This window comes from Petrotoga sp. 9T1HF07.CasAA.8.2, assembly GCF_002895585.1.
Classification (GTDB): domain Bacteria; phylum Thermotogota; class Thermotogae; order Petrotogales; family Petrotogaceae; genus Petrotoga; species Petrotoga mobilis.
In genome coordinates, this window is the sequence record NZ_AZRI01000016.1 from 1 (window position 1) to 46,019 (window position 46,019).

General features: G+C 31.8%; 44 protein-coding genes and 1 pseudogene. 9 read left to right on the forward strand and 36 right to left on the reverse strand.

Annotation, left to right across the window (positions count from 1 at the left end; all coding sequences use genetic code 11):
• From X925_RS03900 to X925_RS03915, 4 genes are all read right to left on the reverse strand, one after another.
• The coding region (locus tag X925_RS03900; protein ID WP_158245406.1) for an ABC transporter ATP-binding protein at positions 1 to 465 on the reverse strand (465 nt) is incomplete at its 3' end.
• 221 nt (positions 466 to 686) lie between these two features.
• Positions 687 to 869, reverse strand: a complete 183-nt coding sequence (locus X925_RS03905) for a hypothetical protein (RefSeq protein WP_113074491.1) — start codon at positions 867 to 869, stop codon at positions 687 to 689.
• A gap of 16 nt (positions 870 to 885) precedes the next feature.
• Positions 886 to 2,235 carry a radical SAM protein gene (locus tag X925_RS03910; RefSeq protein WP_113074492.1) on the reverse strand — a complete coding sequence of 450 codons (1,350 nt, stop codon included), beginning with the start codon at positions 2,233 to 2,235 and terminating at the stop codon, positions 886 to 888.
• On the reverse strand, positions 2,216 to 3,568 hold the full coding sequence (locus X925_RS03915) for a radical SAM protein (protein ID WP_113074493.1): 1,353 nt from the start codon (positions 3,566 to 3,568) through the stop codon (positions 2,216 to 2,218). The genes X925_RS03910 and X925_RS03915 overlap by 20 nt, the downstream gene beginning before the upstream one ends.
• A gap of 483 nt (positions 3,569 to 4,051) precedes the next feature.
• Between X925_RS03915 and X925_RS03920 the strand changes: the two genes are divergently transcribed.
• Positions 4,052 to 4,234, forward strand: a complete 183-nt coding sequence (locus X925_RS03920) for a hypothetical protein (protein ID WP_113074494.1) — start codon at positions 4,052 to 4,054, stop codon at positions 4,232 to 4,234.
• On the opposite strand, the gene X925_RS03925 is transcribed toward X925_RS03920, so the two are convergent.
• From X925_RS03925 to X925_RS10235, 4 genes are all read right to left on the reverse strand, one after another.
• Positions 4,229 to 5,464: an MFS transporter gene (locus X925_RS03925; protein WP_113074495.1), complete on the reverse strand. Its 1,236-nt coding sequence runs from the start codon at positions 5,462 to 5,464 to the stop codon at positions 4,229 to 4,231. The two genes, X925_RS03920 and X925_RS03925, sit on opposite strands and share 6 nt — an antisense overlap.
• 110 nt (positions 5,465 to 5,574) lie before the next feature.
• Positions 5,575 to 6,987 (reverse strand): radical SAM protein, encoded by a 1,413-nt coding sequence (locus X925_RS03930; RefSeq protein WP_113074496.1) that lies wholly within the window; start codon positions 6,985 to 6,987, stop codon positions 5,575 to 5,577.
• A gap of 42 nt (positions 6,988 to 7,029) precedes the next feature.
• Positions 7,030 to 8,400: a radical SAM protein gene (locus X925_RS03935; RefSeq protein ID WP_121959180.1), complete on the reverse strand. Its 1,371-nt coding sequence runs from the start codon at positions 8,398 to 8,400 to the stop codon at positions 7,030 to 7,032.
• A gap of 153 nt (positions 8,401 to 8,553) precedes the next feature.
• The gene (locus X925_RS10235; RefSeq protein WP_158245400.1) at positions 8,554 to 8,712 is read right to left on the reverse strand and encodes a hypothetical protein; all 159 of its coding nucleotides are present in this window, start codon (positions 8,710 to 8,712) and stop codon (positions 8,554 to 8,556) included.
• 78 nt (positions 8,713 to 8,790) lie between these two features.
• On the opposite strand from X925_RS10235, the pseudogene X925_RS03940 reads away from it, so the two are divergent.
• Positions 8,791 to 9,036, forward strand: a pseudogene (locus X925_RS03940) (integrase core domain-containing protein); the annotation flags it as partial.
• 136 nt (positions 9,037 to 9,172) lie between these two features.
• On the opposite strand, the gene X925_RS10240 reads toward X925_RS03940, so the two are convergent.
• Complete coding sequence (locus tag X925_RS10240) at positions 9,173 to 9,316, reverse strand: hypothetical protein (RefSeq protein ID WP_158245401.1); 144 nt, start codon at positions 9,314 to 9,316, stop codon at positions 9,173 to 9,175.
• 353 nt (positions 9,317 to 9,669) lie between these two features.
• On the opposite strand from X925_RS10240, the gene X925_RS03945 reads away from it, so the two are divergent.
• The 3 genes from X925_RS03945 (at position 9,670) to X925_RS03955 (ending at position 12,577) form a co-directional block, all read left to right on the forward strand.
• Positions 9,670 to 11,421 carry a hypothetical protein gene (locus X925_RS03945; protein WP_121959181.1) on the forward strand — a complete coding sequence of 584 codons (1,752 nt, stop codon included), beginning with the start codon at positions 9,670 to 9,672 and terminating at the stop codon, positions 11,419 to 11,421.
• Between the two features lie 258 nt (positions 11,422 to 11,679).
• Positions 11,680 to 12,117 (forward strand): nucleotidyltransferase domain-containing protein, encoded by a 438-nt coding sequence (locus X925_RS03950; protein WP_113074959.1) that lies wholly within the window; start codon positions 11,680 to 11,682, stop codon positions 12,115 to 12,117.
• A 34-nt stretch (positions 12,118 to 12,151) separates the two neighbouring features.
• Entirely contained in the window at positions 12,152 to 12,577 is a 426-nt protein-coding gene (locus X925_RS03955; protein WP_113074958.1) for a DUF86 domain-containing protein, read from the forward strand.
• A 47-nt stretch (positions 12,578 to 12,624) separates the two neighbouring features.
• Here the strand turns inward: X925_RS03955 and X925_RS03960 are convergent, their stop codons facing one another.
• The 5 genes from X925_RS03960 to X925_RS10245 all read right to left on the reverse strand — a co-directional run bounded on the left by X925_RS03960 (position 12,625) and on the right by X925_RS10245 (position 17,862).
• Positions 12,625 to 12,786: a hypothetical protein gene (locus X925_RS03960; protein ID WP_233187731.1), complete on the reverse strand. Its 162-nt coding sequence runs from the start codon at positions 12,784 to 12,786 to the stop codon at positions 12,625 to 12,627.
• A 375-nt stretch (positions 12,787 to 13,161) separates the two neighbouring features.
• Positions 13,162 to 14,328 carry a radical SAM/SPASM domain-containing protein gene (locus X925_RS03970; protein ID WP_113074484.1) on the reverse strand — a complete coding sequence of 389 codons (1,167 nt, stop codon included), beginning with the start codon at positions 14,326 to 14,328 and terminating at the stop codon, positions 13,162 to 13,164.
• 116 nt (positions 14,329 to 14,444) lie between these two features.
• Positions 14,445 to 15,890, reverse strand: coding sequence for a radical SAM protein (locus X925_RS03975; RefSeq protein WP_012208516.1), 1,446 nt, complete (start codon positions 15,888 to 15,890; stop codon positions 14,445 to 14,447).
• Positions 15,883 to 17,562 carry an ABC transporter ATP-binding protein gene (locus tag X925_RS03980; RefSeq protein WP_012208517.1) on the reverse strand — a complete coding sequence of 560 codons (1,680 nt, stop codon included), beginning with the start codon at positions 17,560 to 17,562 and terminating at the stop codon, positions 15,883 to 15,885. The genes X925_RS03975 and X925_RS03980 overlap by 8 nt, the downstream gene beginning before the upstream one ends.
• Positions 17,563 to 17,697: 135 nt before the next feature.
• Entirely contained in the window at positions 17,698 to 17,862 is a 165-nt protein-coding gene (locus X925_RS10245; RefSeq protein ID WP_158245402.1) for a huazacin family RiPP peptide, read from the reverse strand.
• A 423-nt stretch (positions 17,863 to 18,285) separates the two neighbouring features.
• On the opposite strand from X925_RS10245, the gene X925_RS10395 reads away from it, so the two are divergent.
• On the forward strand, positions 18,286 to 18,456 hold the full coding sequence (locus X925_RS10395) for an IS110 family transposase (RefSeq protein WP_231282479.1): 171 nt from the start codon (positions 18,286 to 18,288) through the stop codon (positions 18,454 to 18,456).
• Complete coding sequence (locus X925_RS03990; protein WP_121959183.1) at positions 18,434 to 18,793, forward strand: transposase; 360 nt, start codon at positions 18,434 to 18,436, stop codon at positions 18,791 to 18,793. The genes X925_RS10395 and X925_RS03990 overlap by 23 nt, the downstream gene beginning before the upstream one ends.
• A gap of 8 nt (positions 18,794 to 18,801) precedes the next feature.
• Here the strand turns inward: X925_RS03990 and X925_RS10250 are convergent, their stop codons facing one another.
• Positions 18,802 to 18,966 carry a huazacin family RiPP peptide gene (locus tag X925_RS10250; RefSeq protein ID WP_158245403.1) on the reverse strand — a complete coding sequence of 55 codons (165 nt, stop codon included), beginning with the start codon at positions 18,964 to 18,966 and terminating at the stop codon, positions 18,802 to 18,804.
• A gap of 356 nt (positions 18,967 to 19,322) precedes the next feature.
• Complete coding sequence (locus tag X925_RS10255) at positions 19,323 to 19,466, reverse strand: hypothetical protein (RefSeq protein WP_155811045.1); 144 nt, start codon at positions 19,464 to 19,466, stop codon at positions 19,323 to 19,325.
• Between the two features lie 348 nt (positions 19,467 to 19,814).
• On the opposite strand from X925_RS10255, the gene X925_RS03995 reads away from it, so the two are divergent.
• Positions 19,815 to 21,533, forward strand: a complete 1,719-nt coding sequence (locus tag X925_RS03995) for a hypothetical protein (RefSeq protein ID WP_121959184.1) — start codon at positions 19,815 to 19,817, stop codon at positions 21,531 to 21,533.
• A 162-nt stretch (positions 21,534 to 21,695) separates the two neighbouring features.
• Here X925_RS03995 and X925_RS04000 read toward each other — a convergent pair whose 3' ends face one another.
• The gene (locus X925_RS04000; protein WP_121959185.1) at positions 21,696 to 23,015 is read right to left on the reverse strand and encodes an MFS transporter; all 1,320 of its coding nucleotides are present in this window, start codon (positions 23,013 to 23,015) and stop codon (positions 21,696 to 21,698) included.
• Positions 23,016 to 23,063: 48 nt separating this feature from the next.
• Entirely contained in the window at positions 23,064 to 24,293 is a 1,230-nt protein-coding gene (locus tag X925_RS04005) for an MFS transporter (protein ID WP_121959186.1), read from the reverse strand.
• An 818-nt stretch (positions 24,294 to 25,111) separates the two neighbouring features.
• Between X925_RS04005 and X925_RS04010 the strand changes: the two genes are divergently transcribed.
• Positions 25,112 to 25,441, forward strand: coding sequence for a tRNA-binding protein (locus tag X925_RS04010; protein ID WP_121959187.1), 330 nt, complete (start codon positions 25,112 to 25,114; stop codon positions 25,439 to 25,441).
• 81 nt (positions 25,442 to 25,522) lie between these two features.
• Here the strand turns inward: X925_RS04010 and X925_RS04015 are convergent, their stop codons facing one another.
• The 18 genes from X925_RS04015 to X925_RS04100 form a co-directional block, all read right to left on the reverse strand.
• On the reverse strand, positions 25,523 to 26,383 hold the full coding sequence (locus X925_RS04015; RefSeq protein ID WP_158245404.1) for a radical SAM protein: 861 nt from the start codon (positions 26,381 to 26,383) through the stop codon (positions 25,523 to 25,525).
• A gap of 103 nt (positions 26,384 to 26,486) precedes the next feature.
• Positions 26,487 to 26,921, reverse strand: coding sequence for a GNAT family N-acetyltransferase (locus tag X925_RS04020; protein WP_121959189.1), 435 nt, complete (start codon positions 26,919 to 26,921; stop codon positions 26,487 to 26,489).
• Positions 26,922 to 27,110: 189 nt separating this feature from the next.
• Positions 27,111 to 27,356 carry a hypothetical protein gene (locus X925_RS04025; RefSeq protein ID WP_121959190.1) on the reverse strand — a complete coding sequence of 82 codons (246 nt, stop codon included), beginning with the start codon at positions 27,354 to 27,356 and terminating at the stop codon, positions 27,111 to 27,113.
• A gap of 114 nt (positions 27,357 to 27,470) precedes the next feature.
• Positions 27,471 to 28,127, reverse strand: a complete 657-nt coding sequence (locus X925_RS04030) for a hypothetical protein (protein WP_121959191.1) — start codon at positions 28,125 to 28,127, stop codon at positions 27,471 to 27,473.
• Complete coding sequence (locus tag X925_RS04035; protein ID WP_121959192.1) at positions 28,124 to 28,783, reverse strand: hypothetical protein; 660 nt, start codon at positions 28,781 to 28,783, stop codon at positions 28,124 to 28,126. The genes X925_RS04030 and X925_RS04035 overlap by 4 nt, the downstream gene beginning before the upstream one ends.
• The gene (locus tag X925_RS04040; protein ID WP_158245405.1) at positions 28,780 to 29,745 is read right to left on the reverse strand and encodes an ABC transporter ATP-binding protein; all 966 of its coding nucleotides are present in this window, start codon (positions 29,743 to 29,745) and stop codon (positions 28,780 to 28,782) included. Before X925_RS04040 ends, X925_RS04035 begins: the two co-directional genes overlap by 4 nt.
• A gap of 195 nt (positions 29,746 to 29,940) precedes the next feature.
• Positions 29,941 to 30,588, reverse strand: coding sequence for a hypothetical protein (locus tag X925_RS04045; RefSeq protein WP_121959194.1), 648 nt, complete (start codon positions 30,586 to 30,588; stop codon positions 29,941 to 29,943).
• Positions 30,585 to 31,499, reverse strand: a complete 915-nt coding sequence (locus X925_RS04050) for an ABC transporter ATP-binding protein (RefSeq protein WP_121959195.1) — start codon at positions 31,497 to 31,499, stop codon at positions 30,585 to 30,587. Before X925_RS04050 ends, X925_RS04045 begins: the two co-directional genes overlap by 4 nt.
• Positions 31,500 to 31,543: 44 nt before the next feature.
• The gene (locus tag X925_RS04055; protein WP_121959196.1) at positions 31,544 to 33,250 is read right to left on the reverse strand and encodes an ABC transporter ATP-binding protein; all 1,707 of its coding nucleotides are present in this window, start codon (positions 33,248 to 33,250) and stop codon (positions 31,544 to 31,546) included.
• An 825-nt stretch (positions 33,251 to 34,075) separates the two neighbouring features.
• Positions 34,076 to 34,201 (reverse strand): hypothetical protein, encoded by a 126-nt coding sequence (locus tag X925_RS10530; RefSeq protein ID WP_255408255.1) that lies wholly within the window; start codon positions 34,199 to 34,201, stop codon positions 34,076 to 34,078.
• 328 nt (positions 34,202 to 34,529) lie between these two features.
• A complete protein-coding gene (locus X925_RS04065) occupies positions 34,530 to 38,057 on the reverse strand; it encodes a DUF4020 domain-containing protein (protein ID WP_121514820.1) in 3,528 nt (1,175 codons plus the stop codon).
• Positions 38,058 to 38,161: 104 nt separating this feature from the next.
• Positions 38,162 to 38,746 (reverse strand): hypothetical protein, encoded by a 585-nt coding sequence (locus tag X925_RS04070; RefSeq protein ID WP_121959197.1) that lies wholly within the window; start codon positions 38,744 to 38,746, stop codon positions 38,162 to 38,164.
• An 11-nt stretch (positions 38,747 to 38,757) separates the two neighbouring features.
• Positions 38,758 to 40,737, reverse strand: a complete 1,980-nt coding sequence (locus X925_RS04075; RefSeq protein WP_121959198.1) for a methyl-accepting chemotaxis protein — start codon at positions 40,735 to 40,737, stop codon at positions 38,758 to 38,760.
• 45 nt (positions 40,738 to 40,782) lie between these two features.
• Complete coding sequence (locus tag X925_RS04080) at positions 40,783 to 42,126, reverse strand: glycosyltransferase family 4 protein (protein ID WP_121959199.1); 1,344 nt, start codon at positions 42,124 to 42,126, stop codon at positions 40,783 to 40,785.
• 27 nt (positions 42,127 to 42,153) lie between these two features.
• Positions 42,154 to 43,383: an aminoacetone oxidase family FAD-binding enzyme gene (locus tag X925_RS04085; protein WP_121959200.1), complete on the reverse strand. Its 1,230-nt coding sequence runs from the start codon at positions 43,381 to 43,383 to the stop codon at positions 42,154 to 42,156.
• Between the two features lie 36 nt (positions 43,384 to 43,419).
• Positions 43,420 to 44,268 carry a methyl-accepting chemotaxis protein gene (locus X925_RS04090; RefSeq protein WP_121959201.1) on the reverse strand — a complete coding sequence of 283 codons (849 nt, stop codon included), beginning with the start codon at positions 44,266 to 44,268 and terminating at the stop codon, positions 43,420 to 43,422.
• Positions 44,265 to 45,038 carry an MBL fold metallo-hydrolase gene (locus X925_RS04095; RefSeq protein ID WP_121959202.1) on the reverse strand — a complete coding sequence of 258 codons (774 nt, stop codon included), beginning with the start codon at positions 45,036 to 45,038 and terminating at the stop codon, positions 44,265 to 44,267. Before X925_RS04095 ends, X925_RS04090 begins: the two co-directional genes overlap by 4 nt.
• A 103-nt stretch (positions 45,039 to 45,141) precedes the next feature.
• A partial coding sequence (locus X925_RS04100; protein ID WP_146026683.1) for a BMP family protein occupies positions 45,142 to 46,019 on the reverse strand: 878 nt, incomplete at its 5' end.

The window sequence follows — 46,019 nt, forward strand, 5'->3', positions numbered from 1 at the left end:
ACACTTTTTGGAAGAGAACCGTTTTTTCTTCATACCGGTTGAGTATTTCATATACTTTAAATCTTTGGCGTCTTCTAAATTGAACAGATTGAGTAAAAAATTTATCCTTTCTTTTAAGTCCTTACCTTTTATACCGTACAAAGTACCAAAGAATTCAAGGTTTTGATAACCATTCAATCTGTAATAAAATGATCTTTCAAATCCTGTTGATAACCCTATCGATTTTCTTACCTTGTACTCATCTTTTTTAATGTTGTATCCGTTAACCCAAGCATCTCCATATGTTGGTAGTATGAGAGTGGAGATGGTTTTTAGAAAGGTAGTTTTCCCTGCTCCATTTGGTCCAAGCAAAACAAATATTTCTCCATTTTGAATGGATAGGTTTATATCTTGTATGGCTTTTATTTCTTTCTTTTTTACTTTAAATATCTTCGTTAGGTTTTGTGTTTTTATCGTTTCCAGAATATCGTCCCTTCATTCATATCTTACGAAAGATGGAAATTAAACAAACATACACTATTTTGCATCATTATCATGCAATAATCATTACCTTTTCGATATTTTTAAGATCACATTTTTATTTATATCGTGGATGCAGTAAATCTCATCCTAAAGATACTACGATTGAACCCTACTTTTCGATTGATTAATCTCTGCCATCATTTCTAATTGCAAATAAGGCTAATTTAATTGTTTTCTCCATTTGCACATTGCCAAGGAAATTTTTTATCCCGACATAGTGTGTTACACTGTGGATTGTGGCAATAATCACAATTTTTAACTGTTTCGCAACCTTCCTTCTCGCCATTTTCTCCACAAGCAGCTAAATATCTGTCTTTATCAAACACAGGTTCATTTATGAATTCCATAATTTCACCACCCCTTTTAAATTTTTACTCCTAATTTTTTATTAGATAATAAAGAAACCATTTCTTTTAGATTGTATTTTAAAGGAATGCATGTGTATGGTTTCCTCCATGGAGAGCCATTTAACCTATCAACAACAACTGCATTAAAAACGCATCCTCCCATACACATTGGAAGTACAGAACATTCCATACATTTTTGATCTTCGAATGGTTCGTAAGTTATCCATTTTTCAAATTTATGGTTTAATTCTATATCTTCTTTTGTTATTTTACCTACAGAAGAAAATTTATTTCCTATCTCTCCCCAACATTTGTAAATACTCCCATCGACATCTATTACACAACTATTTTTACATAAGGCATCACATCTGGCCATTCTTAATCTTCTAAATGGATTGAATGGATAATCGTGTATGAGTGTGATGACTTCTTTGTAAAGTTCTGCTTCCACATTAGCAAATTCTCTCAATGTAAGCATTTCATCATTAAACCCAGTAGATAGTTCTTCCACAACCTCAACTGGTTGAAAATCAAAATCAACTCTCCATCTCTTTTCTGCAAGAATCTTTATCATTTTTTTCACATTTTCTATACTATTTTTAGAGATATTTGTTCTAATGGTTACATACATCTTATCTTGTGCATAGTTTATATTTTCCATAATTTTATCAAAAGTAGGCTTGTCATTTTTAGTCTTTCTATACTTGTCATGAAGAGTCTTATCTCCATCAATTGTTATTATTACTGAGTTTACTCCACAGTTCAGTAGTCTATTGACAATGTCATGAGTTAACAAATAACCGTTCGTTACGACATTCGCTTCATACTTTACGTCGAACTTCTTACACATTTCTTCAAAACCTTTACTTAACGTTTCTAATTCATCAAGTGCAAGAAGCGGTTCTCCTCCATAAAAAGTTATGCTCAATACTTTAGGGTGTTCTTCCTCAAATCTTTTTTCCGTCATATTTAGAATTGTGTTTACAAGGTTTTTGGCTATTTTTGCGGGTTTCTTATCCATTAAAGTTATCAACATTTGTTGATAGCAATAAACACAAGAAAAATTACATTCTTCGGTTAGACTTATCGTGTATCTTAAAAATCTATCACTGTATTTGTAATTGTTTAACCTCATTTTCAAATATGTTATTTCGTCAAATTCATCAGGAATAATGTATAATCCTTTTTTCAACTTTTCTATATCTTCGTCAGATAGTTTTATTTCTTCTATATTTCCACTTTCAAGAACTTCTTTAACTTCTTTTACTTTGTTTGGTTCAACATATAGAATGGCATTTGAAATGCTATTAAATAAAATGAGATAGTTATCTTTTTCTATAAGCTTATTATACCTTGATACTTTCATCTTTTTCCACCGCTTTCAGCTTTCTTTCCATGTCTTTTGTGAAATACCACAATCTTGCGAAAGATTCTAAAGCAGTTTTTTCTTCTGGGCATCCTCTGACTCCTGAATTCACTATAGCATTTCTACATCCTCCAAAACATTGGGGAAGTAACTTGCACTTTTTACATTCTTCATCTTGAAAAGCATCATGTTTATACCATAAAAGATACTTTGTTTTATCATATTCGATGCCATTGCCTGTTACTTTTCCAAAGTCGTTCCCCTCATTTACTGCAACTGTGCAAGGAAAAACTTCACCTTTAGGCCCTATTAAAATAGAAGATTCACAGTCATATTCACAATAAATCGGATTAGAAAGAATAGGAAGAAAAGTTTCAAATCCTTTTTGAGCTGCATAGTAATAGAATTTAGCCAACTTTTCGTAAGAATTTTCTCCTCTAAAATTCATAACTTCATGGTGAATTTCTTTCTCTGTTTCCCCACCTTGAAATATCCATCTAAAATAAATTCTTAGACGGTTTTTGGGAAGAATTTTAAGCGCATCCACCAACTTATATATTGCGTCATAATTATCTGGACCAACGTTAACTCTTAGAGTTATTCTTGCTTCTTTTGTCAATTCGAAGAAATTTTTTATATTTTCAAACAAGGTATCAAACGTTGGTCCTCCACCCTTTAAGGGCCTATACTTGTCATGGTATTCTTTTGGGCCATCAAGAGTTATTTGTACGTTGCGTATCATTAATTCGTCAAATAGCTTGGCTTTTTCAGCTGAAAGTAAGTATCCATTTGTTGAAATGGAAGAAGAAAAATTAGTTTTATATTCTTCACAGGTTTTTATCACTTTCTCATTGATATATTTTATAGTATCAAATCTTAAAAGAGGTTCACCACCAAACCAGCCAATATGTATTCTTCGCTTGCTTTTTGCTACAATTGAAATATAATTTGCAACTGTTTCAGTTGTTTGATCATCCATAGTTGGTCCTTCATGTGTTTCATAGCAATAAATACAATCCAAATTGCATCTCATTGTAGGCATTATTGTGAAACTTATGAAACTAACACCATATCTACTTCTATAGTTCATTGTCTTTAGATGTTGCATTTCATCAAAATTCTCTTCTATTAAATAACCACCATATATAAGGTTATTTTTTAAATCTACATATTCTCTTGACCATTCTTTATTTGGCGATTCCATTATTTCTTTTATTTTATTATATTTTTCTTTATTTACAGTCGCAATAGCTTCTGTTAAAAGATTAACAAAAACAACTTTGTCTCCATCCTCAAAAATAACATTATAATTCGAGTTTTTATATCTTAGCATTCAAATAACCTCCCCTATTATAATGTTTAGTCGCTTTAGAAATTCTAAAACTTAAGTTTTATCAATATTTTAGCATTAAATTTTTTCTTCATGTCAAAAGACCTTTGATTGTTGCCTAAAAAAGCGAGTTCACTGACTTGGATATCATAATTTGATAAATAAAACTTCTGTACTCTATGTTTATCATACCCTTTTCTATATGATAAGCAAGTGATTTTTTTATTGAGCTCAAATATAGATTAGAATATATTTTTAGAGATTACCTCAAAAAAGCTTATGTAAACTTTAATTTCGATGTTTTTTATCGTGTTTTATACTCTGTTTTCGCTTTCCCTTTTTTGATAAGGGTTATGATACAATAGTTTAAAGATAAAAAAGTAACTGTATATTCACTCGTTAACATTGGAACAAAAGTAAATATTATGTTATTTTTAAATAACAATCAGGAAACAAAGCAGATATATTCATAAGGAGATAATTCAAATGCCTTTAAAATTAGTTACTAAGTTATCAACTTGTGGACAGTTTGGAAGGTCATTCATGAACTATCTTGAATCAATTTCTTTAAACGATAAAACAATAACAAACCCTTTGGAATTTGTTTTGTTATATATGATTTTAAAGATTATTACACCAAGCAAAAGGTCAACCACCCCGCCTCTATAGACGGTGGGTGGTTGACCCTTGTTCTTCAACTTTAGCCCTTTTTGATGCATAGGGAATTAGTAGGTAGAATAGAGAAAGGATAGCTATAATGATTCCATAAGAAATTATCAGTTGGTTGATAGATAAAAACAACAGCAAAAGGCTGACAAACATATATCCTATAGGTCTTAGTATGCTGTTAAACATGCTTCTAAAAGAAAAAACTCTACCTCTGTAGTATCGATCAGTCTCTCTTTGCAATATAACGCTTATAATAATATTGTCGTAACCAATCAAAAGTCCCTGAATAAACAATAAAACCGCAAGAATCCAGAAAGAGCTAATTACTCCGATCATTGAGAAAGTAATGCCCAATATTACCCCAAATATCGTCATCCATAAATATTTTCTCTTTACTTCTGTTATAAACGACATCAATATACCGCATACTAAACTTCCAACCGAAGACATTGCTTGGAGAATTCCATATCCTTCAGCACCTATTTTTAATACTTCTTGAGTTATAACAGGGAGTAAAACAAAAAGAGCTAATCCAAAGAAATCTGAAGCACCTTCTAACAATATAAGTCCTTTTATTTCTATCTTTTTCCATGCATATGCGAATCCTTCTTTTATCCCTGTGAAAGTTTTAATCTCTGTGACGACTTTTCCTATCTCTTCTTTGTAGTTTATAAAAATTTCACAAATTGCAGAAGCTATAAATAGTAATCCATTGAAAATTACAACACCTTGTAATCCTAAAAAAGCCACTAATATCCCACCTATTCCTAAACCAACTAACTGAGCAAGCATATTTGCAGAAGACATAAGTGAATTAGCTTTTGACAAATCTTCATCTTTAACTATCAAAGGAATCAAAGTTTGAAAAGAAGATCCCATAAAACTTCCAACGAATTGTTGAACAAAAATAGTTATTGAAAGCATCCAAATATTCAAAATATTCATTTTTAGTAATAAAGCTAAAAATAGTAATACTATACCATCTATTAGAGAAGAACTAACTAATATATTCTTTTTCTTCCTTTTATCAACAAACAATCCTACAAACGGAGCAGTAATAATTATAGGGAGAGCCTGAAAACTCAGCACTACACTAACAGCTGTGGCTCCACCAAGTTCACTTGCAGCTGTCCAAACAACAGATATGAAAAAAATTGATCCCCCAAGAGTACCAAGTAACGTTCCCAAAAATAATAATAAGAAATTCTTATTTCTTAAAAGTAATTCCATGATTTGTTTTTTCCCCCTTATTTTTTCAAAGTTATAAAAAATTATTTACAAATTATTATAACAAAAGTTAGAGAAAATATTTGCTTATAGATTACTTTATTATGTAGAATTTATCTTCGATTAATTAAACAGCTAGATGAAAAGTAATTCTCCAAATTTCCCTTGCTTATATTTTTTCGCTTTAAAGGAATGAAAGAATTCTTAACACTAAAATAAAGTTCTTTCTGATAATTAAGCAAATTATTTAATGTCAATTCATCATTTAAAAATTTGGGTATCCCTATATCATAATTTTTATATAAATCGTCAGAATAATACCTATATATTTTTTGATTATGATCATATTTATTAAAAAAATCTGTACCCGGGAAAGGTGTCGCGAAAGCACAAGAAATTGAATCTAATTCCAAGCTTTTAGCAAACTTAATGGTTTCCCTAATAGTTTTATTGTTATCCCATGGGAAATCAATAATAAAAGAACCAACTACTGCCATCCCCGATTCTTTAATGTTATTTACAGCCTTTAAAACAAGATCAAAACTGTTCGGTTTTAAAACTTTTTTATAAGTATTTGCATCCCCGGATTCTAATCCTAAAAATACTGATTTACACCCAGCTTTCCTCATTAATTTAAGTAAATTTAAATTTTGAGTGTCTACTGCTCTTGCTTCACATTGCCAATTTATTTTATAATTGTTTTTTAGAATGCCTTCGCAAATTTCTGCAACTCTTTTTTGATCAACCATGAAAGTGTCATCTGTAAAACTAATCAAAAATTCCTTTGATTTTTTTAAAGTATGAGTATGAAAATTAATTTCAGCCAAAATATTTTCTGCAGTTCTTTGACGATAAACACCACCCCATATTACTCTTGCATCACAAAAAGAACACTTTGAGGGACACCCCCGTGAAGTTATCATTAAATAAGAATCATATGTCCAATGATAGGGTAAAAATGAATAATCGGGAAAAGGAATATTATCTATGTCCTGAATTAGAGGCCTATCTTCAGTTTTTACCCATTTATTACCACTTCTGAAAATAATTCCTTTGATTTCTTCAAGCTCTTTTTTATTTGAGTAAGAAGTGACTGATGCAAGCTCTTTGAAGGTTTCTTCTCCTTCTCCAATTACCCCTATATCAGCCTTATTTTTATTCATTTCCATTAATGTTAGCTGAAAATGATAGTTATTTTCATTCATCATGGAAGTTGTTATATGAGGGCCTCCAACTATGGTAATAATATTTGGGTTAATTTCTTTTGCGATGCAAGAAATTTTTAAACCATCATGAAAATTTACTGTTTTTAAAGACAGTCCCAGTATGTCGGGTTTAAATCTTTTAATTATTCCTATTATATTATTTTCAAATTGTCTAGCAAGATTAAAATCATAAATTAAAATCTTGTTATTTAAAGTATTAAGGCTTGATGCCAAGTATAGCAAACCCAATGGAGGTTGTATAGACCTATTCCAAGGTGTGATACTATTCAAGGTTGGAGATACCAACAAAATCCTTCTCATTTTTTAACCCTCTCTTTATTTATTGCTTCAAAAATATATCTTTCATTGAAACAATTCATCATAATAGTAATCAAACAACAATTCAAGTATTTTCTTTAACTCGGATTTAATGCAAAAATTATGAAGTGGATTGTTGAATTTATTGATTGCTTCTAAGGTACAACCTCCTCCACAAATGGCTGCATAATTACACTCTAAACAGCTTTTCAGGTTAAAGATTGTTCTATTTCTCCATTTTCTTAATTTCTCCGATTCTAAGCTCAATTCAGGAAGAAAAGTACCTACACTATATTCCTTTCTTCCAATTATATCTGGACAAGCATATATATCTCCACATAAATCTAAAACATAAGTATGAAAATTAGAATCACAATGAGAAAAAATAGGAATATAAGGTTTTTTATTATCTACTACATATTGTATATATTTAGCTCCTGGCCAAGCTGCCAGAGAAATATTATCCTTAATTCCTTTATATTTTTCAAAATAAATTAAAAGTTTTTCTAAAATATGATTTATATTGGCAAAACCAGAGTAATTTCTTTCTTGTCCCAATTCTCCAACGACTGCTGGAGCAATATAAAGGTTCTCATAAGAAAAAATTTTTTCTTTATTACATATTTCTATTAATTCTGGCAAATGTTCTATATTATTCAAATCTAAATTTATTCTAAGATGAACTTTAAAATTTGATTTCAGTAAGGATTTCATATTATTCATTATCAAATCAAAACTTCCTTTACCGTCTTTGAAAATCCTTCTTTTGTCATGTATATTCTTCGGGCCATCAATAGTTATTTGAATGGTATCTACATCATATTTTTTTAATAAATCTATATACTTATGAATGGTACTTCCATTAGTAACGATTTTTATATGTTTAAAGTCCCATATTCGAGCTCTGTCAAGGATTTTTTCAATTTTTTCTTTCATTCCAGGCATATCTATCAAAGGTTCTCCACCAAAAATAGCTAATGCTTTTTCAGCAAATAATTTTTCATTTTTCAAAGCATTCATTGCTGTAAAAGCTTTTTCAATAACTTCGTCGCTAATTATAGAATTATTATTTTTGATTTCATCTTTTTCAAAACAATATGCACACTTAAAGTTACAGTTGTAAGTAGGAACAAGTACAAATGACATGGCTTTTTCACTCATTACTTCATTATAAAGATTGTACATTTCAATAATCCTTGTATATTCTTCTTCAGCCCTTTGGTACAAAAATCCACTTTCCAAAAATTCATCTATAGTAGCTGTTCCTAAATTTTTCAAATCTGCTAATGATCTTTTCTCAAAAATCTTACCGATTTGTGGATTAACAGAAATCATAGCCCCAACTAAAGGATTCCAAAGAATTGTTTTCTCTCTTTTTGATAATTCTATTATTATATTATTTTTGCTAAACTGCATTTTATTAATCCCCCTTTTTCAATTTCATAGTACAAATTAAATCTTTTAAAAAGCAATTATCTTTGTTAGGATGCTCTACCTGAGTTGCATTAATTGAATTATTACCTTTCAGTAGTTATATAGGCTCAGGCAAAAAAGCCTGAGCCTAATTTTCTAACAACCGGAATCACAAATATTCATAATTTCTCTCTTTGCTGTAGAAAAATCCACTCCTGCTTTTTTTAAGAGTTCCTTGTTTTGTTCTTTATTAATATTCCATAGGTCTTTCGGATTGAGTGCTTTCTTAACTTCAATTTCCTGAGTTAATTTCACTTTTCTGCACCTCCTCTCGCTTTCAATTTTATTTTCCTGCAGGATGTTTCCTTTGCGCGCAAATATCTTATTTTTTACAAAAACAATCCTAATTCACAAGCATTCATTGAATCACATCATTCAAGCCTTGAAAGAGAGTTTGTTCAACTGAATTCTTTTGAAAATATTGAAGATGCTTTCCAAGCTTACAACGCTTATATGTTCTTTTATCATAACTTAAGACCACATGGTTCTTTGAATTATATGACACCGAGTGAATTTAGTAGAATCTTTTCTGATGATAATAATTGTTTTAATTGCAAAACTATTTTTGTGAAAAAGTAAGATTTCCTTATTTATTCTCCAATAACAGGGGGTCAGGCCGATTCCTTCCCTTTAATAATACATTCCCAACTTACTAAACACTTCTCATCTTTTTAATCCTTTTCACAAAACTTTTTAAAAAGTTTAAATTCTGCACTTACCAACTTTCTTCGATATAACTTATAATTTCTCCAATTTTAAATCCATTTGTTCTATCTTCTGAAGTATTATCACCTCCAAAAACAAATATTCCCCCCAACTCTAAAATAATGATTAAGAATATTACAATAAGTCTCTTCACTTTTTTCTTCACCCCCATAGCTTATTTTGATAAATAAAACTTCTGTACTCTATGTTTATCATACCCTTTTCTATATGATAAACAAGTGATTTTTTTATTGAGCTCAAATATAGATTAGAATATATTTTTAGAGATTACCTTAAAAAACCTTATGTAAACTTTAATTAAGACAAATTTTATTCTGTTTAATGGAATTATCTTGCATTTTTTACTTTTTATCAATATTATGTTATAATTAATTTTGAGTTACAAACTTCTTTTTTTGAGAAATTCTCTAAGTTGAATTTAAGTAAAAAATAAAAGATGAATGTATCAAAATAGTAAACATTAGATGACTAAGGTGGGTTAGTAAAATGACTCTTCAATCTTTAGTGAAGATAATTACCTATGGACAATTTTCAAGGCCATTTTTGAATTATATTGTTGATTATCTAAAGAATGAATCAACAAAACAACATGAAGAATTTATTGATTACATTGATGTATTGAAATTAAAATGGGATGCAAAATATGAAGAAGCACTTGAAAAAATTGAAGAAGGAATAAAAGGATTATCAAAAGGTGGTTTGTATTATCTTTTTTTAGAACAAAAATTGATTATTTTAAAAAGGTTAAAAGATGTTAAAGAAGTTGAAGTAATATACAAAGAATTAAGAGATAACTTTGGTAATATTCCTCAATATGTTAGAGGACTCGTTGTAGAATCTTTAAGAAACATACGAGAATTGTATTATGACTCCAATGAAAGTATGGAAAAGATTAGACATTGGAGTGAAGCATACGAAAACAATCCTGTTAATAAGGGATTTATCCTTATGGCTGATGCAAGAGAAAAAAAGAATGAAGAAAAATATGTAGAAGCAACTCAGTTAAATATTCAAGCATTTAAGACATTGAAGGATGTTCCACATCCATCTGGGATAGTTCAAGCTTTAAATAACATAAGTTGGTGGTTAAAAGATGTAGATAAAAACATTTCTTTAAACTTTACTCTTCCATTAGGATTTTACCTTGGTTATTATTTTGACGATGATAATTTTAATGTTTTCAATTCACTTGATACTATCTTTCAAGTGCAAAAAGAAAGCAACGATCCAATGATGTATGAAACAGCTTTTATTTTCTCCAAAGTGTTTTCAAAATTGGATTATGAAAAGAGACAAATAATATGGAAAGATTATACAAACACAATTTATGAAGTTAGACGCTTTGTAATTAATATTAAAAAAGGTAATCACAGAAACACAAAGACATTAAGAAACTTTCTAAAACAAGAAATAGAAAAAGAACAAGTTTCTATTAAAGAACTAAACATCTCAAAAAGAACGTTGAATGATTTCTTATCTGGGATAACAAAGCAAATAAAGTCAAATACATTAAGAAACATAATAGACAATCTTGAATTTGAAATAAACAGTTCTCTTGCTATTCCAATAATAAAAGAATTAAAAAAGAAAGATATAGACAAGAAGTTTGAAGAAAACTTTTACAAATTTATGAGGTTAGAGGTAGAAAAGCAACTTTCCGAATTTTTTACTTCGTATCTTGTTCATTATTACAAGCAAGAGGTTAAATTAGAAAGAGTAATTAAAGACATAGAAAGTGGAAGTTTAATCAAAGGAAGATGTGATTATTACACAAGAGAGTTAATAAACTCAATATTTGAAAAACCTTTACAAATAGACATTGATTCATTACTAACAACCAACCAAGAACAAAAAACTTACACAAACAAAGATATAACCTTCAAAGAGCATACCTTTTATTCAGCAAGGAAAATCCTTGTAAAAAGGTTCATGAAAGATTTAAATAAGATACATTTACAAGAGTTTATAGAAAAATACATAAAAGCTGATTCAAAACAAAAAGATATGATAGAAAGGTACATAATGAATTATGGAAGGTATGATGAAATAAAAAACATACCAAAAGAATTAAGACCAAGAGTACCAAAAGAAATCAATGTATTTGTGAAGAAATACACGTTAAAAAGAAGACCCTCAGCAATTTCGTTCTATGTTTTTGAAGGAAAAGAAAGAGAAGAACTTGTTGAAACGTTAAAGGCTTTTGAGCGGCCTGCCGCCCTGTTATTGGATAATAAATAAGGAAATCTCATTTTTTCACAAAAATAGTTTTTGAATTAAAACAAGAATCTGAATTATTCTCGAACATCTTATTAAATTCACTGGAATAAACTTTTTTATTTTTCATGTTCTTACCCCTTACTTTTATTTTATCATTTCCTTCGTTTTTCTCCAATCTCTATTTGGGGTGATTATGGTTTGAGAAGAATCATTAGCTCAATTTACTTATCGATTTATGTTAAAATATATATGTAGGAAAGAATATAGTAGGTGAAAAATATGAACGTTAATAAATGCGAATTGTTAGAATCTCTTTGTAAAAAATATAAAATTGGTTTGGTTTATCTTTTTGGATCACAAAAAGATAAAGCTTTTCAGTTATTAAGTGACGACTCTGATGTTGTCAAAATAGACGATCCTCTAACTGATATAGATGTAGGGGTCGTTTTCTTGTTTGATTTAGAGAAAGTTAAGCATGTATACAAATTATATTCAGCAGTATATAATGATTTTGAAGAGTTTTTTAAACCATATAAGTTAGACCTTGTTTTTTTGCAAGAAACTCATTCTGTGTTTCAAGTTGAAGCTATAAAAGGCATATGTGTATATTATGTGTCAGAAAAGTTTAAGGAAGAATATGAAATGGCAATATTAAGACGAGCCGCAGATTTCAAATATGTTTTGGATTTATACAGAAAAGAAGCATTAGAAAAGTAATAATAAATAATTTTTGAAAGGAAAAGATTTTAGAATGATAAATAAAGATCTTATTAGAGACCGTTTATTGCTTATTAATAAATATATATCACAATTAGAAATGCTATCGCAGTTCTCAAAAGAAGAATTTCTCAGTGACAGTAGGAACCCAGCGGCAGCAGAAAGTTTTTTAAGAAGATCTTTAGAATCTATCTTCGATATTGGCAGACATATATTAGCTAAAATTGGTAACATTGATATGGCTGGTGAATATAAAGCAATTGCTACAGGTCTTGGAGAAAAAGACATAGTAAGCGAACATTTAAGTCAGAAATTAATTCAAATGGCAGGGTACAGAAATAGACTTGTTCATTTGTATCATAATATTTCTGAAGAAGAACTGTATGATATAGTAAAAGAAGACTTGAAAGACTTAGAACAATTTGTTATTTGTATAGAAAAATATCTTGAAAATAATTGAATTAATTTCAAGATATATTTAAGCACTAATTTTTTATAATCTTCTTTTCACACCACCAACTGACTTTCGATGATCTCTTTGTAAACGGCAGAACTTTCTATTAATTCGTTGTGTGTTCCTTCTCCTATTATTTCTCCATCTTTTAATACTACTACCTTATCTGCTTTTCTTATCGTCGATAACCTGTGGGATATTATTATCAACGTCATATCGTATTCTTTTAATTCTTCAAATATCTCTTCTTCTGTTTGTGAGTCTGATAGTATGGTATAACAGCTAAAACATCTTTAACAAAAAATGGTAATTTTTTAAAATATTAATATGGATATCAAATAATGCTATTTTTGTTGACATCTTGGTAATTTCTCGAAGTACTCTTTTTTCATATAAACCAAATAGATTAAGTAATTTTGGATTATGTTTTAGTGGTGATTTATCATAACAATTATATATTATTACAAAATAAAATAAGTTTTTTAAAACTAACAAATCCCAATAAGCATTCTCAATCTCTTCTAACATGGTTCCAATTAATTCCTACTGTCTTTGTTAAATAAAGTCCGTCATAACTTACCTTTTTATTTTTAATGTATTCTCATATTGCATTTAACAAGATTGTTAAACTGTTCTTTTAAAACTATACAAGACATGCAATATTCATTAAGAATGCAATCATTACAAAATTGATTTTGTAATGATTTATCCTCCCAGATTTTTTCCAGTTCAACTATAAAGTGAGACAGTTTTCTATTTTTAAGTGATCCGAGATTGTATTTAGATCGTTTATAAAAAGCTATACAAGGATATATATCTCCTTCTTGAGACATATACATTTTGAATTGGAGACATTTATTCTGTTTCATAAAAGAAATGTTCATAGTTGGTCTCATAAGATTGTTTTTAAAAGGATTTATGAGATCTTCGTGTGGATAATTTTGAATAATATTCTCCTTTCTTATATTTTTTTCGTCTAATATAAATTTATTTGGAACATTAAGAACCAATCGAAAAGGTAAGTTATATTCCTTTAAAAGAATTACTCTATTTTCAATTTCACGATTATATTCAACATTATCTTCAATTATTTGAAATAAAATTTGTAATTTATATTTTTTTAAAACAGAAATTTTATTTTTGTCTAATAGCATTCCATTTGTAATGAGAAAAAAGTTAAGATCAAATTTTGTTGCAATATCCATAAATCCAATTAACTTATCAAATTCCGTTAATGGATCTCCTCCAGTGAGAAAAATCTGATTGCATCCATGATTAGTTAATTCAATCATAAATTTAATAATTGTATTTTCGTTCAGTAAATAATTAGGTCTATAACTATCTGGGGTTTTTACACAACTAATACATGGAAAAAGTCTTGTTTTTTCGCATGCATTACAATCAAGAGAGCAACTAGAAACTAAATTTATATACATCGCTTTTATTTCTGATATACTGTCAGATTCAATTGGTATAGAAGTTCCTGCAGTCCATTCGTCGTGAAAATATTTAATATAAGGCTCTCTTGTAAATCTTATGAGTTTGTTAAGCATTAAAAAGTTTAATGTTTCCTTCCATTTTTCTTTATATATGGTTTCCATATTATTAAGGTCTAACCCGTTCAATGCTTTTTTTAGCATTTCTAAATATTCTTTTTCTACAATAAATATTTTAGAGTTTGGAAAATCTTGAATTACCCCTCTATCATTATTATGAACAAATTTTACACCATATCCTAAACTAATATACCATTTCATATGATTAACCTCCTATGAATAAATCACTTTGATTTCAAGAAGTTATATAATAAAATATTTAATAATAAAAATAATTCTTTGTATTATTAAAAATAAAATTAATAAAATTTATATTGTTATTTTTGATATTTATTTCTAAAATATGTTGGATTATGTATAAGAATTTCTGTCAAGTCTTTTAAATCTTCTGTAGTAGATTTTATCCTGCTTTCACAAAAAACTTCTGGTCTCTCAAAGAGTCTTTTTGTGGCAAAGGTTGCATAACATCCTCCGCATACTCTGCTTATAGGACAGTTCCCACATTTTGTTAAAATTTCTTCATCATATTTTTTCATCAGCCGCAATATTTTGTTTAAATCTAATCCTGAATATATATTGCCTATAGAAAAATGACTATTTATTTTTTCACATATATGAATTCTCCCTTCAGTGTCTACATATATTTTATCTCCAGGTATACAAGTTCCTGTAAATGAAGTAAAAAAAGTATTATTACAATAAAATTTAAATCTATTGTAGAGTGAAAAAAGGGAAGTTCCAAATAGTAAATCAGAATAACGGGAAGTCTTTTCACCAGATTTTATATTTTCAATGTATTGTTTCTTCTTACAAAAATATGTTTTTATAAAATTATTTTTTTCTTGTAAACTGAAACGCTTATAATAAGAAGAGAATAAAGGCTCAACCATGCTTACTCTTATAAGCGAAGGGAGATCTACATTTTCAAAAAATTCCTCCGCCTTATAAATATTGGTGCCAAAGTCATAACAAGCAAGGAGATTAAGATTCTTCCACAGCGTGGGATATAATTCTCTAATCTTCATCAGATTGTTAAATATCTGATCAAAACTTCCTTTATTTTCACTGAAAACTCTATTTCTATCATGTTCTTCTTTTGGACCATCTAAACTTATCGACACATAGAAATCCTTTACTTTTGCTATATATCGAATCACCTCACTTGATAGTAATGTGCCATTAGTCGTTATATTAAACATGGGATCATAGAAGTTATATTTTTTTATTACGTACTCTACTATCTTTGTAATTAACTTAAATTCAAGCAATGGTTCTCCACCATAGAAAGTAAAAGTAGGCCTTTTTTTAGGATTATATTGAAACACTTTTATGAAATAGTACATATATAGGTCTATCGCTTTCTTTGCAATCTCAAATGTCATTATTTTCTTACTATAATTACGATGATATGGATATTTATCTGAATATATGCAATATTTGCAACGTAGATTACATTGCTCGGTTATCTCAAATATTAGTTGTTTCATTCCAAAATTTTCAATATGATTTTTAATATCTTCTATAGTAAGTTTTTTCTTACCCTTGTAGCTGATTGATTTGCAAGTATTATCATACTTTTTGAGAAAGGAATCATAGTATTGCATATTATAATCATGGAAGATATCCCTTTCTAAAGATTCACTTTTTCTTTCTCCACTAATTATATTTAATAGAGACTCATCAATATTAAAAATTAAACCTGAATCATTATCATAGATATATAAGTTTTTTTCATTAATCTGAAATCTTAGAAAATTAGACATTTTGTTCACTCCAATTGTTTGACTTTAACATCAAATTTATCGTTCTATTGCATATATCAGTAAAATAGTCGGAGTGGTCTATTATTATGCATATTTTTTCACATAATTCTGTATCTATAAACGATTTAATTAACTCTTTTGTTTCTTTATCTAAATGTGCAGCCGCTTCATCAAAGATAAATAAATCGGAAGAATCTGATTTTATAAGTGCTCGCGCTATTGCTACTTTTTGTATTTCTCCTCCAGAAAGCTTTATCCCATTTTCCCCTACTAAGGTCTTATCCTTTAAAGGAAGGTTATCTACAAACTGCTTTAACCCAGATTTTTTTAGTGCTGTCTCGTATTTTTCCTCACTTACGTCCCCTGCTATTTTTATATTGTTCTCTATGGTATCGTTGAATAAGAATATCTTCTGTGAAACTATTGATATTCTACTTCTTAAAGATCTTTTTGAAAGTTTTTTCAAGTCTATAGAATTTATTAAAATTTCACCGTCATAATTGTCATATAAACCTAATATCAATCTTATGATTGTAGACTTTCCACTACCATTGGGTCCTTTCAAAAGTAATTTATCCCCTCTTTTTGCTTTTAAATTAAAATTATTTAAAACAGTTTCTTTCCCATCAGGATAGCTAAATGTCACATTTTTCATTTCAATCATATTTATTTCGTTTATTTTTATTTTATCGGATGTTTCACTCTCTTGAGGATACTTTAAGAAGAAATTCTTGATTCTATCAAGAGCTACAAAAGCTGGTTTGAAAGTAAACATACTTAAATTCCAATTGATTACTGGGGCATATAATTTTCCAAAATATCCGACAAATGCCATATAAGTTCCTATTGATAAACTTTCTTGGAGGACACCTTTTCCACCTATATAGAGAAGAAGAACACTTACAATTGAAGAAAGAAGAATAATAACTTCGGAGCCAACCGATAATAGGATACTGTATTTTATCGAAGATTTTACATAATCTTTATTGATTTTGTTTATCTTTTCAGTTTCTTTATCTTCTAAATTCATTCTCTTGATTTCTTCAACTCCACTTACTGACTGCTGAAATTTACCATGAAATGTAGCTGCTTTTTCCATTGTTTGACTTGTGAGTTTACCAAAAGCATTTTCAAAGGTTTTTGTGATTAAATAGAATACAGGTATTATTAAGACTAAAATTAGAGTTAACTTAACGTTCATTAAAAACATGATTATCATTGCTCCTATGAATTCAAAAATGCTCAGAATCAACTTGAAACTTTGCATAGAAAATAATGGACTTAAAGAATCAACTTCTCCAAATCTTGAAACAATGTAACCACTTTCACTGTTCGAAAAAAATTCTAATGGTAATTTTATAATGTGATTTGTCAAATCTTTTTTTATTTCTAATAAAGTGTTCTGACTAACTATGGTGAAAAGTGCCGAACTTAAATAATTAAATGTGCTTTTTAAAATATAAATTACAACAAGCATTAAAACGTATTTTGTCAGAATACTCAAGTTTTTCATCATTATTCCTTCATCAAAAGCTAACTTGGTAACATAGGGAGGCAAAAGAGAAATTAACGATAAGCCAATTAAAAAAAGAAATGATATAATAAATAATTTTATTTTTGGTTTTATGTAATTAAAAACAAATTTCACAAATTGAGTATTTTTCACATTCATGTTTCTTGGGCCTCCTTTTAGATAAACTGACTTTGGAGAGAGAGAAGGAAAGTATTTTGATTATACTCACCTTCTCTTATTTATTTACTTACTCAATTGACTGTTCATTTAACTAATCATAAGAGTAGAATTTTATTAAATAAAAGAAGCTGAAGCTAAACTAGTTTTACTACCAGAGGTTGAGCCTGCAACATCAGCAATAGGTACTGGGCCATCTGCAATACATATAAGACATACAGCTAAACATCCTGACCCACAAACAATCCAGCATCCAACACCGTCCGGATTCATTTCTTTCATACTATTCACCCCCTCGTATAATAGTAAATTGAGAAACACATTTTTCCTTGGTTCTAAGATAGCCTTTTTCTTTTGTTTTTTATTCTTTTAATTTTTTTATTCTTCTTTGAAAAGAGGTATCCAAATGCTAGAATTAAGATACGACTCATCTAGTGAAGGAAGATTCTAGATTCTCCTTGCAAAACCCTTTGGGTTGTTGCCTGAAAAAGCGTGCTTCCTGACTTGGCTGTCATTGCTGCCTACTTCAATTACTGCATCTCTTTGATTAGGTCAACAGCAAGACTATTTTTCAAAGATGGATGCCAATCACGAGGTTTCAGTCAGCTGCCAAGATTAGGATACCTCTTTCACTGTTTCTTTTACCCTTTTGTTTATTGTCTTAATCCTAAGACTATTTCTAATCATAGAAAGTCTTTTGTCGATATGGATAAAACCGATCCTTTGGATGCTTACGTTATCGCCGATTTCGCTAGATGTGGCAAGATTTCTTCTTCTCCTTGGCGTGGTTCTCAGTTCTTAGCTTTGAAAAGACTTACTCGCCATAGGTTCCATTTGGTTCAATTGATGAGTCGTGAGAAAGTTTATAGCGAATAACTCCTATCGTTTGGATGAGGTGTTGTATGAACCTTTGAATATCGCTATTTCCTCTTCTCTTAACGTTATTAAAGCTTTGGAGAACGAGATTAAATTAGTTGATAAGGCTATTGAGAAAACTATCAAAGGACTTAATCCTAATGAGTATATCTGTCTTATTTCTATTCCTGGTATCGGTCCTGTTATCGCTGCGGGTATCTTAGCTGAGATAGGTTCTGTTACTTTTTTCAATTCTAACAATTCTTTGGCTAAGTTCGCTGGTTTGACTTGGCAATCTTTTTCCTTTTTACCCCTTGACTTTTTACCAATTAGCTCTTACATAATATATATGCTCTAAAATCTAAATTAAGCAGCAACTCCAGCGGCAAAAATAGCTTTAGCTCCGGCCGTAAGTCCTACAGAATCAGCAACTGGAATAGGGCCATCAGCGACGCATATAAGACATGGAAATAAGCAACCCGCACATGCTAAACAACCTATTCCTTCAGGATCAACATCAATTTCTGCCATATTAATTCACCCCCTTGTATAATAATTAAATTGCGAAACGCATTCTTTCTTGGTTTTAAAATGGTTTTTTCTTTTGTTTTTATTCCTTTTTAATTTTTTAAGATATGACTCATCTTGAGAATGAAAATCCTCTACCTTCTACAAAACTTTGGGTTGTTACATTAAAAATGTGCTTTCTGATTTAACATATTATCTAGTTCAACTAGTATATATCTTTGATTAGGTCAAAAGCAAGACTATTTTTCAAAGGTAAATGCTAATCAAAAGGGTTCAATCAGAAACTAAGATCTGGTAACTATACTTCCAAGAATAATAGAATGATTAAAACAGGTAATCATAAAGTTTAAAATACATACTTACCAACTTTCTTTAATAATATTCATCATAGCTCCAGTTTCCAACATATTTGTTTTAACAGCGTCCTTATCATCTCCTCCAAAAGTAATTATTCCTAATGAAAACATCACCATCATGATTACTATAACAAGCACCTTTTTCATTTTTGAGCCCCCCACATAATTTAAGATAAACCTCCCTTCACTATTTATAATACTCTTTTCCATATGGTTTTCAAGTGTTTTGTCAACTTCTAAAATGCGCATAAACAAAGGATTGTTATTTTTGAATTTTTAAAAATAAATGTTACAACTTCTCGTTTTTTACATTTCATCTTCTCCTACTTTTGCTTTATGTCAAGAATAATAAAGGTTATGATATAATAATCTTTGTAATAAAAAATACGCTGTTTCTACAAGACGTTAACATTATAGGAAAAGCAATCCTAAGTAACTTTTAGGTGCCGATTCAGTAACTAAAAGATTATATATCGGTTGGGGGGGGAATTAGAGATGAATATAAAAGATATTGTAGAAATACTCAACTTTGGTCAGTTTTCAAAACCGTTTTTAAATTATATGGGTGAGTATTTGAAAAATGAATCAATAAAACAACATGAAGATGTTATTAATTACATTGATGTATTAAAATTAAAATGGGCTGCAAAATATGAAGAAGCACTTGAAAAGATAGAAAAGGCAATAACGTTATCTAAAAAAAGAAGCATTGATTATTTGCTTTTAGTGGAAAAGATGGATGTATTGGTTAAATTTTCAAAGGAGAAAGAAATTAAAGAAACTTTCTATGAGTTAAGAAACGGGTTCTCTAAACTTCCAAGGTATCTTAGAAGAGTCGTTGTAGAATCTTTAAGAAACATACGAGAATTGTATTATGAATCCAATGAAAGTATGGAAAAGGTTAGACATTGGAGTGAAGAATACGAAAACAATCCTGTTGATAAAGGATTTATCCTCATGGCTGATGCAAGAGAGAGAAAGAATGAAGGAAGATATGAAGAAGCGACTCAGTTAAATATTGAAGCATTTAAGGCATTGAAAGATGTTCCTCATCCATCTGGAATAGTAGGATCATTAAATAACATAAGTTGGTGGTTAAAAGATGTAGATAAAAGTATCGCTTTAAACTTTAGCTTAGGATTGGGATTTTACCTTGGTTATTACTTTGACGATGATAATTACAAAATTTTCAATTCACTTGATACTATCTTTCAAGTACAAAAAGAAAGCAACGATCCAATGATGTATGAAACAGCGTTTATCTTCTCAAAGTGTTTATCAAAGGTTGATAAAGAAAGATACAACATTTTAAAAAAGCGGTGTGGAGAAAGTATCAATCAGTTAAAATACTGTGTTTTTAATTTAGATAACAATTATTATTTAAACACAAAGACGTTAAGAAATTTCATAAAGCAAGAAATAGAAAAAGGGCAAGTTCCTATTAAAGAACTAAATATCTCAAAAAGAACGTTGAATGATTTCTTGTTTGGAAAAACAAAGCAAATAAAGCCAAATACATTGAGAAAGATAATAAACACCCTTGAGTTTGAAATAAACACCTCTCTTGCTATTCCAATAGTAAAAGAGTTAAAAAAGAAAGATATAGACAAAAAGTTTGAAGAAAACTTTTACAAATTTATAAAGTTAAAGGTAGAAAACCAACTTTCTGAATTTTTTACTTCGTATCTTGTTCATTATCACAGGCAAGAGGTTAAATTAGAAAAGGTGATTAAAGAGATAGAAAGTGAAAGTTTAATAAAAGAAAGATGTGATTACTACACAAGAGAGTTAATAAACTCAATATTTGAAGAAACTCCAAAGATAGATGTTGATTCATTACTTACAAACAACCAAAGACTAAAAACATTCACAAACAAAGATATAACTTTTAAAGAACATCCTTACTATTCAGCAAGGAAAATCCTTGTAAAAAGATTCATGAAAGACTTAAATAAAAAGAATTTAAAAGAGTTCATTGAAAATTACATTGGACTTGATACAAAACAAAAAAAGACAGTAGAAAAGTTCATAATGAATTACGGTAGGTACTATGATTTGAAGGATATCCCCAAAGAATTCACACCGAAAGTACCAAAAGAGATTGATCCATTCGTGAAAAAGTATACGTTGAAAAGGAAACCTTCTGCTATTTCTTTTTATGTTTTTGAAGGGGAAGAGAGAGAAGAGTTTGTGGAAATTTGCAATAATTTTTAATTGAAAAGACTCACATTAGATGTCCGTAAAAAAGATTGGTTATCTCATAGACATAAATACCTTCAAACCAATTCCTTATTTGAATGACAATTAATTAAGATATAACTTTCACTCCAGATTCATTAACCCCTATTTTCGGTAAAAAATTGGGCTCACTTTTTGTTAATCTAAAACTGCATCTGGATTATTTTCTTCTAGGTTCATTACTACTTTATTAAATAGCATTAAAACACAAACGACAATTAAAATCAAACCAGATAGAATGAACATAAGTCCTATCCCCCTGTTTTTCCCAACACCTATTAAAGAGCCAATCCAAGTATTCGATAATGTACCTCCATCGATAAGAAGTGGATTGAATACTTTTTCTGCCAAAACACCTGATAATACAATTGCAACTGGAGTTATAATTTTCAAAAGTCCATCTATCACAGCACCCACTCTCCCCAAAACTTTACCTTCAATTTTGACCTGCATTATCGTACCCAATGTCGCATTTGTGAATGGAACAGGCAACATAAATATGAAAAATCCCACACCAATTATATACCAAAGAGGCGATACACCCATCACACACAAACCTATACCTGATAGTATGAGGCTGATAAATATCGCCTTTACCCTATTTTTACTAGTTGGTATAGTACTTGCAACTAACCCTCCTAAAACTAATGCTACTCCTGATAAGGAGTTTACCATCCCATAAATTACTGAATTATAATTGCCCATTATTATTGGTCCAACAAGTACAAAACTTAAATTAGCTATAAAGTTTAACAGGGCAAATACTGCTATGAGTGAGAAAAAACCTTGTTTTCCTTTTAAATATGTAAGGGCATATTTAAAATCATTGATTATATTACCCATATTTACCCTTTTATCTTCGATAACAGGCTGTGGGATTTTTTGTGATACAACTGTTCCTATTGCTACGAAGAATGTTATAAAATCGATTGTTAATAAACCTGATAAATCAATTAAAGGGTATAGAGCTCCTGCTACTACAGGTGCTATTATATTTTGAATGGATGGGATTAATTGCATCATTCCATTTGCCCTACCAAGGTTTTTCTTAGGAACAATTTCTGGAATAGAGGCAGTCAATGCAGGACCTTGAAACGTCCCAAATATTGCAGATATGAAGTTAATAGGAAAAATCATCCATAGTTTCATTTGCCCTGATACAAGCAGTAAGATCATAAACATTTTTAAAAGTGCGTCAAATGCGTCCGTGCATATAATTATATTTTTCCTGTTTCTCCTATCAGCGAATGTTCCTGCAACCGGTGCAAAAATTATCCCTGGTAAAATTCGCATTAAAACAGTCATAGTAAAAGTCATAGCACTTCCGGTTGTTTCTAGAACCCAGACAGATAACCCAAAAGTTGTCAAACCAGAGCCTAAAATAGAGACGAATTGTCCTATCCAAATTATCATAAATTTTTTCATAGATTTTTCTTGGTTTGACTTATTTTGATTCATCCCTTTTAACCTCCAGATAATATCTTATGAAAACAAGTATTAATCTAACTATTTTGATTTCTCGACATTCTGAACGCCTTCTCTCGCAGCTCTTATTGCAGTACCGATTTTGATTAATAGAGTAATTGTAATAATGCTTCCTATGAATGCTAACAACCAATTGTAGCGAAAACCTATTTGATCTGCAATATAACCACTTACCAAAGGAATAGTGAAACCAAATAAGGATCCAGCAGCAGAAATAGCTGAAATATAAGATGCTCTCCTCTCGCTTGGAATGAAATCATGAACCCATACTGAACCGGCACTCTTATCTATGCCCAATCCTAATTCGATTAAACTGGCTCCTAGGTAAAAAGCAACGATTGAAGTGTGAGAAGCAATTGTAATAGAGCCTATTGCAATTAAACCTTGTCCTATTACTGATACTTTCACACCTTCAAAACGCTTTAGAAGTATGCCTGCTAAACTATTTCCAACGGCTAATACTACAAGAAAAATAGCCATTGTAAAACCTAAGTATGCGGTAGACAATTGAAGCTCTTTGACCATATATAATTGCCATATCATTACAAAGGTTTGGAAAGCAATTCTTCCTGACATAGAGTAAATCAAAATTAATCTCATTGTGGTACTTTTAAAAATATCAATTGTGTTTCGAACAAGGGCTTTTTTAAATAAAATTGCCCTATCTCCGTAATTTTCATTTAAAATGAAAATAAGCATGATCGATGTCCCAAGTGCCATTATACCAGCAACCAATAAGGGAGAATCCGGACGACCAATTGCAACAACAGAGGACAATAAAGCCACAATAGCACCGAATATTAGTGAAATTGCATTTGCATTCGGAAACACTTTCGCTTTTAAATGAGCTCGACCCTCTTTAGTAATTTCATCAACAAACCAAGCTCCTGGAGTACCACTAATCAACGATACGCCGGCTGCCCAAAATAAAATACTCAAGATAAAGGTAAATAGATTATTTGCTTGGAAGAATACCAGTAACCCGATGGACCATATGAAAAATCCTAACACTAACGATCTTTTCCGACCGTATTTATCAGCAATGTTTCCAGTTGGAAAGTCTAATATACTTAACGCTATTGAAGAAATAGCTAATACCTGTCCGATTTGAAATGAAGTTAATCCCCTTATACCCATATGAGCAACATATACAGTGCCGAATAATTTATCAATACTTTCGTAAAGTATAATAATAAAATAATATTTCATTATTGTAGAGTCAAGTTTGATTGATTTACCAAAACGCCCCATAGATCTTATCCTCCGGTTTTTATAAAATTACTGCCTTTAATAATTCTAAAACTTAATATCTGTTCCCTTTGCCTCCGTTCATCACAGCATTTTCTTTTTCTTATTCAACCATTAGTTTTTTACCAAAGATATCTACGAAGTAGATGATTCTTAATATAGCCATTAATATATAGCCATTAATCCCAAAAATATCAAAATAAGATTTTGCCAGTTTTCTAAAATAATTAACTTTTTCCACAGATTTCCATTTATTCCCACAAAAAATATGAATAAAAATAAAAGGATTCTAACTATTAATGGGTTATCAAACACGAGAAGCCCCACATCGTTACTTTTTCTTCTTCCACCTTCGTATGATATGTATGGATGTGAAACTCGCTCCCCACCCTTCTAAAGATCTTAATTTTATTATATACTTTTTCATATGGTTTTCAACTATTTTTTTAATTGACTTCAAATATGCATTGATAAACTATTACAGAGATTTGTCAAAAAAATGTTATGTTAAAATATTTACGATTTTTTTGCCGAATATACTGTTTTTGCCATTTCTTTTACTTATTATAAGAGAGTTATGATATAATGAACTTAAGAAAAAAATATAGAAGCTTCGAGAGTTGTTAACATTCCAAAGAAAAGGTTTTTGAAGTGAATTTTATTTTATATTTTTGTTGTTATTGGGTAAAGGAAAAAGGGGTTGAGAAATAAACATTAAACTATTGTGTGAAATTGTGAATAAAGAACAGTTTATAAATTCAATTTTGGATTATATATCGAAGGTATTTTATAATGAGTTGTAAACAAAGGAGCGAAGGAAGTTGATTCAATACGAAGATTTTGCAAAAGTTGAGATGAGAGTAGGGAAAATTATACAAGTTGGTGACTTTCCAAAAGCAAGAAAGCCTGCTTATCAACTTACCATCGATTTTGGAGAGTATGGATTAAAACATTCAAGCGCTCAAATTAAAGAGGTATATAAAAAAGAAGAACTTTTAAATCGACTTGTCATTGCGGTTACCAATTTCCCACCAAAGCAGATTGCTAATTTTATTTCAGAAGTTCTTGTATTGGGAGTAAATAACGAAAAAGGACAGGTTGTTTTACTGCATCCCGATAAAGAGGTCCCTTTAGGGGAAAGAGTGTACTAAAAGATTGGTAAAGAGTTTTCTTTTTTGTTTGTTCAACTTAATTATACTATAAGTCTGATAAATATCGCTTTTACCCGATTTTTACTTCTTTTTTATTTTATCATGATAAAAATAGATTCGGCAATCAACACCATATTTTTTACAGGTTTTTAATGTATCATCTTTTAACCTTTCCCAATAAGAATTATCATTCTTATTATAAATATTATCATACAAGGGTAGCAAATGGGGTCTGGTATCCTTTATGTAATTCATTACCCTTCCTTTATAACAACCTCTCAAATTTAAATTTTCAAAACAGATATAATGGGTATGCTTATAGATCTTCTCTATGATTGATTCATAATCACAGATCCCTGGAAAGATTGGAGATATAAATACATACGTATTGATTCCTTCTGCATTAAGTTTATATAAAACATCCAGTCTCTTTTCCACCGAAGAAGCATATGGTTCTATTTCTTTTCGAAATTTATCATCTAAGGTATTCATGGAAATCCCAACCTTAATATTTGAAAACTGCTTTATCAAATCAATATCTCGCGTAACTAATGCTGACTTCGTTAAGATCTCAACATGAGCCTTAGTTCCAGTAAGCTTCTTCAATATTTTTCTCGTCGCCTCATACTTTTTTTCGAACGAATTATATGGATCTGTAACAGAACTAAATAATATTGTTTGATTCTCTTTGAATTCAGGAATTTTTATTGATGAAACCTTCTTAATATCAATAAAATCTCCCCAATTATCATTATGGTTTGTAAAACGTTTCATAAATTCCGCATAACAATAAATACATTTATGCGTGCATCCAACATAGGGATTGCATACATAATCTGCATCCGGCAATTTAGTTTTTGAAAATAATTCTTTGACTTGAACCTCACTAATATGAATCAAATTTTCACTTCCTTCCTTGTTGTTTCCACTGCTTGCTACCACGATAAGAATTATGCTTTCTATCTTTTGGAAAAGGTTGTTAAGTATTTGGATCTTAGCTGATCTTTCTAATTGCCTTTTAGGTAGAGCTAAATACAGAAACTATTTAAAAGAGACGCCCTAGAAGGGATCTAACGAGAATTTCCGTTGTTCCCTTAACAGGGAGTCTCCTTTCTTCTAAGAAATTTATTGCTCCTAAATTCCACAGCCCAGTTTGAACACATACATACCTCATACTCAATTCTTGGGCCCTCTTCAGAACATGATGTATGAGTAACTTTCCTATCCCTTGTTTTCGATAATTTTCTTCTACAGCTAAATAGTCAATCATTGCAACTTTATCCCAAAATGGGTAAGAAAGCGATATAAAACCGATAACTTTTTTATTTATAGTTGCTACATAAATATCTCCTGAATAATTTTGTATTTCCTCTTGTACTTCTTTTCTATAGCGGGTCGCATTAACGTAACGATCCAATAAGAATATCCAATCAAAGTCTTTTTCCATTTCAAAATCACGTATGTTGATATTTTTTTGCATACAACTTCCCCCTGTTGTAATTCACATGCCTAACCGCCACATTATATAAGAATACATATCCACATTCCATTCCGTGAATTTCCACATTGGCATCCCTGCACCGTGCCCTGTATCTTTTATCATGTAAAACAAAATCGGTCCTTGTTTATGCCATTCTTCCCCAATTCGTTTCCCCCTCTCATATCAGCTTCAGCATATATTCCGCCTGCGAAATTCCTTTTGTAAGTAATCCCTATAAGGTAAGGAATCAAGAATTTCTCTTGTTAATTTGTTCTCTTCATCAATCCATTTTATAACCGCAGGATGATTCAAATCTTCCATCCACCTATAAGGATCTTCTATTTTTTCACCAAATATTACTTCTTCAAATTTTTCTTGAATAGCTTTAGGATAGTCAAATTCCTGACTCCTTTCATTTCTCATAAAATCCGCCATTTTTTGTTCCCCTTTTTCAAAAATGATCTAGTTACTTTCTTAAATCTTTTAAGCTTTTTCAAACGTTGCTTCTTGTACTATGTCGTTGAACTGTTCTGCCACAGGAGACTTTCTCTACGCACCCCATAAATTGATAACAGCTTCTTTGTTCTCTCTCCCAAAGAAGGATAGGATCAAAAAAATAACTACGCCGATGATTGACATAATCCAAAGAACCGTATACGCCCAATCTATAAAAAATATAAGAAAAGAAAAAAGATAAAAAGATAATGTCACAAAGCCTAAAAGATTATTGAAAAAGCTATTTGAAAAAGGCAATGAAATCCCGCCTTCTCTTTGTATCCCTAAACTTCCTATAGACGTAAATAAAGAAAGGATCAAAACTGAGCTTAAATTCGAAAATCCAGCTTCATAACCGAATGTTTTTAAGATGATTATTGATACGAAGAACGTGAAAATTGATAAAATCATTCCAATAATAGCTGAAAACATAACATCCTTAAAGAAAACTTTTTTCAGTGAGAGATGAGTCGATGCGATTGCTTCGAGAAATCCACTCATCATTTCCCTCGTATTTTCACATATCCCACCAAAAATTATGGTAGTGAATAGCAAAGATAAAAAGGGTAATAGAACTTCTAAAGAAGGATTAACGATTCCAATAAAACATGTCATACCTATCATCATAGCCAGGCTTACAATCAAAGTTTTTATTCCCTTTTTTAAAAAGATGAGATCTTTCCACAATATGGCATTTATTTTTATTTTCATAGTCTTGCTATAGCCACCTTTTCTTTATTTATTTTCCTTATGATTCCTAAGAATATAGCGATCAAAATCGCTGAAACGAGCAGTGTTATTATAACCATTAACCTGAGTGAGTAAGTTAAGAAAAAAGCACTCAGATTCAAAAAGAGAACGGCAAATATAAAGACTCCTGAGTTAATAAGTGTGGTAATCGTGATGTTTGCAAAGAACCAGTAGCAACTTCCCACCAAACCCTCTATACCAAAGACAAAGGGAATCGCTATTGCCAAGATCAGAAGATTATTTATTGAAGGGATTACTATTTGATTATACATTATCCATGAAATGAAAGTTGAGATAAAAAGGATTATCCACCCCAGACATATGGAAACAATCGTTATTAAACGTGCTTTAATGAGAAGTATTTGTCTGACAGAAAAATGCGTGGCAAGGATACTTTCTAATGATCTATCTGAAATTTCCATAAAAAATATTTTGTTATTTAAATTAAACCCAACGATTAAAGGAATTAATAATATGAGATTTGAATAACTTTGCTGGAATTTTTCAATTGATATTAAGGATGAAATAGCTATAAATAAGCCAAGTATTATTGAAAAAAGAAAGGAGCCCTTGGATTTTTTTAAAACAGTGAGATCTTTCCATAGGATTGCATTCATCTTTTCACCCCTTTTAATGCTCTTGTTACAAGGCCTTTTCTAATTTCTGGTTCGGATTTTAATAGCTTTAAATATAGATCTTCCAACCCTTCTTCTTCTGTTTTCATCTCCTGAACTTTTACACCTGCTTTTGCCAATACTTCAAATATTCTTCCAGAATCATTCCCTTCGATGTAAATCGTGTTACCATCGATTTCTACTTTCATTTCCTTACTTAATTCTTCTACCCAAGGCCCAATTTCTTTTACTTTTACAACGGTTCTTTTGGCATTGAAACGACTTTTTAATTCTTCATAAGAACCTTGTGCTACCATCTCACCATGGTTTATAATCGCTATATTCGAACATATCTTTTCTACTTCTTCAAGATCATGTGATGTCAGAAATATTGTCTTTCCTTCTTTTTTGAGAGCAAGAAGCATTTCTCTTATCAATGTTCTTGCTTCAGGATCCAATCCAAGCGTAGGTTCATCGAGAAAGATTAAAGTGGGATCACAGATAAGAGCCCTGGCAAGGGTTAATCTTCTGGTCATACCATGGGAATATGTGGCAACAGGTTTATCCTTTACTTCCCACAACCCTGCAAAAGTAAGAAGACTTTCAATCCTTTCTTTCCTTTCACCGGGACTAGCATCTTCATAATATATCCTGTCAAAGAATTCCATGTTTTCATATCCCGTAAGGATGTAAGATACACCCAAACTCTCAAGCATGAAGCCAATCTTTTTTCTCTTCTTGTCATATTCCTTTGTTGTAACATCAACACCAAATACCTTTATTGTACCGTTAGTTGGTTTTAAAATGTTTAAAATCAGTCTCACCATGGTTGTTTTACCCGCACCATTAGGTCCCAACAATCCAAAAGCTTCCCCCTCTTTAATTGAGATGTCTATATTCCTCAAAGCAGGCTCTTCTTTTCCTCTGTATTCTTTGCAGAGATTCTCTATTTCTATAATATCCATCAAATTCATCTCCCTACAAACAAAGTGGTCGATACTTGTAAAGCTTGCTCCCTGATTTAACAGTCAACTTGCTAACCAATTACTTTTTTATTTTCCTGAATTTTTCGCTTGTTGAAATAATTTTTTGAATCGTAACTGAATGTATTTTTGTTTTTTTCAAACTTCTTTTGTGCTCGTCACACCATTTTCTTTTTCTTATTCTATCATCAGTCTTTTACCAAAGATATCTACAAAGTAGATGATTCCTAATATAGCCATTAATCCCAGAAATATCAAAATAAGATTTTGCCATTTTTCTAAAATAATTAACTTTTCCCACAGATTTCCATTCATTCCCACAAAAAATATGAATAAAAATAGAAGGATTCTAATTATGAAAGGGTTATCAAACACAAGAAGCCCTACTCCGACTAAACCACTAAGTACCGCTGACCAAATCGGAAAGGTTATCAATACCGTCAAAAGTATTTCAAAATTAGGAATTAGTCCCATAGAAAAAATGTTTGTTACATATTGCACAATAACTCCCCATAACATGAATACCTGGGTAAACAATAATACTGCCAACATTTTCCCCAAGAATATTTCTTTTATATTTAAAGGTGATGCCAAAAGGTATGAGATATTTTTATTTTCCTTCTCTTTTTGAAAGCTGATCCAACCAAATGTATAAGGTACGAAAAAAGTAACTATAAAAGAGGAGATAAGAATAGGATTAAATTTATTTGAATTTTCCAAATTAAACGCTATTACAAAGATTGTAATAACCGTCAAAAGCGAAAAAAATTGAAATCTTTTCCTTAGGAAAATTCGTAACTCTTTTTTAATTAGGGCTCTCATCATTCTTCGTCCTCCTTCACGATATAAGTATATATATCCTCAAGCGTTACTTTTTCTTCTTCCACCCTTTCGACATCTATTCCTTTATTCACGAGATATCGAACTACTGATGATGGACTTATTTTATCTCCAGAGACAATCAACTCTTTTTCCCCGATTACATTTACTTCAGAATCCTTTGAAATTTCATTTACTATATCCCTGGGAATTTTATTACTTACCTTTATTGTTACACCCATTCTAACTCCCAAAGCCTCTTTCAATTCTTCCATATTTCCAGATACAACTATTTGCCCTCTTCTCAAAAGTATTATCCTTGAACATATTCTTTCTATATCGAAAAGGTCATGAGAGGTTATTAAAAGGGTTTTTTCTTTATCATGTAAGCTTTTTAAAAATTCTACCATGTTTTTCCTGGCTACAGGATCAAGATTGGACGTTGGTTCATCCATTAAAACAATCGAAGGATCATGCAAAAAAGCTCTTGATATGGCTAACTTTTGCTTCATACCTGCGGAAAGTTCCTTTACCATACTTCCCCTATTTTCGTAAAGTCCCCATTGATTTAGTAATTCTTCTCCACGTATTTGGGAAACCCCATATAATTCACTCCAGAACTTTATATTTTCATCAACCGTTAAATCATCATATAACCCAGGCCCATCCAAAATGAAACCTATCTTTTTTCTTTCGTGCTTGGTCATCTTATCAGTATCTACCCCTAAAATTTTTGAAACCCCTTCAGTTGGTTTCAAAAGTCCTAATATTATATTTATCAGGGTAGTTTTTCCTGCACCGTTTGGCCCAATCAATCCTACAATTTCTCCCGCCTTTATTGAAATATTTATATTTTTCAAAGCTTCTACCCCGTTTTTATAAACCTTCCGAACCTCTTTTAATATTATCGTTTCCATAAATCTATTCCCCCCCTTCCAAATATTATTTCTTTTTGTACTTTTTAAGAATCTTTGACATATTGCTTTTTAAATAACTCTCTGTAACTTTCATTCTTTTGGTATAATTCTATGTGTGAACCGGAATCCACTATAGTACCGTTTGCCATAAAATATATTTTATCTGCTTTTATTATTGTTGAAAGGCGATGAGAAACCAATATTATCGCCATATCTTTTTCCTTTTCCTTCAGCCTTTCAAATATTAATTCTTCGGTACGTGAATCCATTGCAGAAGTAGCTTCATCCAACAACAGCACCTTAGGGGGATGTAATAATGTTCGAGCTAAATTGACTCTTTGCTTTTGCCCACTGGATAAAAGCAAGCAGTTTTTATTAAGAGACTCTGAAAATTCTGTTAGTTGTGTGATTTCTAAAATCTTATTTATTGTACTTTTTTCAACTTTTTCACCTAATAATATATTCTCTTCTATGCTTGCATTGAATATAAAAGGAGAACTTTCTACATATTTTATATTTCTTCGTAAATCTGAAAGATCATATTGTGAAAGTTTTAATTTGTTCAGTAATATTTCTCCTCTTTGTGGTTTATATAGCTCGGTTAATAGTAAAAGTAAAGTACTTTTCCCTGTTCCAGTTGATCCAACAATGGCTATCTTTTCACCTTTGCCGATTTGTAAATTTATATTTTTTAATATATAATTATTTCCCTCATATGAGAAGAAAACATCGTGGAAATCAATTGTAAATTCTTTTGGAAAGAGCATTCCTTTACGTACTTTTTCCTCTTCTTGGTTTAGTAAAGTTTCAATTCTATCTATTGATGGAAAAGCGGCAGGTGTGGTAGTGAAGAGAAAAGCTAAGTTCCATACTGGGACATATAGCCTTCCAACGAATGTGAAAAAGGCGATCAGCGTTGGAATATCTACTAAATCCCTCATTGATAAAATTGCACCAATGCACAAAATAATAATAGGCAAACCTTCTTCAATATACATAGTTATACTATTATATAGTTTTTCATAAAAACTTTTGTTTTTCATAGAATTATGCCAGTTGCGGATCTTGTTTTGAAAAAGATGGTAAAAATAGGCGGTTTTTTCCAATAATCTTATGATAATTGCTGAATTTATTCCTTCTTCTATTGATTTTACAACATTATCGTTTGCCTCTCGTTCTAACAAAGACATACTTTCCATCTTTGGTTTGAATTGCTTTTGGCATAATAAGTATATGGGCAAGGAACAAACGAATATTATGGCTAAATAAGTATTTAATTTAAAGGCGACATAACATCCTACCGAAAATTCAGCTATTGCCTGAAAAACAGATGTGAAAAAAAGTGTTTCTTCTCCAACTATGTCAATATCAGAAGTGAATCGCGCCATTAATTCACCCGATGGCTTCCTTTTATGGTACGAAGCTGGTAATTTTAAAACTTTTAGGTATAATTTCTCACGCAAGCTCCCTTTCACTAACAGTTTCAAAATGTCTCCATGATAATCACTTAAAAACCAAATAAAACGTGTGAAAGAATAAATAACAAGTATCAATAAAGCTGTAATCAGAGCACTTTTCATCCCTTGCCCATCGTTTATTGTTGTAATTTCTTGCATCAAGTTTTCTATTAAAAATGGAGTCACAGCTACTAGTGGTATAAAAGATAAAATTAGTATGAAATTTATAAATAACTCTTTTTTAAAACGAGAGACCTCTTCCCAAAGAAAATACAACGCGTTTTTATATTTCATTAAAGTCCACCCACTTCATGTACTCTTTCTTTTAATAGTATCACTTTGTCTAATTTTCTTATCGTCAATAATAAGTATTTCATCTTTATTAATTTTATTATATACTTTTTCATATGGTTTTCAAGTGTTTTTTTAATTGACTTAAAATATGTACTGATAAAGTATTACAAAGATTGGTCGAAGAATACTTATGTTAAAATTATTTAGGATGATTTTTATCAAATATTATGTCTTTGTTATTTCTTTTAGTTATTATAAGAGGATTATGACATAATGAAATTTAGAATAAAATAATAAAAAGTCGGAGAGTTGTAACATTCCAAAATAAGATATCTGAAGTAAATTTTATTTTGTGTTTTTGTTGCTATTAAGTAAAGAGAGTTTTCTACCGTTTCTTTATATGATTTTCAAAGGGAACAAAGAAGAGAGTTAGTCAAATTTAGTGGCAATTTTAATTGAAAAACGCCCATGTTGGGCGTCTTTTTGAAAATTACTTCAATAATTCTTTTAGCTCTTCTATGGTTATTTCAAATATATTGTCGATTATAAGGTTTATTCTTCTTTCTTCAGTTTCTTTTATCTTTTCTTTTACCTCTGTGGTTAATTGTCTACTAAATCGTTTACTTAGTAACTTTAATGCTACTCCTTTTTTTCTTCAAGTGTTCCTTTTTCCATTCCTTCGTTTCTTAACTTTTCAGCTATCGTTAAAACTATTTAACCCCTTCCAAGCATTATTTCTTTTTGTGCCTTTATTATCTCTTCTATCGTTACCTCTTACCTTACGTTTAATAGGTAAATCATACACGGTTCCGACTATTCTTGTAACTATTCTTCTTGTAGTTGTTTTACGTAAGTGAATACCCTATTTGATAAGTTCGTTTCTACGTTCCAGACTTCTCTCCCATGGTATATTACTATTCTATTATTATCGGTACCTTTTTTGAATGACAATTATTTATCATCTTAGCTTGAGGATTTTAAGACTTACCCTAGTTGTAAGTGAAAGCTAGCCAGAAATAACTTTCAAGCATCTTGTTGGCGCGACATAGATAATTAAACTGTTCACTGAAAGCTGTTTGTTTTAAACCAGATAGAAAACAAGTTGATCGAGTTTTTTTCAATGTGTTGTAGACCAGATGTCCAGATCAGTTGTGGTGGGAGTATATGTCTCTGTGAACCATGCTGAAATATTAACCACTTAAGGAATCGTATCAGTCGATCAATTTTTTTTTGAGATTTTGGGGTAACATCTTGATTTCAGGTAGTTTAGTTTCCCCTTCTAACTCGATGGGGAACAACCCAAACGGATAAGATGTTCTTTAAGAGGTTTTATATCGTCTAATGGTAAGTTTTTGGAAATGTTATTGAAAAGTTTTATTACTTCGTAACAGTGACAAAAGGGCCGTGTTTCTCCTTTGAGAAGGTGATTCAGCAATCGAGTTGTATCTAGTGGATATTTTTCTGCGAAATTTTCTTTATCTAACCTATAATAAAACATTTCTGGAATTTTTAAAACTGGGTCTAACTTGGCGACAATTAAATCTACCACTTCAGAAAAGACAGGCTGCAATGCAAAAACCCAATCTACCATATTCCCTGCTTCTTCCGGACTCAAAGGGAGAGGAATACCGTCAGTACGTATGGACCAGTAATTTCTAATCCATTTGTTCCATATTTCTTTAATTGCTTCTTGGGGAAGAGAGGTAAGTTGATTGGTAACTTCTGCAGCCCACTTTCCCCTTGTTTTCTCATCAACATTTTCTATAAATTTGTCTAACCAGCCACTCTGAATAGGATCTATTGAACTTCGCACAGCAATACTGGCTAAATGAACACAAAGAAGATCGTATGATTCTGAATCTCTTCGCAGATTATTGTAAGCCTGCTCATATAGAGGTAACAAGTCTGGCAATAATGCCTCATTCCATTTCCCCCACCGAAGATATCCTTCCCAAGCCTGTTCGGCACGCTGGGCATCAGCATCAGTATTCCAATCAAGTAAAGGTAATATCTTTTCACGAGTCCATTTATGGTCAAGAGAAAATAAAAAATGAAGTTGGCTGGCAAGTATAACCCGACCCATTGCAGCTGTATTAGACTTTGCTGATATAATTCTCTCAAAACGACCTTTGTACTCATCAAGTATGCCCTGCCGTTCATTTTCTTTTTGGGATTGGTGTCTGGCCAGGGCTAAAACCCAGAATTGTGTAATTACCCCTCCAACGTGGTTAATGGCGGTTGTTAACCAGTCATTGATATGATTCAGGATTTCTTTTTCATCGTGTTTCTCTACCTCTTGCCATAGGCGGTCTACAATAGTTTCTGCACAAGGCAATAGCGAGGTTGGCAAACTTCCTTCGTTTGCTTTGACCTTTTCTTTCAACAGTTCGGTTATACTATATCTATGCTTCCATATTTCTTTGAAATGTTCCAAGAATTGCAACACTTCTTTCCACTGAGCTTCAGTTAAATTGGTTGACTGCCATCCAGAAATAATAGCATCCCATAGGTCAGTGTCCCATTCTTCCCTTGCCTCAAGTTCTTCAATTAGCTTCCAACCCCACAGAAAAGAGCGAGCTACAGCTTTTTGAATCACAGACAAAAGCCCTTCTCTATCAAGCCCTAAAATTTCCTTTTCTTGATAGGTTAACAAAAATTCAATTATCTGTGAAACAGGCTTGGAAAGAAGTTCCTCCACGGTTACAGGGCTTTGGGGCCCTACCCATTCCGTTGAGATATACCAATCTAAATTAGGATATTCTCTGGGTTGAAAATCAGGATGCCTAGCTTGAATCTCACTAAACTTCTGGTGTACTAATGAACAATTTGGAGCGATTTGCTCTAACCAATATAAAAGATTGTAAACTTCATAGTTTTGACTTCTTAAATTAGCAGGATCTTTCTCATTTCTTTCACAATTTGCTAAATAAGTCTCGACATTCTCCAAAAGACGTTGACGAACCGCTACGTCAGCTTTAGGATAAGCGACTTTAAGCAATTGAAAAACTTCATGTTTAAGACCATGAACAAAAAGCCAATTGTTTGTCAAAAGTTTTTGAAGTTTTTCATTGGGGTTGGAATTATGGTCAATTGTTACACCGTAAATTGCCAATCTCTTAAATATAGGAATGTTGGATAAAGTCCATTCTTGAATAGTAGTTTGAGCTCGTTCAGGATCATCCTTGAGGAGCAATTCTATTATATCCCTGGCAAAATCAATAAGTAGGTCTAAGCTGCCAGGATATTGGTCCTGTTCATGGGGTTCAATGGCAGATCGCTTAAAGCTGACTGGATCCCACTTATCGTTAGCACAATCAACGTTACACAATAAACGATGGGCACTTTTTAGCTGACCTGTAATTATTGGCGCTAGCTCATGAACAAATTTTTTAAGATTAGGTTTAAAAAATTCCTTCCATGCCTCGCTGAAAAGGTAATCATCAGCTGGTATAGTTAATTTAAAACCAGATGGTTCTAAAACCAAGTATGGAGTAGAAAGGTATTTGAAAATACGAATTGCTATAGTGGCATATTCAGTAGAACAACACTTTTGTAATAAAAAATCTAAAGAATTTCCTTGGGTTGAAGGATAAATGGGAGCTATTAATAAGAGTTCCACCCATTTAGCAAGAGTCGTAGGTTCGGGAAGTGATTCGGAAAACCCTAGGTTTCCAGCTATATTCTTCCAGAGCAAAGGGCTCAATACCTGACCTTGCTTTTGTACCACAGCTAAAGCATCTTCTGGATAACGACATGCATATTTTTCAGCGAACCACTTAGCAAAAGCATCACTGATTTCATCTGAAGGGTTGTTTAAACTAAAGAGAGGCTTGAAGACGCCTTTCCCCTCAGCCCATTGCAACCATTCCACCCTCTCAGCATATTTAGTAAATATGTTAACCTTTATCGGATCTTTGATAACTTCTTCAATATAGCTGTCTTCTTCTCTATCAAGGGACGGTGGTAACTGTACTAAGTCTTTGATGCGTTGCTCATGTTCTACAAGGCCCATTCTGGTTTGGTTTACCCAAGATTTTACAGATTCAACAAGGGCTTTATGTTCTTGATCGTCGGGACTATGCTTATATGGAATTAGTTTTATTCCCTTGTACTTCCACTTTTCTATCTCGTCCTCAGGAACAAGGGCAAAACGCTCAGTCTCTGGTGGAAGGCCACGACCTAGGTATTCCATAGGGAGATCATTGTGACTGTAGCCAACAAAGAGAACTTTGTAGTTACCAAATATCCCTACCAAAAAACGTGCAGCCCAACCTTCTGTAAGGTAGGCACGACCGAAGTCCCTATCAGTGAGGATTAATTCTTCTGGTTTCTGGTCTACACAGCCGTGAAGATAAATAATGCCGTTGAATTGATGACCCAAAGGAAGAGCAGGAGCTCGATATATGGGGACTTCACCTTGAAAATTTTTGGCTGCAGCTTTGCTAAAGTGCGTATCAAAATTAGTGGTCACAATCCGAACTTCTTCAGGGTTGCGAAATAACGATAAAAGAGCGTAATGAAGTTCTGTGGGTTCTGATTCTTGATTCTTTATTCTCTCCCAAACTAATTTATGAACCTTAGGACCTTTCCCCTCGAGATACCCTAAAAAATGATCGGGAGCTTCTTTCTCAGGCTCCCATGTCAACAAATTACCTGTTTTAGATTCAACTTCTCTGACCAGTTTTTCGAAATTAGGTAGATTAGACGGGGGACTCATGGATACTCCAGCGCCGGCAAATATAACTAGTTTTCTTTCAGCTTGAGCATTAATAAGCTCTTCCGGTACTTCAATTTCACCTATCCACATAATCTTCTTCCTTTTCATTATTATTGATCTTTCATCTGTTTTTATACCAACCTTTCAATTTATCAGTCAATATCTGCACCATACATTGTAACCCACCAATTTTGTTATTTTATGTATCCTTCTTTTTTTAAGAAATACTGTGATAAATTTAGTATTCTTTTATCTTTCATTAGGTCTTTGAAGAATTTTTCGTATTCTGGTTCGCTTTTGTACCATTTGTGTATTAAGTCTAAAAAACCGATATCTTCATCCTCTTGTTTTATATACAACCTTGCATAACCATATCTGTTCCATATATTTATCTGGACCATGTAATCATAAGATAAAGATTCTATGATTCCTTTTAGGGTTTCTCTGTCTTTTTGTATGGCTTCTTTTTCTTTTTCTAAAATTGAGAGAAGGAATAACAGGAATCCTTCTCCCAGTTCATCAATGATTATTTCGTTTTTTTTAGATGTTTCTTCATCAAAATCATAGAAATCTTCGTCTTTTTGAAGTGCGTAACCAGGAACGATTTCAAAGGTTTTTAAAGTTTTTAGTACTTCTACTATTTCCTTCTTGTTTTTCACTTCTTTTCTGAATCTAAGGATGTTTTCTCTTTCGTAAGTTTCAAATTTGAGTTTGTCTAAAACTTCAAGTTGGTTGTCGGTGAGTGCTTCTAAATAGTAACCTAAGTACAGTTTAATCAAGATAAATTCTCCTACAGTCTGAATATTTTCAACTGTTCCGAAAGCTCTTCCGATAAAGTAGAGAGTTCTTGAGAGTTCTTTTCAATCTTCTTTGCGTCTTCTTTTTGGGTGTTAATTGAATTGGTTATCTCACTCAAACTTTCGCTAATAGAGGTTATCGCTTGTGCGACTCTATCCATGGCTGAACTCATTTCTTCTGTGCTTGCGCTTTGTTCTTGCGAAGTTGCTGTTAAGTTGTCTATTCCACTGTTTAAATCTTTTACCATGTTTAAAATTTGTTGGAATTTATCGTTTATACCGTACATTTGATCGTTGATATTTTGTATTATTCCAACGGTTTCGTTTGTGCTGTCATTTACGACGTTGGTACTGTTTTTAATACCTTCAAGCATTTTTTCGATTTGTGAAGTTGCGTTTTTGGAATCTTCTGCCAAACTTCTTATCTCATCCGCTACAACTGCGAATCCTTTTCCTGCTTCTCCTGCTCTTGCTGCCTCTATAGCAGCGTTCAAGGCTAGAAGGTTAGTTTGCTCTGTTATAGAATTTATCGTGTTAACGATCTTACCAATATTTTCAGATCTTTCTATTAGGGCTTTTACTACATCTTGCGTTTTTTTGGATTTATCCACAGCTTCTTTTATCGTTTTATCTATAGATTTTATAGACTCAAGTCCTTCGTTGGCGGCATTTTCTGTTTCTGAAGCAGCGGTGTTAAGTTCTTGAGCTGATTTAGAAACATTTTGAGCGGCTGCCGATATTTCCTGAATCCCTGATGTAACCTCTTCAACGGAGGCGGAGGTATCTTCAGCGTTTTCACTTATTTCAGCAGCCTTTTCCGAAAGGGTTTGTGCCGATTGAGAACTGTTTTTAGAAACATTGAGTAATTCCATAGCAGAACTGTCAATCTTTAAAGAGCCTTCTCTTATTGAGTTTATAGAATTTTTCCAGGCACTTATCGCTTGATTTAGTGAATCTGCCATTTGTCCAATTTCGTCTTTGGAGTTTATTTCAACGGAAGTTGATAAATTACCTTCTCCTACCTCTGAAAGATACTTCTTCAGTTTGTCTATCGGTTTTATAATGTAGTAAATAATGAATATCATACCTAATATTACCGCAACTACGGCTGTTATTGTGAAGAGTATCAGACTGAACATCGTGGTAGATCTTACTTCACTGAACAAATTGTTAGTATCTACTTTGGTAATAACTGTCCAATTTGGATCACTAATTTTATCATAAGCTAAAAAAGTTGACCCATTTTGAACATACATGGAACCACTTTTTTGGGTTAAATTTTTAAAGTATTCTTCTTGTGAAATGTCTTGACCGATTGTGTCACTTTCTGGATGAAGAATAATCTGACCTTTTTGGTTTATTACATAAATTGTTTCCTCGAAACCTAACTCATTACCAATAATTTCATAAACCTTGGACATATCTAGTTCTATCCTCACTACTCCGACTATTTCATTTTCAGTGTTTTTTATAGCCTTTGAAAGAGTAAGTATGGTGGCACCTGTTACCGATTGCTCAAAAGGATCTGATACTATAACTTCTTCTGGCTTTTGAATAGCGTCTTTGTACCATGGCCTTACTCTTGGATCATAATCACTTGCTAGTTGGTTTTCGTATTCTATAGGTCTTGCAAAAGCATCACCATTTTCTGAACCTACATTAATAGACGCAAATTCAGGATATTCATCAATTAAATTTTGGAGCTTTTGATACATTCTATCTCTTTCTTCTTGTGATTGCTCAAGCAAATTGATGACATCGGGATCAACAGCTATTGAAGAAGTAACTTTTTTGAGATCATTCATGTACTGATTAATAAAATTGGCTGTTTGGGAATTGTTAACTTCGATTAATTGAGAAGTGTCTTCTCTTAAAATGTTGCCATAATTCAATGATGAATATGTGATAAAAAATGCCATAGGTACAACGGATACCAAGATGATTAAAACTGCCATTTTCCATTTGAGAGTCATATTTATTTCCCCCTGAATTTATTTTTTTATTTTGCCTTTAGAATTTTATAGCGCCCTTTCACCCCGCACCCCAACTTTTCCCACCAACAAGTTTTTTAACTTTTTCTCCAAAGTTTCATAGGAAAAATATTTTTTCCCAAGTTCAAAATTCTTCTGGACGATCTGTGAAGCCCTTTGGGGATCGAATAGAATTTGAAAAATTTTTTCTTTTGCTTTAATAATTTCGTTTTGGTTGACTCTGTACATACCCCTTTCATATTCAGCTTTACTACCAAGACTGACAACCTCAAAGTCTAAGGGAGCTATGTCTTTTTTGTAAACAGGATATTCGAACATCAACACAGGTGTTTTTGCGAATATCGCTTCCAAAAATTGATTACCAAACCCCTCTAAAATGCTTGGATAGGTTATAAAATCAGCTATTGCATAAAAATCCCATAGAGAGAAAATTTCTTCCTCTTCGTGTCTGATGTCATCGGAAATGGAAAAAGCTAATTTTAGTTCTACATCTTTTTGTGAGGCGTATTCTTTCAACACTTCTACATAATCGGATTCTTCCGATAAACCAGGTAAAACCAAAAATACGTTAGTGTCTTGCGTTATCTTTTTACCGTTAAAAGTTGTTTTTCCAATATACTTTTTTAAATCCTTTTTTACTTCTGCTACTGTGTCGATTGCCAATTCAATAGCTTTCCTTCTGACGATTCTAGTTGCTTGTAAAAATATTAGATCATTTTGAGAGATACTTAGTTTGTCGTATATCTTTATGTTGTAATCGTCTATTTCCCACCGCTTTTGGTTAAAATCGAATACGTTAGGTATAACGATACTATCCAACCCTTTTTTATTTTTTAACTCTTCTTGTGCTAGCGAATTTATGACAACGTGAGTTATATCTTTTGGAGGAAAATATTCTTCCAAGATCTCTTTGATGTAATCGTTGGTCGGATTTTTGTAAAAATCTCTTTCCCAATAAAAATCATGGTGGTGACCTATCATTTTAATACCGTTGTCTTTACAAAACCTGTATATAGCCACAGCTGCTGCAGGATTGTGGGCTAATGAAAAGATGTTATTCACAATCATTACATCCAAATCCATCATTTCATACAGTTGATTGTAAATATCTTCTATGTATCTATTCATCTCTTTTTTAAAATAATTCTCGTCCCACTCGTCTAAATTTACAAAAGATTTTTGTTTGAGTATGTTACTTCTTTTGTCCGTATATGCGATGTATGGGATTTTAAATCCGGGTGATGTTCCCATATCTCCGGCGATTAAATACGTTTTTAAATGCATATTTCTGAGAACTTGCTTCCATTTAACCATTTCTAAGGAAACACCGTCTGTTTCTCCTACTCTGTAGTGTACTAAACCAATCTCCATTGGATTGACTCCCCTCCATGCTACTTTTTATTCAGAAGAGGCGGAATTTCCTGCTAAGTATCCACTAGACCATGCCCATTGCAAATTGTATCCGCCGCTTTCTCCAGCTACATCCATAACCTCACCTGCAAAAAATAAATCAGGTATAATTGTAGACTCTAAAAGATAAGGGTCTATTTCAGTTGTATTAATTCCCCCTAAAGAAATCTGAGAATCCTTCCAATTTGTTGTACCTACAACTTCGAAGTTCCACTCTTTTAAGTTATCGGCTAGCATTTCTATATCTTTATCATTCAAACTGCTAACAGGTGCCTCCAAATCTTTAAATCCTATCTTTGATAAAAAATATCGAATAAATCGTTCATCGATAATGCTTACCAGTAGGAGTTTTATAGGTCTTTCAGGCTTTGATCTAATCTTTTTGGTTAAAAAATCCACTAAACTTTTGTGCGAATAGTGAGGAAAGGGTATAATTTTTAGAAAAAGAGGAATGTTTTGTTCTAAGTATTCATGTACGTAATTACTGAGTTCTAATATTGGTATACCAGAAAGGACATCATCTTTTTTGAAAAGTATTTCACCTGTGTAATTTTTGGAAACAATTTCACCGTTTTGATCTATTAGAAATACATCCCCTTCTAACTTTGAACCTGCAACATCCTCAATGATATGTGGCCTTACTTTCAAAGGAGCTAAACCTGGTCGTAATTCAACAATTGAATGTCCCAAATCTTGGAGAGTAGGAAATATACTACCGTTAGATCCGTATTGAGGAGAGGAGCTTCCGCCTGTTGCCACGATCACTTTATCTGATTGTAATACTCTGTGTTGCCCTTTAATGAGAAATTTTTCGTTATCTTTAATTATTTGATCGACTTGGAAGTTAAGTACCACTTCAACATTGTGCTTTTCTAATTCATAGATGAAATTAGTAACGATATCTTTTGATTTTTCTGTGTAGGGGAATAGTTTGGAACCCTTTTCTTTTACCATTATTCCTAATTCTTCAAAAACACTAAGTGTTTGGACCACCCCAAAAATATCAAGCACTTTTTTTACAAAAGGCAAATTGTTGCTGTAGTAATGGGTTTCATTCATGTCCAAATTTGAGAAGTTCCCTCTCCCGTTACTGCTTGCCAAGAGTTTTTTAGCCAGTTTGCCTTTTCTTTCAATTATTCTTACTTTTGCGCCGTTCCATGCTGCAACTGTTGCAGCCATTAATCCAGCAGCTCCTCCACCTATCACGGTAATCAACATAACACATTTCCCTCTTTTAGAAGATTAACTTGCTTTTTAAATTTCAATTTCTTTCAATTTATTTTGCATTTGCAATACAGTTTCTAAGACTTTTCCTAATGTATGTATATTGTTCACAAGTTCTTCTATATTTTCTTTTGAAGCGAGCAAGTTGTTGGTGTTTTCTTTAAGTTCTTCTTTTCCCGAAACCAAATTTTGCGTTAATTGATCCATGAAGGCTAAATTTCCATTTAACGTAACAAGAGCTGCTTCAATAGAATCGGTTATGGTTGAAAATATTGCTTCTAAGTTGTTTATTATTCCTTTGACTTCTAGTACCTGATTTGATAGGTTAACGATTCTTTCAGAAATTTTACTTGATGCGATGTTAGTTTCTGAGGATAATTTTTTAATTTCTTCGGCTACTACTGCAAATCCTCTGCCGGCTTCTTTTGCTCGGGCAGCTTCTATTGAAGCGTTTATCGAAAGTATGTTAGTTTGTTTGGCAACGTTTTTTATAACGTTTGTGAGTTCTTCTATTTCTTGAAAATTATCCATTAAATGCGATACACTTTCTAGTGATTTTTCTACATCTTTTCCTACTTCATCAAAATCCTTACCAAACTTCTTTAATTTGGAGATGATTTCTTCATTATTAGCAGAAATCCTTTTTTTCTCTTCTTCTCCATTTTCTACTGTTTTTTCAATTACATTTGAAGTACTCTCTATACTTTCTATGAGTTCAACAAGGGTTTCTCCAACTATATTAGTTGAATCGTTAACTCTCTCAAACCTCTCTCCCAATACTTCCTGGAGTTTTTCGATGAAAGAAACGAGAAGATTTTCATGGTACACACTTTTTGCTAATCCTTTTATGGTATCAGTATAATTCTCTTTTTCACTCATTTTGCCCCGACCCTATAGATGGTGTCTATTAGATCAATCCCACATTCTAAAGATTCAAACCAGTTTAAAAATTCTTTGTACTCTGGCTTTTTATATATAGCCCCATGCTGTGGCACCATCTGTTCAACATCCAACTTTTTAACTGTGTCAACCCATTTTTTGCAAACTTTGTTGGATGCCATATACCTTTTGTGAAATCCTTCTATGTACTTTATATGTTCTGAGAAATTTTCCACAAAAACCTTATCTTTCCCTTCAGGGAAAACAGATACACCTATATCCCCTGAAAAAAGTATTTTAGAAATCGGATCGTAGAGGTTGAAATTTCCCGTTGAATGTAAGAAATGTGCGGGAATTATTTGTAATTCAGCCCCATCTTTAAATTTTATCTTTCCTCCAGAATCTTCTATCAAAACCATCCTGGATTTTTCAAAAACTCCAAAGTGAGGTAAAAATCGCTCCCATAATTTAGATATATAAAACTTAGTTTCCAATATACTGTCCCACAAAGTTATTCCCGATGATACGTCGGGATCTTGATGGGAATAGAACACATGTTTGATCTTACCCAGGTCAAGAAATTCAACGACGCTTGCAAGAACGCGTGGAAATACATGTACTCCTCCTGGATCGAGTAATACACCTTCGTCATTGTGAACAATTAGATACTGATTAGTCGGAATACCTTCAACGCTTTTTCTTTCCGATCCTAAAAAAACGAATTTGTGTTTCCCATTGTCAAACAGGGTTATGATATTTTCGTTATCCATATTATTGTCCTCCTTCTAGAGCAATTTTAATGACTTTTGAAATTTCAAAAGAATATATATAGCGCCCCTTTGCTTCGCTCCCAGCCCCATCTATATGAGTTTATTAAAATGGAAAATTTATATTACTAACATCAAAAGAGCCTAATTCTGCCTCATTTTTGGGAATATTAACTTCTCCGTCTTTCACCAATTTTTCCAAAAAGACTAATTCTGCAACGACTTCATTTGGGACCATTCCTTTCGTATATTTCATGAGGGAGATACCCATACCTTCTTCTTCTATTCCTAGAACGTGATGACCGGAATTGAAATTTCTATCGTACAATGCAGACCTGATCCCTTCGAATGCAGCAACATCAACCTTTTTTCTTGAACTAGTTAAAACATATCCTGGAGCCATATAATCTTGGTCCATATCGTATCCGATTACGAAATATCCTCGTCCTTTTTCAAAGTATTTGTCGATAATTTGATTTAAAGGGGCATTATCAGGTAGGCCATAAAATGATGAACCCACTTCTTTGGCAGCGTCTATAACAGCTGCGGTAGTTACCCCTGTGAAGACAATATCCGCTCCATGATTGTAATGAGAAAGAGCAATTTGTTTAGTTTTGGAGGAATCCGTAAAACTACCAACGTAACCTGTAATTACCGTTACGTTTTCCCCTTTAATTTGATTAAAGGCTTCAACGCCTGCACGATACCCAATTTCGTACCTTTTAACAGGAGGAATTTCTAACCCGCCAATAAAACCCACTTCATTGGTTTTTGTCATGGAAGCCGCCAAATATCCAAGTAAAAATCCACCTTCTTCTTCTTTAAAAGTATAAAGAGCTAAATTAGAAGGAATTACTTGATTAGGAGATGGTTCTATGTCTATCCCTATGAAAAATGTATCAGGATACTGCATGGCGAAATTAAACAAAACATCTGCCATCATGAATCCAACACCTATTACTACATCTCCTCTTTGAGCAGCGT

Coding starts and splice junctions, on each gene's coding strand:
- X925_RS04045 (WP_121959194.1), bottom strand. CDS start 30,588: ATGATGAGAGCCCTAATTAAAAAAGAGTTACGAATTTTCCTAAGGAAA.
- X925_RS03925 (WP_113074495.1), bottom strand. CDS start 5,464: ATGGAATTACTTTTAAGAAATAAGAATTTCTTATTATTATTTTTGGGA.
- X925_RS03930 (WP_113074496.1), bottom strand. CDS start 6,987: ATGAGAAGGATTTTGTTGGTATCTCCAACCTTGAATAGTATCACACCT.
- X925_RS04050 (WP_121959195.1), bottom strand. CDS start 31,499: ATGGAAACGATAATATTAAAAGAGGTTCGGAAGGTTTATAAAAACGGG.
- X925_RS03955 (WP_113074958.1), top strand. CDS start 12,152: ATGATAAATAAAGATCTTATTAGAGACCGTTTATTGCTTATTAATAAA.
- X925_RS04085 (WP_121959200.1), bottom strand. CDS start 43,383: ATGTTGATTACCGTGATAGGTGGAGGAGCTGCTGGATTAATGGCTGCA.
- X925_RS03945 (WP_121959181.1), top strand. CDS start 9,670: ATGACTCTTCAATCTTTAGTGAAGATAATTACCTATGGACAATTTTCA.
- X925_RS03970 (WP_113074484.1), bottom strand. CDS start 14,328: ATGAAATGGTATATTAGTTTAGGATATGGTGTAAAATTTGTTCATAAT.
- X925_RS04000 (WP_121959185.1), bottom strand. CDS start 23,015: ATGAATCAAAATAAGTCAAACCAAGAAAAATCTATGAAAAAATTTATG.
- X925_RS10245 (WP_158245402.1), bottom strand. CDS start 17,862: ATGAAAGAAATGAATCCGGACGGTGTTGGATGCTGGATTGTTTGTGGG.
- X925_RS04055 (WP_121959196.1), bottom strand. CDS start 33,250: ATGAAATATAAAAACGCGTTGTATTTTCTTTGGGAAGAGGTCTCTCGT.
- X925_RS03980 (WP_012208517.1), bottom strand. CDS start 17,562: ATGAATGTGAAAAATACTCAATTTGTGAAATTTGTTTTTAATTACATA.
- X925_RS04090 (WP_121959201.1), bottom strand. CDS start 44,268: ATGAGTGAAAAAGAGAATTATACTGATACCATAAAAGGATTAGCAAAA.
- X925_RS03995 (WP_121959184.1), top strand. CDS start 19,815: ATGAATATAAAAGATATTGTAGAAATACTCAACTTTGGTCAGTTTTCA.
- X925_RS04065 (WP_121514820.1), bottom strand. CDS start 38,057: ATGTGGATAGGTGAAATTGAAGTACCGGAAGAGCTTATTAATGCTCAA.
- X925_RS03960 (WP_233187731.1), bottom strand. CDS start 12,786: ATGACGTTGATAATAATATCCCACAGGTTATCGACGATAAGAAAAGCA.
- X925_RS03920 (WP_113074494.1), top strand. CDS start 4,052: ATGCCTTTAAAATTAGTTACTAAGTTATCAACTTGTGGACAGTTTGGA.
- X925_RS03905 (WP_113074491.1), bottom strand. CDS start 869: ATGGAATTCATAAATGAACCTGTGTTTGATAAAGACAGATATTTAGCT.
- X925_RS03915 (WP_113074493.1), bottom strand. CDS start 3,568: ATGCTAAGATATAAAAACTCGAATTATAATGTTATTTTTGAGGATGGA.
- X925_RS04030 (WP_121959191.1), bottom strand. CDS start 28,127: ATGAAAATAAAAATAAATGCCATATTGTGGAAAGATCTCATCTTTTTA.
- X925_RS03935 (WP_121959180.1), bottom strand. CDS start 8,400: ATGCAGTTTAGCAAAAATAATATAATAATAGAATTATCAAAAAGAGAG.
- X925_RS04095 (WP_121959202.1), bottom strand. CDS start 45,038: ATGGATAACGAAAATATCATAACCCTGTTTGACAATGGGAAACACAAA.
- X925_RS04075 (WP_121959198.1), bottom strand. CDS start 40,737: ATGACTCTCAAATGGAAAATGGCAGTTTTAATCATCTTGGTATCCGTT.
- X925_RS10395 (WP_231282479.1), top strand. CDS start 18,286: ATGGATAAAACCGATCCTTTGGATGCTTACGTTATCGCCGATTTCGCT.
- X925_RS04025 (WP_121959190.1), bottom strand. CDS start 27,356: ATGGCGGATTTTATGAGAAATGAAAGGAGTCAGGAATTTGACTATCCT.
- X925_RS04005 (WP_121959186.1), bottom strand. CDS start 24,293: ATGGGGCGTTTTGGTAAATCAATCAAACTTGACTCTACAATAATGAAA.
- X925_RS10255 (WP_155811045.1), bottom strand. CDS start 19,466: ATGAAAAAGGTGCTTGTTATAGTAATCATGATGGTGATGTTTTCATTA.
- X925_RS03975 (WP_012208516.1), bottom strand. CDS start 15,890: ATGTCTAATTTTCTAAGATTTCAGATTAATGAAAAAAACTTATATATC.
- X925_RS04035 (WP_121959192.1), bottom strand. CDS start 28,783: ATGAATGCAATCCTATGGAAAGATCTCACTGTTTTAAAAAAATCCAAG.
- X925_RS03910 (WP_113074492.1), bottom strand. CDS start 2,235: ATGAAAGTATCAAGGTATAATAAGCTTATAGAAAAAGATAACTATCTC.
- X925_RS04080 (WP_121959199.1), bottom strand. CDS start 42,126: ATGGAGATTGGTTTAGTACACTACAGAGTAGGAGAAACAGACGGTGTT.
- X925_RS04040 (WP_158245405.1), bottom strand. CDS start 29,745: ATGGATATTATAGAAATAGAGAATCTCTGCAAAGAATACAGAGGAAAA.
- X925_RS03950 (WP_113074959.1), top strand. CDS start 11,680: ATGAACGTTAATAAATGCGAATTGTTAGAATCTCTTTGTAAAAAATAT.
- X925_RS04020 (WP_121959189.1), bottom strand. CDS start 26,921: ATGCAAAAAAATATCAACATACGTGATTTTGAAATGGAAAAAGACTTT.
- X925_RS10250 (WP_158245403.1), bottom strand. CDS start 18,966: ATGGCAGAAATTGATGTTGATCCTGAAGGAATAGGTTGTTTAGCATGT.